The 45,583-nt window shown below is 58.6% G+C and carries 34 protein-coding genes and 2 tRNA genes; 32 read left to right on the top strand and 4 right to left on the bottom strand.

Going from position 1 to position 45,583, the window contains the following annotated elements; genetic code table 11:
• Positions 1-247: 247 nt before the first annotated feature.
• The 3 genes from coaE to uvrB are packed head-to-tail and all read left to right on the top strand — an operon-like array spanning position 248 to position 3,755.
• Positions 248-889 (top strand): dephospho-CoA kinase, encoded by a 642-nt coding sequence (gene coaE / locus FGQ67_RS02735; protein ID WP_138339863.1) that lies wholly within the window; start codon positions 248-250, stop codon positions 887-889.
• Positions 882-1,463, top strand: a complete 582-nt coding sequence (locus FGQ67_RS02730) for a lytic transglycosylase domain-containing protein (RefSeq protein ID WP_138339861.1) — start codon at positions 882-884, stop codon at positions 1,461-1,463. Before coaE ends, FGQ67_RS02730 begins: the two co-directional genes overlap by 8 nt.
• Before the next feature lie 51 nt (positions 1,464-1,514).
• On the top strand, positions 1,515-3,755 hold the full coding sequence (uvrB, locus tag FGQ67_RS02725) for an excinuclease ABC subunit UvrB (protein ID WP_138339859.1): 2,241 nt from the start codon (positions 1,515-1,517) through the stop codon (positions 3,753-3,755).
• 65 nt (positions 3,756-3,820) lie between these two features.
• Here uvrB and FGQ67_RS02720 read toward each other — a convergent pair whose 3' ends face one another.
• From FGQ67_RS02720 to FGQ67_RS02705, 4 genes are all read right to left on the bottom strand, one after another.
• On the bottom strand, positions 3,821-5,461 hold the full coding sequence (locus FGQ67_RS02720) for an NAD(P)/FAD-dependent oxidoreductase (protein WP_138339857.1): 1,641 nt from the start codon (positions 5,459-5,461) through the stop codon (positions 3,821-3,823).
• An 80-nt stretch (positions 5,462-5,541) separates the two neighbouring features.
• Complete coding sequence (locus tag FGQ67_RS02715; protein WP_138339855.1) at positions 5,542-6,813, bottom strand: NAD(P)/FAD-dependent oxidoreductase; 1,272 nt, start codon at positions 6,811-6,813, stop codon at positions 5,542-5,544.
• Entirely contained in the window at positions 6,814-7,644 is an 831-nt protein-coding gene (locus tag FGQ67_RS02710) for an Mrp/NBP35 family ATP-binding protein (protein ID WP_055310500.1), read from the bottom strand. It lies immediately after the preceding gene.
• A gap of 145 nt (positions 7,645-7,789) precedes the next feature.
• A complete protein-coding gene (locus tag FGQ67_RS02705) occupies positions 7,790-9,943 on the bottom strand; it encodes an LTA synthase family protein (protein WP_171025151.1) in 2,154 nt (717 codons plus the stop codon).
• Between the two features lie 193 nt (positions 9,944-10,136).
• Between FGQ67_RS02705 and uvrA the strand changes: the two genes are divergently transcribed.
• The 29 genes from uvrA to FGQ67_RS02560 all read left to right on the top strand — a co-directional run bounded on the left by uvrA (position 10,137) and on the right by FGQ67_RS02560 (position 45,583).
• Positions 10,137-13,016 (top strand): excinuclease ABC subunit UvrA, encoded by a 2,880-nt coding sequence (uvrA, locus tag FGQ67_RS02700; protein ID WP_138339851.1) that lies wholly within the window; start codon positions 10,137-10,139, stop codon positions 13,014-13,016.
• Between the two features lie 132 nt (positions 13,017-13,148).
• Positions 13,149-13,649 (top strand): Cys-tRNA(Pro) deacylase, encoded by a 501-nt coding sequence (gene ybaK / locus FGQ67_RS02695; RefSeq protein WP_006236166.1) that lies wholly within the window; start codon positions 13,149-13,151, stop codon positions 13,647-13,649.
• A gap of 105 nt (positions 13,650-13,754) precedes the next feature.
• Complete coding sequence (gene murJ / locus FGQ67_RS02690) at positions 13,755-15,335, top strand: murein biosynthesis integral membrane protein MurJ (protein WP_138339849.1); 1,581 nt, start codon at positions 13,755-13,757, stop codon at positions 15,333-15,335.
• A gap of 6 nt (positions 15,336-15,341) precedes the next feature.
• A complete protein-coding gene (uvrC, locus tag FGQ67_RS02685; protein ID WP_334202477.1) occupies positions 15,342-17,282 on the top strand; it encodes an excinuclease ABC subunit UvrC in 1,941 nt (646 codons plus the stop codon).
• Between the two features lie 364 nt (positions 17,283-17,646).
• Complete coding sequence (locus FGQ67_RS02680) at positions 17,647-19,260, top strand: ABC transporter substrate-binding protein (protein ID WP_035138897.1); 1,614 nt, start codon at positions 17,647-17,649, stop codon at positions 19,258-19,260.
• 157 nt (positions 19,261-19,417) lie between these two features.
• Positions 19,418-20,374 (top strand): ABC transporter permease, encoded by a 957-nt coding sequence (locus FGQ67_RS02675; protein ID WP_035138896.1) that lies wholly within the window; start codon positions 19,418-19,420, stop codon positions 20,372-20,374.
• A gap of 3 nt (positions 20,375-20,377) precedes the next feature.
• Positions 20,378-22,393: a dipeptide/oligopeptide/nickel ABC transporter permease/ATP-binding protein gene (locus FGQ67_RS02670; RefSeq protein WP_099431432.1), complete on the top strand. Its 2,016-nt coding sequence runs from the start codon at positions 20,378-20,380 to the stop codon at positions 22,391-22,393.
• On the top strand, positions 22,394-23,221 hold the full coding sequence (locus FGQ67_RS02665) for an ABC transporter ATP-binding protein (protein ID WP_117848735.1): 828 nt from the start codon (positions 22,394-22,396) through the stop codon (positions 23,219-23,221).
• 80 nt (positions 23,222-23,301) lie between these two features.
• Positions 23,302-24,279, top strand: coding sequence for an acetylxylan esterase (locus tag FGQ67_RS02660; RefSeq protein ID WP_138339845.1), 978 nt, complete (start codon positions 23,302-23,304; stop codon positions 24,277-24,279).
• Positions 24,272-25,123 carry an acetylxylan esterase gene (locus FGQ67_RS02655; RefSeq protein WP_138339843.1) on the top strand — a complete coding sequence of 284 codons (852 nt, stop codon included), beginning with the start codon at positions 24,272-24,274 and terminating at the stop codon, positions 25,121-25,123. Before FGQ67_RS02660 ends, FGQ67_RS02655 begins: the two co-directional genes overlap by 8 nt.
• Before the next feature lie 68 nt (positions 25,124-25,191).
• Positions 25,192-26,112, top strand: a complete 921-nt coding sequence (locus tag FGQ67_RS02650) for a dihydrodipicolinate synthase family protein (protein WP_035138887.1) — start codon at positions 25,192-25,194, stop codon at positions 26,110-26,112.
• Positions 26,113-26,282: 170 nt separating this feature from the next.
• Positions 26,283-27,248 carry an ROK family protein gene (locus FGQ67_RS02645; protein WP_138339842.1) on the top strand — a complete coding sequence of 322 codons (966 nt, stop codon included), beginning with the start codon at positions 26,283-26,285 and terminating at the stop codon, positions 27,246-27,248.
• Positions 27,249-27,318: 70 nt separating this feature from the next.
• The gene (locus tag FGQ67_RS02640; RefSeq protein ID WP_022094877.1) at positions 27,319-28,005 is read left to right on the top strand and encodes an N-acetylmannosamine-6-phosphate 2-epimerase; all 687 of its coding nucleotides are present in this window, start codon (positions 27,319-27,321) and stop codon (positions 28,003-28,005) included.
• Between the two features lie 101 nt (positions 28,006-28,106).
• The gene (rapZ, locus tag FGQ67_RS02635) at positions 28,107-29,027 is read left to right on the top strand and encodes an RNase adapter RapZ (RefSeq protein ID WP_022094878.1); all 921 of its coding nucleotides are present in this window, start codon (positions 28,107-28,109) and stop codon (positions 29,025-29,027) included.
• A gap of 6 nt (positions 29,028-29,033) precedes the next feature.
• Positions 29,034-29,963 carry a DNA-binding protein WhiA gene (gene whiA / locus FGQ67_RS02630; protein WP_138339841.1) on the top strand — a complete coding sequence of 310 codons (930 nt, stop codon included), beginning with the start codon at positions 29,034-29,036 and terminating at the stop codon, positions 29,961-29,963.
• Positions 29,964-30,156: 193 nt separating this feature from the next.
• Positions 30,157-31,182: a type I glyceraldehyde-3-phosphate dehydrogenase gene (gene gap, locus FGQ67_RS02625; protein WP_022094880.1), complete on the top strand. Its 1,026-nt coding sequence runs from the start codon at positions 30,157-30,159 to the stop codon at positions 31,180-31,182.
• Between the two features lie 140 nt (positions 31,183-31,322).
• On the top strand, positions 31,323-32,513 hold the full coding sequence (locus tag FGQ67_RS02620) for a phosphoglycerate kinase (RefSeq protein ID WP_006236149.1): 1,191 nt from the start codon (positions 31,323-31,325) through the stop codon (positions 32,511-32,513).
• Positions 32,506-33,273, top strand: a complete 768-nt coding sequence (gene tpiA / locus FGQ67_RS02615) for a triose-phosphate isomerase (protein WP_022094882.1) — start codon at positions 32,506-32,508, stop codon at positions 33,271-33,273. Before FGQ67_RS02620 ends, tpiA begins: the two co-directional genes overlap by 8 nt.
• Before the next feature lie 5 nt (positions 33,274-33,278).
• Positions 33,279-34,832, top strand: a complete 1,554-nt coding sequence (gpmI, locus tag FGQ67_RS02610) for a 2,3-bisphosphoglycerate-independent phosphoglycerate mutase (protein WP_117877273.1) — start codon at positions 33,279-33,281, stop codon at positions 34,830-34,832.
• Between the two features lie 164 nt (positions 34,833-34,996).
• A complete protein-coding gene (gene secG, locus FGQ67_RS02605; RefSeq protein ID WP_006236144.1) occupies positions 34,997-35,251 on the top strand; it encodes a preprotein translocase subunit SecG in 255 nt (84 codons plus the stop codon).
• Positions 35,252-35,542: 291 nt separating this feature from the next.
• A complete protein-coding gene (locus FGQ67_RS02600; RefSeq protein WP_138339840.1) occupies positions 35,543-37,219 on the top strand; it encodes a peptide ABC transporter substrate-binding protein in 1,677 nt (558 codons plus the stop codon).
• 156 nt (positions 37,220-37,375) lie between these two features.
• On the top strand, positions 37,376-38,413 hold the full coding sequence (locus FGQ67_RS02595; protein ID WP_138339839.1) for an ABC transporter permease: 1,038 nt from the start codon (positions 37,376-37,378) through the stop codon (positions 38,411-38,413).
• A gap of 14 nt (positions 38,414-38,427) precedes the next feature.
• Positions 38,428-39,363, top strand: coding sequence for an ABC transporter permease (locus FGQ67_RS02590; protein WP_035138881.1), 936 nt, complete (start codon positions 38,428-38,430; stop codon positions 39,361-39,363).
• 2 nt (positions 39,364-39,365) lie between these two features.
• On the top strand, positions 39,366-40,457 hold the full coding sequence (locus tag FGQ67_RS02585; protein ID WP_022094887.1) for an ABC transporter ATP-binding protein: 1,092 nt from the start codon (positions 39,366-39,368) through the stop codon (positions 40,455-40,457).
• Positions 40,457-41,485, top strand: a complete 1,029-nt coding sequence (locus FGQ67_RS02580) for an ABC transporter ATP-binding protein (protein WP_022094888.1) — start codon at positions 40,457-40,459, stop codon at positions 41,483-41,485. Before FGQ67_RS02585 ends, FGQ67_RS02580 begins: the two co-directional genes overlap by 1 nt.
• A gap of 597 nt (positions 41,486-42,082) precedes the next feature.
• Positions 42,083-42,172 (top strand) — tRNA-Leu (locus FGQ67_RS02575).
• A gap of 59 nt (positions 42,173-42,231) precedes the next feature.
• Entirely contained in the window at positions 42,232-44,577 is a 2,346-nt protein-coding gene (locus tag FGQ67_RS02570; RefSeq protein WP_138339838.1) for a GAF domain-containing SpoIIE family protein phosphatase, read from the top strand.
• A gap of 78 nt (positions 44,578-44,655) precedes the next feature.
• Entirely contained in the window at positions 44,656-45,402 is a 747-nt protein-coding gene (locus tag FGQ67_RS02565) for an anti-sigma factor antagonist (protein WP_138339837.1), read from the top strand.
• Between the two features lie 105 nt (positions 45,403-45,507).
• Positions 45,508-45,583: transfer RNA gene (locus FGQ67_RS02560), tRNA-Gly, on the top strand.

Here is a 45,583-nt window from a genome sequence, read left to right as displayed (position 1 = left end):
CCATCGCGCCGAGAGTACTGCGGGGTCAGCCCGTGGGAGGCCAGGGCGCCGCTGACCGGTGGACGGCACCGAGCCGTCATCGAACTGAGAAGGGGGAGGCCTCGCGGCCTCCCCCTTTTTTGCGTTGTATACACGTTGTACTTTGGGACCTATTTCCCCCGTATGCGCTCTTACTGTTTGGCTGTATTTTGAGTCCTTCTAGTGTATTTGAGCGATAATTACTCGCATTGGCGTTAGGGAGGGCTTGATGTTTACCGTATTTGTCTTGGGCAATATTGCTTCGGGTAAGTCGACTGCCTGCCGCTATTTCGAATCTCGTGGCGCTATGCTTATCGATCTGGATGAGCTTGCAAAATCGCTGTATGTGCCGGGCTCTGATATCGTCAATACACTCGCGGATGAATTCGGTTGGGACATTTTGGATGAGGAAGGCGGCATTCGCCGCGGCATCCTCGCTTCTCGAGCTTTTGCTTCTCCTGATTCGGTCGCACGGCTCAATGGCATTGTGCATCCTGTCCTCATTGAACAGCTTTCGCTTAGGATTCTCGATCCGGTTTGTTGTACGGTTTCATCTCCTCGTTATCGCTTTGCGGTGGTCGAGGTTTCTGCTCCGACTGGTTTTGAGGATGCATTTGGCTTGGCTGATGAAATTTTGGTCATCAGCGCCCCTTTGTCAGTTCGTCGCGAGCGCGCTATTCAACGTGGCATGGAGCCATCTGATTTCGATGCCCGTTCTGCTTGTCAGCCCGATGAGTCTGCGCTGTGCAATCTCGCTACAACGGTGATTGATAATGCCTCAGGTGATAATTCGCTCTTTGAGCAGCTTGACTCATGGCTTGCATGCCATGGGTTTATAGACACTGCGGATAAGGAGGATGCCGATGCCTAAGACACGTTTCTTTGCGTGGTATCGCCTTATGCCGCTGGCTGCCGTTTTTGTCTTCGGCCTTATCTCATTCGTTTACTCGTGTGCTCCTGCCGCTTTCTTTAAGCCGTTGTATCCGATTGACTACGAGGCGTATGTAAAGCAATCCAGTATTTCGCATAATCTGGATCCGTATCTGGTGTGCGCTGTCATTAAGTCGGAATCGAATTGGGATCCCGAGGCCGAGTCGAATCAAGGTGCTCAGGGATTGATGCAGCTGATGCCCGAGACTGCCCAGGATATGATCGCCAAGGGCCTTGTCGACGGTGGCGAGTATTCGGCCGACAACCTTAACGATCCGGCTACGAATATCGAGTTTGGCTGTGCGTATCTTTCGTATCTTCTAGCGTATTTTAACGGGTCGACTGACAGTGCCATTGCCGCCTATAACGCCGGCATGGGCAATGTCGACGGATGGGCGCAGCAGGGTACGTCGCTTCATAATGCAATTACCTTTCCCGAGACGCAGGCGTATCTGATTCGTGTCAATAATGCCTGGGCTCGCTACAAGACCATCTATCCCGATCGGTTCGTATAGGACTATGCCTTCCGCCTGCGTATACTGCAGATGTATGAGTTAGGAGTATCCATGGCGGAATTTGAAGTAGAACGCGTTGGTGGTGAACTTAAGCGCTTTGGCGTTGAGGGCGCTGATGTGCCGTTTAAGGTCGTGTCTCCATACGAGCCCGCTGGTTCCCAGCCTAAGGCCATTGAGTCACTTGTGCGGGGCGTGAGGGACGGAGACCGCTATCAGGTTTTGCTGGGTGTGACTGGTTCGGGTAAGACTTTTACGATGGCCAAAACCATTGAGGCCTTGGGTAAGCCGACCCTTGTCATGGCTCCGAATAAAACGCTCGCCGCTCAGCTTGCGAGCGAGCTCAAAGAGTTCTTTCCCAATAACGCTGTGGTCTACTTCGTCTCGTACTACGACTACTATCAGCCCGAGGCGTATGTGCCGCAAAGCGATACATATATCGAGAAAGACTCCTCGGTTAACGAAGAGGTCGAGATGCTGCGCCATCAGGCGACCGCGTCACTGCTCTCTCGACGTGATGTGATCGTTGTCGCATCGGTCTCATGTATCTATGGCATTGGCTCTCCTGAGGACTATGCGGGTCTGGCTCCAAACGTCGACAAGAAGGTGCCGCTCGAGCGCGATGACTTTATCCATGCGCTTATCGACATTCAATATGATCGCAATGACTATGACCTGGCGCGTGGCACGTTCCGCGTGCGCGGCGATGTTGTTGACGTGTATCCGCCTTATGCCGAGCATCCGTTGCGGTTTGAGTTCTTTGGCGACGAGGTCGAGCTGATTGCCGAGATCGATGAGGTCACCGGTGAGATGCTTCGTGAGTACGAGGCCATTCCCGTATGGCCGGCATCGCACTACGTGACCGAGAAGCCGAAGGTCAAGGCGGCTCTGAAATCGATCAGCGAAGAGTGCGAGAAGCGCGTGGCGGAGCTCAAGGCGACCGACAAGTTGCTCGAGGCGCAGCGTCTGCAGCAGCGTACCGATTATGATCTTGAGATGCTCGAGACGATGGGCTTTTGCAACGGCATCGAGAACTACTCGCGTCATCTGGACGGTCGCAAGCCGGGTGAGCCGCCGTTTACCCTAATCGATTACTTTCCCAAGGATATGCTCTGCATCATCGATGAGAGCCATGTGACGGTGCCGCAGATTCGCGGCATGCACGAAGGTGACCGCTCGCGTAAGGTGACGCTGGTGGAACATGGTTTTCGCCTGCCCTCGGCGCTCGATAACCGCCCGCTTCGTTTCGATGAGTTTGAAGCAAGGATACCCCAGTTTATCTATGTTTCGGCCACGCCGGGCGACTACGAGCTGCGGGTGAGCCAAAACGACGTGGAGCAGATTATTCGTCCGACCGGCCTTCTCGACCCCAAGATTGACGTGCGTCCAGTTCGCGGCCAGATTGACGATCTTGAGGACGAGATTCGCGAGCGCGTTGCCCGCAAGGAGCGCGTGCTGGTGACCACGTTGACCAAGCGCATGGCCGAGGACCTGACCGACCATCTGCTCGACGCGGGCATTAAGGTCAATTACATGCACTCTGATACGGCGACAATGGACCGCGTCGAGATCCTGCGAACGCTGCGCGAGGGCAAGATCGATGTTCTCGTTGGCATCAACCTGCTTCGCGAGGGCTTGGATCTTCCCGAGGTCTCACTGGTGGCAATTCTCGATGCCGATAAGGAAGGCTTCTTGCGCAACCGCCGTTCGCTGATTCAGACGATTGGCCGTGCGGCCCGTAACGCCGATGGCGAAGTCATCATGTATGCAGACGTTGTGACCGATTCGATGAAAGAGGCCATCGAGGAGACGCAGCGCCGTCGCGAGATTCAGATGGCATATAACGAAGAACATGGCATTGTGCCCAAGACAGTGCGCAAGGCCATCAACGACATCTCAAGTTTTATTGCCGAGGCCGAAAAAACTGTGGGCTCCAAGGGACGCTCGAAGGGCGACTCTCTTGGCCATGGCGCATTCTATACGCCCGATGAGTCGGGCGAGGGCGGTGTGCCGGAAACGGTGGCGCCCGAGCAGACACTTGCGGAGCAGTTGGAAGAACTGCCGCATGACGAGCTTGTGCGGATCGTCGAAACCATGGAAGAGGATATGCGTAACGCTTCTGCCGCTATGGACTTTGAGGAGGCGGCGCGCCTGCGCGATGCTGTCGTTCAGATTCGGGCGATGCTCGAGGGTGCGTCTGAGGACGAGGCGATCGAGCGCTTACGCTCGCAGGCCCGCAAGGGTTCCACGTTCGCATCGGGCAGAAAACGCCAGGGTGCACGGTTTAAGAAATAACGAACAGGCTCCGAGTTCCCTGTGGAGCTCGGGGCCTATGTCTTTTGCGCGCTGGAATTTGTGCGTTAGAGGTCTGCGATCAGGGCTTCAGCACAACGGATGCCGTCGGTGGCCGCGCTCATGATGCCGCCGGCATATCCAGCTCCCTCACCACAAGGGTAGAGGCCCGGGGTCGACACGGCATGGCACGTTCGGTCTCGGGTGACAGTGACCGGTGAGCTCGAACGAGTCTCCACGCCGGTAAGAACGGCATCGGGACGGTCGTAGCCTCGTAGCTTTTTTCCGAGTAGGGGAAGTCCCAGACGGAGCGACTCGACGATATGCTGCGGTAGGGCTTCGTCAATTGCCGTCCAGGTCACACCGAGCGGATAGGTGGGCTTTATCTTTCCGGGCGCCTTGCTGACGCGTCCTGCGAGGAAATCTCCGACGAGTTGTGCCGGTGCGTTCCAGTTGGAACCGCCTAGGCGATAGGCGGCCGCCTCGCAGGCGCGCTGGAGCTCGATGCCGGCGAGCGGGTCATCGTTGGGAAGGTCCTCAGGCGTGACGTTAACGAGCAGGGCAGCGTTTGCGTTGCGTCCGTCGCGGGCATTGAGGCTGGCGCCGTTGACGCACAGGTGGCCCTGCTCGGAAGAGGCGGCGACAACCTGCCCGCCGGGGCACATGCAAAACGAGAACACGCTGCGGCCGTTGGGAAGATGGGCGACGAGCTTGTAGGGGGCTGCTCCGAGGGCAGGATGTCCCGCCAAGGCTCCATATTGGGCTCGGTCGATGTCGCGCTGCGGATGCTCGATGCGAACGCCCATGGCAAAGGTCTTTTGTGCGAGGGCCACGTTGTGGTCCTTAAGGAGCTCAAAAATATCGCGAGCAGAATGCCCGCAGGCGAGGATGAGGTGCTTTGTCTCGATTGGTTCGTAAGCGGCGTCTTGGGACGATTGGACATCAATACCGGTGATGGCGCCAGACGCGTCGATGCGAATGTCGACGAGCTTCGTTCGATAACGGACGACACCTCCGAGCTGCTCGATGCGCTGGGATATAGCGGTGACAACCTTGGGAAGGATGTCGGAGCCAATGTGCGGCTTGGCATCCCACAGAATATCGCGGGGCGCACCCGCCTCGAAGAAGGTTTCGAGGATAAGGCGATGGGCGGTATTTTTTGTTCCCGTATTGAGCTTGCCGTCCGAGAAGGTCCCCGCGCCGCCCAGACCAAACTGGATATTGCTCTCGGGGTCGAGGATGCGCTCCTTTAGAAAGAGGTCGATCGCCTGCGAGCGGCGAAATGCCGGGTCGCCGCGCTCGATAAGCAAGGGCTTCAGACCCGCTTCGGCAAGGGTGAGTGCAGCGAAAAGGCCGGCGCATCCGGCGCCGACAACGACGGGGCGTTCTTGAGGTGCGTCGGAGACGGGGGAGGGGAATGAAGGCTCATCGTCTTCTATCGCGCGTACGCGCGAGCGGTCACGCTCGGCAACGCTGTCGACCGCTTCTCGCTCGAGGTGGGGACTAGTCAGCTCAACACGAAAGCTCAGGATAAAATGGACGTCTCGTTTTTTGCGAGCGTCAATTGACTTGCGGTGGAGCTCGATGGACTTGATCTCGGAGTCCTTGCAACGTAGGACGCGCTTGGCGACTCGCTTGCCAACAATGAGGCAGGCATTTTCATCGCCGGCTTCATCGAGCGACGCGTTGACTTGGGTGATTTCGATCATCGAGGTCTCCTTAGAGGCAAGAAAGAGGCCGTCCGGTATCCCAGACGGCCCGAATGCGTTTTTGATTATAGACTGAGCGGCTACAGGCTGCTTGCAGCGCGAATGCCCGAGAGCCAGGCCCACGCAAGGTTAAAGCCTCCGCAATCGGCGTCGATGTCGAGCGCTTCGCCGCAGACGTAAAGCGGGGCGTCGACAGCGCTGCGCGCGCGTAGACTGGGTGTTGAGATGCTCTCGACAGATACGCCACCACGCGTGACCTGCGCCGAGCGCTCCTCGGCTGTTCCCTCGACGAGCAACTTAAAGTGCTTGAGGATCGAGACCAGGTGGATGACATCGTTGGAGCCTGGATGGCACTGCTCGAACGCCGTGCAGACGACGCGGGAGAGTCGCGGGGCGAGCATGCCGTCGAGCCAACGGGGATCGCGGGGCGAAAAGCCGCCGAGCAGCTCAACGCGCCGGTTGAGCATATCGAGCAGCTCGTCTTTGGAGAGGTCGGGGAAAACGTCGAGCAGGATCGTATCGCCGCGCTGGATACGACGGGAGAGGTTGAAGACAGCGACGCCCGAGATGCCGAAGGCTCGAAACAGTATTTCACCGTCTTCGTGCCAGAGCTCACTATGGTTATGGGTGAGCGTCAAGCGGGCGCGGACGCGCAGACCATCCAACGTCTTGAGTGCCGCCCGATCGCCAACGACCGTTGCCGATACGGGGCAGAGGATGGGGCGCAGCGAAGTGAGGGGGAGGCTAAACGTATCGGCGATACCGGTGGGGTTGCCACCCGTGGCGATAATTACGGCATGTGCCTGCAGGGCCTCGTTCTTGCGAGGGACATCGGCGAGCGCTTTCCGAAGCGAGCGGAGCTCCGATTTTCGGTCGTCGTTCTTTTTTGCCTTGAGCGCCCGCGCTGGACGGTCTATTTGGAGTGCCCAGCCTTCGGAAGCTTTGTGCGCCGAGGCAACGTTGGCTCCGCAGATTAAGGTGATACCTAGGCGGTCGCAAACGTTGAGAAGCGCGTCGCGCACCGATTCAGCGCGAAGGGAGCGCGGGTACAGCCGGCCTTCCTCGGAGGTTGTCATGATACCCAGCGAGGAGAAGAAACCCATAAGCTCTTGTTCGGGCTGGGGGCCCATGACGGATTCGACGAATGCGGGGTGGTTATACCGCTGAGGATCAATCGATTCGTTGGAGAGGTTGCAGCGGCCGTTACCGGTCGCAAGGAGCTTAAGGCCACAGGCGACATCGCGCTCAACGATGCAGACGCTTTTGCCAGCGCGTGCGGCCGTAATGGCAGCGGCGAGGCCTGAAGCCCCGCCGCCGATTACCAGGACGTCATAGAAGGCGCTCGCGTTCACTTAGGCCTCGTCGGTCTCGTGCGGGGTAATGGCCTCGACGGCAGAGACTGCCTTGGGCAACATGCCATCGGGCAGCGCGGTCTCGACCTCGCCCTTATCGCAAGCCTCAGCGAGTGACGGATTGATGGGAAGCGTGCCCAAGATGTCGAGGTTATAGCGCTCTGCGACCTCGGGGAGCTTGCTCTTGCCAAAGACCTCGATCTTCTTGCCGCAGTCGGGGCACTCAATATAGCTCATGTTCTCGACAATGCCCAGAATGGGGACGTTCATCTTCTCGGCCATGTTGACCGCCTTGGCGACGATCATCGAGACCAGATCCTGCGGGCTCGTGACGATGACGATGCCGTCGACGGGCAGTGACTGGAAGACGGTGAGAGCGACGTCGCCTGTTCCCGGAGGCATGTCGACCAGCAGGTAGTCGATGGGGCCCCACGAGGTCTCGCTCCAGAACTGCCTAATGGCGCCTGCGATGACCGGACCGCGCCAAAGGACGGGGTCGGTCTCGTTTTGGAGCAGCAGGTTGGAGCTCATGACCTTGACGCCGTGCTCGGAGATTTCGGGCAGCATAAGGTTGCCAAGGGCATGGACGTGGCGTCCGCTCATGCCGAACATCTTGGGGATAGAGGGACCGGTGATGTCGGCATCGAGGACGCCGACCTTGTGGCCGTGACGGGCAAGCTCGGTGGCGATGGCACCGGTGACAAACGACTTGCCGACACCGCCCTTGCCGGAAAGCACGGCGATGACGCGCTTGACCTCGGACAGCGTGTTCTCCTCAAATTGCGACGGCGACGTTTGTCCGCCGGCGGCCTGTGCGTGCTCGCAACCCATGTATGACTCCTTTGTATATGTTGGGGCCGGGGCCCCGTGGTGTGACACGAGCGTCATTGTACCCTCGTTTGCGAGCGGGAGTCATTTGCGATGCATTTGGGCCGAGCGTGCTTGCAATACGATGGGTCCAAGCGAATGGGCGGGCTTACTGAACTTTGCTGGCGAACTCGAGGTATTGCATGCGCTGCAGCTTGTCGATCGTCGAGGCGTATGGGCTGTCTTCAGATTCCAAGTCGTAGCGCAGCCCGTCGGCACCAAGGTAGCCGGCGACATTGATGGTGGGCACATCTGACCTTGTTGCAAGCAGGGCTTTTTGATAGTCGGTGAGCGGGGCGCCGATCTTATTAAGGGTAATGGCTGCAATCTCGTTTGCCCCGACGGTGTCGTAGACGTTGAGCTCGGTATTGCCGGCGATTTCATAGTTAGCCCAGACGAAATATGTCGACTGGTAGTTACGGAAAGCGTGGTCTGCCGTATCTTCCTGAGGGTACAGCTCGTCGTTGAGGGTCGTTGCGGCGCTCGGCTGATGGTCGCCAAAAAAGACAAGGACAACCGGTCTGCCGATATTGCGGAGCTCGTTGATAAAGTACTCGAGGTCCCGGTCGGATGCATTGATGCAGGTGAGATAGGTGTTGAGCGCGCTATTGGCGCCCTCGCTGGCTCCCTCGACCCAATAGTTTGTCAGCTCTTCGGCGGGAACGGTGCCATAGTCGTAGCCGCCGTGATTTTGCATCGTGACGTCAAAGATGAACTGCGGTGCTTCGTCGGTTCTAAGCAGGTCGAGTATCTTGTCGTAGGTGGCGTAGTCGCATACGCCGGCATGGTAACAGGGCGCACCTTCGAAATCGCCGATTGAAAGAAAGTCTCCAAAGCCCAGCTGCTGATAGATTTTATCTCGATGGTAGTTGACGGGGTTTTGCGGGTGCATAGCGGTAGCGGTATACCCAAGCTCTTTAAGGTCCTTTGCCAGGCTGTTGACGCCATTCATCTGATACAGCTGATAGGGGATCTTGCCTAATCCGACAAAGGCCGTTGTCGCTCCGGTCAAAAATTCGAATTCGGAGTTTGCCGTTCCGCCACCGGTGACCGAAGCGAGCATGGTGCCGCGAACAAGCGTGTCGGGAAGCGAGTTGTAGAATGCGGGGCCGGTGTACCCGGCCGCCTGGAGCTGCTCAAAGCACGAAAGGTCGCTAAAACTCTCGTTCATGACGGCAACAATCGTCGGCTTGATTTCATTGAACTGGGCAACGGCCGCCGCGCGTTGCTCGCTCGAGCCATACGTGCTGTCGTAGGCGGCGGCGAGCTCCTGCTCGATGCTCTGCGCCTCATCGGGCGTATAGTCTTCGGGCTTCTCAATGGGCAACTCGTTGACCATTTCGGTGAACGAAGTGATAAAACCCTGAGACGCATATGTGGTGATGGGCTGCCAACGGTCAAATCCAAAATTCAGCGCCTGCTCCAAGTCGATGCTGGAAAAGCCCGAGAGCCCCACAACGGTCACTAACAGAAAAGCACAGAGGTTAGCGGCGATTGCGGGGAAGACATGGGTGGGCGTACGGAGCTTTCGCGGACGGATAAGCGAAAGAAGCCCCAGGGAAATCTCCAGCAGGGCGAGAGAGGTTACGATTCCGGCGGTAAAGGTAAACTCGTATCCCTCGCTCACCTCCATTGCGGTGCCAAGGGCCAAGATATCGCTTGGCAGGATGGCTTCGCCTTTAAACGTTATGACGAAGTGCTCGGCAATGCCAAGGATGCAGCAGGCGACGGGCACGAGGGCCATGACGCCTCCATGACGCTGTCCCAGCAAATAAAGGGAGAGCAGAACCGTCGCGAGCAGCCCGACGGAAAACCCGAATGAGTTGGCGGGAATGCGATAGAACGTTTCGTTGCAGGCAATTTCGAGTGAAACGAACGAGAGCGCTGAAACAGCGGCGATGACAAGGATGTCACGGCAAATACAGGCAACCGTTCCCGTCGCAAGATCGGTTTGGTCGATAAGTCCCGAAACCAAGGGCTCGACAAGAAGTATGACGGCGGCAGCACCGAGCGCCGAATAAGAAAGGACCCATAGGGAACTGTCCTCATTTACGAGCAATTGATTCGTAATCCATGCAGCTACCATGCCGAGCGGGATGAGGAGCGTCGCGCACCAAAAGACGCGGGCAATGGGCGGCTTTTCATTGTGTTTGATTGAAAAATACACGCGCACCACGACGATGGCCACGATAAGGATGGCGATGAATATGGGCAGATTGGCCATGTCACTCGAAGTGATTTCAAGGGGGATATCTTCGGTCATGGACGTTCCTCTGTTACGGCAAATTAAGTTCAGTATTAGATTACTGTAACCTTTCCACGGCATTTCGAGAAACAAAGCGCCCGATACGCAAAGCTAAAGGTCTGCGAATCTTGTATTACGAACATCTGTGCGCGTCGAGTGCGCTAAACTCATCGACAGTATGATTCGATGCAATAGGAGGCAAGGAGCTTTCATGTCTGATTCTTCTATCGTTATTCGCGGCGCTCGTGAGCACAACCTCCGTGATATCGATGTTTCCATTCCGCGTGACCAACTCGTGGTCATTACCGGTCTTTCTGGCTCGGGCAAGAGTTCGCTGGCATTTGACACTATCTATGCCGAGGGCCAGCGTCGATACGTCGAGAGCCTTTCGAGCTATGCGCGCCAGTTCTTGGGCCAGATGGACAAACCCGACTTGGATTCAATCGACGGCCTTTCGCCGGCGGTGTCGATTGACCAAAAGACGACGTCTAAAAACCCTCGCTCGACGGTTGGCACCGTAACCGAGATTTATGACTATCTGCGCCTGCTGTTCGCTCGTGTGGGCACCCCGCACTGTCCCGAATGCGGCCGCGTCATTGAGCGTCAGACGACCGACCAGGTTGCCGACAAGGTCTTGGCGGCGGGGGAGGGCCGCCGCGCGTTTGTGCTGGCACCGGTGGTGCGCGGGCGAAAAGGCGAATACACCAAACTGTTTGAGGACCTTCGCGCCGAGGGCTTTAGTCGTGTGCGTGTCGACGGTGAAGTGCGCTCGCTCGACGATCCGATCGATCTGGACAAGAAGTTCAAGCACGATATCGAGGTCGTGGTCGATCGCATCGTGATCCGTGAGAACTCTCTGGGCCGTATCGCCGAGTCTGTTGAGCAGGCGACCGCGCTGGCTCACGGCAATGTAAACGTGTACATGCTGCCCGATCGTGATGCTCCCGAGGGGACCGAGGGCGAGCTGCTGGAGTATTCGTTGGCCTTGGCGTGCCCGGAGCATGGTCACTCCATTGACGATCTTCAGCCGCGTGATTTTTCGTTCAACGCTCCCTATGGCGCATGCCCTGAGTGCGACGGCCTGGGCTTTAAGAAAACCGTTGATGCCGAGGCGCTGATCGAGGACCCCTCGAAGTCCATTGCCGACGGAGTCTTTGGTAGCCTGTTTGGCAATTCGAACTACTATCCGCAGATTTTTGCTGCGGTCTGCAAACACTATAAGGTGAGCACCGATACGCCGTGGAAGGACTTGCCCCCTCGCGTGCGTCGTGCATTCTTGGATGGCCTGGGCGATACGAAGATCTCGGTCGACTACCAAAAGCTCGACGGACGTCGCAGCCAGTGGGATACCAAGTTTTCGGGCGTTCGCAACATCCTGTACGAACGCTATACCGAGACGACGAACGAGAACACCAAGGCGCGCTTGGAGAAGTACATTCGCGAGGAGCCGTGCTCGAGCTGCCATGGCGCTCGCCTGCGCCCCGAGATGCTCGCCGTCACCGTGGGCGGCAAGTCCATTTACGAGGTTTGCTGCCTGTCGTGCCGTGAGTCGCTCGAGTTTTTTGAGGGCCTGGAGCTCACCGAGCGCCAACAGTTTATCGGCGGGCGCATCGTCAAGGAAATCCTGGAGCGCTTGCGTTTTCTGGTCGATGTTGGACTCGACTATCTGACGCTCGATCGTGCCTCGGCGACGCTTTCTGGTGGCGAGGCGCAGCGTATTCGCCTGGCAACGCAGATCGGCGCGGGTCTCATGGGCGTGCTCTATATTCTGGATGAGCCCTCGATCGGTCTTCATCAGCGTGACAACGAGCGCCTGATCAAGACGCTCGAGCGCCTGCGCGATATCGGCAATACCGTTATCGTCGTCGAACACGACGAGGATACAATCCGTGCCGCCGATTACGTGATCGACATGGGTCCCGGCGCCGGCGTCAACGGCGGACACGTAGTCGCGGCGGGAACGCCTGCCGATATCATGGCGTGTCCTGAGTCGATGACGGGCGCTTATCTGACCGGCAAACGAATGATCCGGGTGCCTGATGAACGGCGCAAGCCCGGTCGCGGCTGCCTTAAAATTACGGGCGCTCGAGCCAACAACCTCAAAAACGTTACCGCCAAGATCGAGTTTGGTACGCTTACGGTTGTTACCGGCGTGTCGGGATCGGGCAAGAGCTCCCTGGTTACCGACACCATTGCGCCTGCCCTTACGAATGCCATTCACCGTTCGACGCGCCCTGTGGGTCCGTATAAGAAAATCGAGGGCATCGAGTGTATCGATAAGGTTATCGATATTGACCAGTCGCCGATTGGCCGCACGCCGCGTTCCAACCCTGCTACCTATATCGGCCTGTGGGATGATCTTCGCGCACTGTTTGCGAGTACGCCGGAGTCGAAGGCGCGCGGCTACTCGCCGGGTCGTTTCTCCTTTAATGTGAGTGGCGGGCGCTGTGAGGCGTGCAAGGGCGACGGACAGATCAAGATCGAGATGCACTTCCTTCCCGATATCTACGTTCCTTGCGAAGTTTGCGGCGGTAAACGCTACAACCGCGAGACACTCGAGGTCACCTACCGTGGCAAGACCATCTCGGACGTGCTAGACATGAGCGTCACCGAGGCGCTGGCCTTCTTTGGGAATATCCCGCAGATTAAGCGCAAACTCCAGACGCTGTACGATGTAGGCTTGGGCTACGTGAGCCTAGGCCAGCCCGCCACGACGCTCTCGGGCGGCGAGGCGCAGCGTGTGAAGCTCGCTAAGGAGCTTCATCGACGCCAGACGGGCAAGACGTTCTATATTTTGGACGAGCCGACGACCGGCCTTCATTTTGAGGACGTCCGCCAGCTGCTCGATGTGCTGCAGCGCTTGGTCGATGCGGGCAACACGGTGCTGGTGATTGAACACAACCTTGATGTCATCAAGGTTGCCGACCGCCTGATCGATATGGGTCCCGAGGGCGGTAACGGCGGCGGAACCGTCGTGGTTTCGGGCACACCGGAGCAGGTTGCGGACTGTCCGCAGAGTTATACGGGCAAGTTTTTGGCGCCGTTGCTCAGGCGCGACCGGGAGCGTCAGGCTCAACTTGATGCTCAATAAATAGGCGATTCAGTTTATGGGTGCCATCGACTCCTTGTGATTCGATGGCGCTTGCTGTGCCGAAGTGACGTATGCAGCCGAATTGGACATATACTTAATCCTTGCGTCCGAATGCGAGGGAAAGGATATGTCATGGCAAAGGCTGTAAAGACGCCAAAAACCAATGCGATGCGCGAGCTGGAAAGCGCCGGCATTTCCTATGTTCTACATACGTACGAAGACGATGGTGATGAGTCGGTGGGCCTGGGGGTCGCGATTTCGGAGCAGCTTGGCGAGGAGCCCGGTCAAGGATTTAAGACTTTGGTCTGCGTGACACCGTCCAACGACTATGTCGTGTGCTGCATCCCTGTTGCCGACGAGCTCGATCTAAAGTCCGCCGCGCGTGCCGCGGGGGAGAAGTCCTTGGCCATGATGCATGTGAAGGATTTGCTTGCGGCGACTGGCTACGTTCGCGGCGGCTGCAGCCCGGTCGGTATGAAAAAACGCTACCGGACGCTCATTGATGAGACATGCGTCCTTTGGGATACCATTTTTATTTCGGGAGGCAAGCGTGGTTATCAGCTCGAGCTTGCACCCGATGATTTAATTGCATTTTGCGGGGCGACGGTTGCCGCGATTACGAGAGAGGACTGAGCGATGCCGCAGGAAGAATTGAAGCGCGGAACTCATTTTGCAAAAGAATCTGCGCCTCAGACACCCTCATCCGAAGCTTCTTCGTCGCGAGATGACACTGACGACATGGGCTCGTCGGACTACTCCACGGTTGGTCGTTCCGCCGGGCTTATGACCATCCTGACCATCGTGTCTCGCGTCACCGGTTTTATCCGCACGTGGGCAATGGCGGCCGCTATCGGCATGTCGCTACTCTCGTCCTCCTATCAGGTCGCCAACAACCTGCCCAATATGCTCTACGAACTCGTGATGGGCGGCATGCTCGTGACGGCGTTTTTGCCCGTGTACATGGGCGTGAGGCGTGAGCAGGGTCGCGAGGCCTCGAACGAGTACGTGGGCAACCTGCTCGGCATTCTGCTTTTGGTGCTGGGTGGCATTTCGTTGCTGGGGACCGTGTTCGCCCCGGGCTTTATCTGGACGCAATCGTTCCTTTCGGGTGACGGCGGCAGCATGGATACCGCTGCGTTCATGTTCCGTTTCTTTGCCATCCAGATTCTGTTTTATGGTTTGGGCTCGGTGTTCTCGGGCGTTCTCAACGCACACCGCGACTACTTCTGGTCGACGTTTGCCCCGGTCCTCAACAATGTGATCGTCATTGCGAGCTTTATGGGTTTTGCGCCCGTGTCCGCACAGTTTGGTGAACGTGCCGGCATCATCTTGATTGCGGCCGGTACGACCCTCGGTGTCTTTGTTCAGATGGCATGTCAGATCCCCGCGCTTGGCAAGCACGGCGTGCATCCCCATATCCATATCGACTTTAAGGACCCCGCGCTGCGCCAGACGATTGCGCTCGGTATCCCGACGCTGCTCGCCACGGTGTGCATGTTTGTCTCGACTTCTATCACCAACGCTGCCGCGCTGGTGGTCCAGCCCGAGACTGGTCCTTCCGTCATCGCCTATGCGCGCCTGTGGTACACGCTACCCTACGCGCTGATTGCCGCCTCGCTTTCGACGGCGCTCTATACCGAGCTCTCTCACGACGCACAGGAGAAGGATTACGACAGCGTTCGCACGGGCATTTCGCATGGCGTCGCCCAGATGCTGTTCTTCCTGATTCCGTTCGCGCTGTACCTGATTGTCTTCGCGCGTCCGCTCAACATGATTTACTGTGCCGGCAAGTTTGATGAGTCCGGCGTGGCGCTGGTGTCCGAGTTCCTTGTCTACCTGGCGTTCTCGCTGCCGCTCTACGGCGTGGTCGTGTTGATGCAGAAGAGCTTCTCTGCCTTGCTCGACATGAAGCCCTATAGCCGATATTGCCTGTATTCTGCCATCGGCCAGGCCGGCTCGGTTCTGCTGTTTGGCGTTGTGCTGGGCTTCGGTATGCCGGCAATCGCGCTTTCGTATGTTGTCGACTACGTGATCTTGGTCGGCTGTTCGCTGTGGTGGCTGCGTCGTCGCTTGCGTGGCCTTCAGGTCAAATCTATCCTGCATGGCGGTTTCTTTGGCCTTTTGCTCGGCGGCCTGGGTGCTGCCGCAGGCGCCGGCGTCATGTGGGCGCTTGAACTCTTTGTCGGGGCACTTGGTGGCTCGATTCTGATTACTCTTGGCTACGTTTGCGTTGCGGGTGTCGTCTCGCTTGCTGTTACCTTTGGCCTTGCCGTCGTCCTTAAGATGCCCGAGGTCTCGGCGCTGCTTCGTCGCAAGTAGGTGCGCGTGGCCGGTCACGACAACATTCCAACGCTTGCCGAGCAGGTTTCGCGCGTTCCCACACAACCCGGTTGCTACCTTTGGAAGGATGCCAAGGGCGATGTCATCTACGTGGGCAAGGCGAAAAACCTACGCGCCCGCATGCGTCAATACGTGACACTGCAGGATGAGCGTCAAAAGATCCCGCTGATGATGCAGCTGGTGGCGAGCTTTGACTATATCGTGGTGGAGACCGAGCATGAGGCGTTGGTGCTCGAGCGCAATTTGATTGGTCAGTACCATCCGTACTTTAACGTCGACCTCAAGGATGACAAGAGCTACCCCTTTATCGCCATTACAAAGGGCGACCTGTATCCCGCTATCAAATATACGCGTGAGCGTCATAAGCCGGGAACGCGCTATTTTGGACCCTATACCGATAGCCGTGCGGCACGTGAGACCATTGACACGCTGCGCAAGGTGATCCCGATCTGCTCGGCTTCTTGTGCGGAATGGCGTCGTTGTCGTCGTATCGTCGAGTCCCACAAGGGCGAGGAAGACATCGTCAATATGATTTGCGCGCAAAACGGGCGTCCCTGCTTTGACTACCATGTCGGGCGCGGCCCGGGTGCGTGTGTCGGCGCGATTTCCCCGGCAGACTATGCCAAGAACGTCAAGCGTGTCGAGCGCTTTTTGTCGGGCCATCGCAAGGATGTCGTCGATGAGCTGACCTCCGAGATGACGGATGCCGCCGAGGCGCTCGACTTTGAGCGCGCGGCACGCGTCAAACGTCGTTTGGAGGTCATCAGGGGTCTGGACGATCGTCAACAAGTCGTTTTTCCCTCCAGTGTCGATATCGATGTCATCGGTTTCTATCGCGAGGAGACCATCTCCGCCGCTTGCGTCTTTGTCGTGCGTGAGGGTCGAACGGTTCGAACCTGCGAGTTTATTCTCGATAAGGGTTTGGATGTCGACGAAGAGGAACTTCAATCGGGCTTTCTTAAGCGCTATTACGACGAGACGGCTGATATTCCAGCTGAGGTCAACCTTTCCGTCGAGCTTGAGGATGCGGAGGCGCTGGGGGAGTGGCTTGCGGGCAAGCGTGAGCGTTCCTGCCATCTCCATAGGCCGCAGCGTGGCGAAAAGCACCGTCTGCTCGATATGGCATCCAAAAATGCGCGCCATGCCCTCATGCGCTATATGATGCGAACGGGGTACGCTGACGACCGCACCAATCAAGCGCTCCTGGAGCTCGAAAGCGCGCTGGCGCTGCCATCGCCGCCGTTGCGTATCGAGTGCTTCGATATCTCTACACTGCATGGCACCTTTACGGTCGCCTCGATGGTGGTGTTTACCAACGGGCGCGCCGACAAGAGCCAGTACCGTCGTTTTAAAATTCAGGCCGAATTGGACGAGGCAAACGACTTCGTGTCGATGTCCGAGGTTTTGGGACGACGCTATGCTCCCGAGCGCATGGCCGACGAGCGCTTTGGCTCGCGCCCCGATTTGCTCGTTGTCGATGGCGGTAAGCCGCAATTGACCGCTGCGATCAAGCAACTTGAGGCTCTTGGGCTCGATATACCAGTTTGTGGCTTGGCGAAGGCCGACGAGGAAGTTTTTGTGCCTTGGGACGAGACTCCTGTCGTGCTGCCGACCGGGTCTGCTTCGCTCTATCTAATTAAACAGGTACGCGATGAGTCCCACCGATTTGCCATCACGTTCCACCGCGAGTTGCGCGATAAAGCCATGACGGTTTCGGTACTCGATGACGTTCCAGGCGTGGGACCCACCAGAAAACGTGCCCTTATGCGCCATTTTGGCTCGATGAAGCGTTTGCGCGCGGCGAGCGAGCAAGAGATCGCGGAAGTTCGCGGCATACCTGCCGATGTTGCCAAGGCGGTCCACGAGGCGCTCGTTGCATGGAATGCCGAGCGCGCCGAGGCGGCGGCTGGCCATTCCGGTAGCTAAACACGAGCCTAAACAACTGATATACATGATCGTGCGATTTTCAACCATTTATTTCGCCATGATTGCCTGCTAGTTTCGGGTTTTATTAACGCTAAAACGTTTGACTAACCCAAGCGAAAACCCTGCTATCCTGCGGGTTGACGAAGACTGATATCTCACCTCGCCGATACATACTGTCTGGCGAATCGTTTGTCAACGAATTCGGTGAACGGTAGTAAATACCGTTCAAGCGTATGTATGTATCGGTCGCCGAGCGCGGCACCTCAGTTGGGTACGTCGGTAGGTAAGGTATATATCGTCCGTAAGTTGCGCGGGGGCAAGTCTAGGTGCTCCCGAGTAAGATTCTCTATTGATAGGAGAAGACATGGCCATCATCAACAAGGGTATGTCCAGGCGTTCGTTCCTCGGCCTCACCGGCAGCGTCGCTGCTGTCGCAGGGCTTGGTCTCACCGGCTGCGGTGGCAGCTCTAGCGACGAGGGTTCCGCTTCCGGTTCCACCGATTCCGCCAACCGTGGCGGCGGCGTGATCACCGCTGGTTCCGCTTACGCTCCGTCCAGCTTCGATCCCGCCAGCACCGGCTCCGCTGTGGGCCTGGGTGCTAACTGGCACGTCGTCGAGGGCCTCTACGGCATCGATTACCACGACTACAGCACCTTCAACGAGCTCGCCACCGACGATCCCAAGTCTGTGGACGACACCACTTTCGAGGTCACCATCCGCAAGGGCGCCAAGTTCTCCGATGGCACCGAGGTCACCGCTGACGATGTCGTCGCCTCCTACACCGCTTGCGCCGCTTCCGCTACCTATGCTCCGTTCTTCCAGCCCTTCGAGTCCATCGAGGCCAAGGACGCCAGCACCGTGACGGTCAAGACCAAGGTCCCCAACTTCTCCCTGCTCAAGGATCGTCTGGCCATCGTCCGCGTTACCCCGGCCACCCAGACCGAGGAGGATCGCGCCAAGCAGCCGATCGGCTCCGGCCCCTGGATGTACGACTCTATCTCCGATACCGAGATCACCCTGGTTCCCAACCCCGAGTACAACGGTGAGTACGCTGCCGAGGATAAGAAGATCCAGTACAGCATCCTGACCGACCCCACCGCTCGCGTTACCGCTCAGCAGGAGGGCTCCACGCTCGTTATGGAGCTCGTTACCGCTGACGCCGTCGACCAGCTCGAGAGCGCCGGCTGCAAGATCGATAACGTTCAGGGTTTCGGCACCCGCTTCATCATGTTCAACGTAGCCAAGGAGCCTTGGAACAACGTCAAGGTCCGTCAGGCTGTCATGTATGCGCTCGACACCGAGAAGATGGTCAGCAACACCTTCGCCGGCCTTGCCACCGCTGCCAGCTGCTACCTGCCCAAGAGCTTCACCAACTATCATGAGGCTTCCACGGTGTACAAGACCGACGCCAAGAAGGCTAAGAAGCTCATCGAGGAGTCTGGCATCACCCCGGGTGCCATCACCCTGCGCACCACCGACAACGAGCAGATTAAGGGCATGGCCGCCCAGGTCAAGAACGACCTCGACGCTCTCGGCTTCGATGTGACCATCCAGACCGATACCTCGCCGGCTACCTACGCTGCCATCGACGGCGGCGAGGCCTACGATATCCTCCTTGCCCCTGGCGATCCTTCCTGCTTCGGCGCCGACCCCGACCTGCTGCTCAACTGGTGGTACGGCGACAACGTCTGGATGCAGACCCGTTGCCCGTGGAAGGAGTCCGCTGAGTGGCAGAAGCTCCATGGTCTCATGGACGAGGCTCTTGCCGCCGAGGGCGACGAGCAGCAGAAGAAGTGGAACGAGTGCTTCGACATCATTGCCGACAACGCCGTTCTGTACCCCGTTGTCCACGTCAAGACCGTCTCCGCTTCCTGGGACGATCCGTCCACTGCGCCCAACGGCGAGGCTCTCGATGGCTTCAAGGGCATCGGCACGACGAGCATGTCCTTCAGGGGCGTTGCGACCGTCAAGGCGTAAGACTCGCTTGAGTCTGTATGCAGGATGTCGGTCGTTGGGACCGTATCCTCATAGTTGAAACAAAGACCCGGGCGGCAACGATGTCGCTCGGGTCTTGTAATGAGTATCCGTACTCATATACCAGTTGGTCCTACCGACAAAAGAAAGGGGAGAGAACGTGAACAACTTGCTACGTTTGATTGGAAGGCGTCTTGTGGCGCTGCCGATCATGGCATTGGGCGTCACCGTCCTGGTGTTCTTCCTTATGTCGTTCTCCAAGACCGACCCCGCCTACACGGCGTTGGGTGACGGTGCCTCGCCCGAGGCGGTTGCCGAGTACCATGAGAAGTATGGTCTGGACGACCCCTGGCCCGTGCGCTACGTGCGCTATATGGGCGATCTGATCCATGGCGACATGGGCACCTATGGTGCTGCTCGCAACTCCGTTGCCAAACGCATCTCCACGGCCCTGCCCGTCACGATGCAGCTGACCTTTATCGGTCTTGCCATCGGTGCAGTCGTTTCGTTTTTGCTCGGCGTCATCGCGGCACTGTATCGCGACAAATGGCCGGACCAAGTGATCCGCGTCTTTTCCATCGCCGGCTTGGCAACCCCGTCGTTCTGGCTTGCCGTTCTGTTGATCCTGCTGTTCTCTTCCTACCTTAAGGTGCTCCCGGCATCGGGTGCTCTGCCTCACTTCACCACGAATCCGGTTGGCTATCTGGGACGTATGATCATGCCCGCTATCGCCTTGGCATTTCCGCTGACGGGCCAGATGACTCGTATCGTGCGTACCGCCATGGTCGAGGAGCTCGACAAGGATTATGTCCGTATGGCTCGCGGCGCCGGCGTTCCCGAGAAGGTCGTCGTCGGCATCAACGTTCTTCGCAATGCGCTGATCACCCCGGTCACCACCCTCGGTCTTAAGATTGGTTACCTCATGGGCGGCGCCGTCGTCATCGAGGTTATCTTCAACCTCCCCGGCATGGGCACCGCGATTTTGCAGGGCGTTCAGGGCAACGAGGCGAACCTGGTTCAGGGCGTCGTTATCGTCGTTGCTCTTGCCTTCATCATCATCAACATCGTGGTTGACATGCTCTACCTGCTCATCAACCCGCGCATCAGGACGGTGTAGATTATGGTAAAGATTCGAGAGAAGCAAACCGAGCAGCTCGAGAAGGCTGCCTCCAAGGGGCTCAAGCTCGGTGGCTGGAAGAAGATGACGCTGTCTTCTAAGATTGCAGCCGTCGTGCTGGTGCTGGTCGCCCTGACTGCGATTCTGGCGCCCCTTCTTGCCCCCTATAGCCCGGTCGAGATTTTTACGGCTCGCCAGGCTCCCGGCAACGGATTTATTTTCGGTACCGACGATAAGGGTCGCGACATTCTGTCGCGTATGCTCTACGGTGGTCGTTACTCGCTGATTATCGGCTTTGGCGCCACTGCCATGGCTCTGGTCTGCGGCTCGGTCGTTGGCGCCCTTGCAGCGGTTTCGCGCAAGGCCGTCTCCGAGACGATCATGCGTATCTTGGACATCATCATGTCCATCCCGGGCATCGCCCTCGCGGCCGTCTTCGTCTCCATCCTGGGCAACTCCGTGCCGTCGATCATCTTCGCCATCGGCTTTATGTACACTCCGCAGATTGCCCGTATCGTGCGCGCCAACATCGTGTCCGAGTACGGCGAGGACTATGTCCGCGCGGTCATCGTTTCCGGCGCCAAGGCTCCGTGGATTTTGATCAAGCATGTTCTGCGTAACTGCATCGCCCCGATCATGGTCTTCACCGTTACCCTGGTCGCCGACGCTATCATCTTCGAGGCCTCGCTGACCTTCATCGGCGCTGGTATCCAGGAGCCCACCGCTACCTGGGGCAACATCCTCGCCGACGCCCGCGGCGGCGTGCTCGCCGGCCGTTGGTGGCAGGCGCTGTTCCCGGGCCTGGCCATCATGATCACCTGCCTGGCGCTCAACATCCTCTCCGAGGGCATTACCGACGCCATGGCCGCTGCTCCCTCTGCCGCCCTGGATCCGACCGATTCCTCCAAGCGTCGCGAGGCCGACCTGCTGGTCTCCGACCCCGTTCGCGCCTACAAGGAGCAGGCCCAGTCCCTCTCCGCTCGCCTTGGCGCCCTGCGCGATGTCGAGCTCAAGCGTGACGATCGCCATGTGCCCGACGAGTCTGTCGAACCGATTCTCTCGGTCCGTGACTTCTGCATTCAGTTTGAGCATCACGGTGATATCAACGTCGTCGACCATGTCAACTTTGACGTCCGTCCTGGTCAGACCATGGGCCTGGTGGGCGAGTCCGGTTGCGGTAAGTCCATCACCACGCTGGCCATCATGGGCCTGACCGATGAGGACGAGCATCTTTCCGGCGAGGTCCTCTGGGAGGGCCGTGACCTGCTCAAGATGAGCAAGAAGGAGTGGTTCGGCCTGCGCGGTACCGATATCGCTATGGTCTATCAGGACGCCCTGTCCTCGCTCAACCCCTCCATGCTCATCTCTGCCCAGATGAAGCAGCTCACCAAGCGCGGCGGAACCCGCAGCGCCGAGGAGCTCCTGGAGCTCGTCGGCCTCGATCCCAAGCGCACGCTCGAGAGCTATCCGCACGAGCTTTCCGGCGGCCAGCGTCAGCGTGTCCTGATCGCTATGGCCCTTACCCGCGACCCCAAGCTGGTCATCTGCGACGAGCCCACGACCGCTCTGGACGTTACCGTCCAGAAGCAGGTCATCAAGCTGCTCAACGATCTTCAGGCCAAGCTCGGCTTTGCCATGATCTTCGTTTCGCACGACCTGGCGCTGGTCGCCGAGGTCGCCCATAACATCACGGTTATGTACGCTGGCCAGGTTATCGAGCAGGCGCCCACCAAGGAGCTGCTCACTAACCCGATCCACGAGTACACCCGCGGTCTTCTGGGTTCCGTTCTGTCCATCGAGAGCGGTTCGGGCCGCCTGCACCAGGTGCCCGGCGCCGTTCCGAGCCCGCGCGATTTCCCCAAGGGCGATCGCTTCGCGCCCCGCTCGAGCCACCCGCGTATTGGCCTGGACACCCGTCCGGTCTTCAAGCGCGTGCCCGGCACCGAGCACTTCTATTCCGAGCTCCCCGACGAGGTGCTCAAGGCAAATGGTTTGACCCCTCACGCGGAGGTGATGTAGATGAGCGAGACCGCAGTAAACGGCGTCGAGCCGATCATCTTCCTTGATGACGTCCACGTCACCTTTAGGACCCGTACCGGCTCGATTCTGCACCCCAACCTGGTTCACGCCGTCCAGGGTGTAACGATTAAGCTCATGCCCGGTCAGACGATTGGCATCGTCGGCGAGTCCGGTTGCGGTAAGTCCACCACCGCTAACGTCATGTGCGGCCTGCAGGCCCCCACGAGCGGCAAGGTCTACTTTAAGGGCAAGGACGTTACCAAACGTACCGCCGAGGACCGTCGCCACATGGGTCGCGTCATCTCGGTCGTGTTCCAGAACCCGGCCACGGCGCTCAACCCCCGCATGGTCGTTCGCGAGCAGCTGCTCGACCCCATGCGCGTCCACAACCTGGGTACCGAGGCCGAGCAGGAGAAGCGCGTCAAGGAGCTCCTGGAGCTCACCGGTCTGCCCAGCTCCGCCGCCGAGGTTCTTCCCGGTCAGCTTTCGGGCGGCCAGCGTCAGCGCGTCGCAATTGCCCGTGCCCTGTCGCTGAACCCCGATGCCATCATCGCCGACGAGCCCACCTCGGCTCTGGACGTTTCGGTCCGCGCACAGATTCTGAACCTGTTGACCGACCTTAAGAAGGAGCTCGGCCTGGCCATGGTGTTCATCAGCCATGACATCCAGACGGTCCGCTATATCTCTGACGACATCATCGTTATGAATGGTGGCAGGATCGTCGAGCAGGGCGAGGCCAAGCAGGTCTTCCAGCACCCCCAGGACCCCTACACCAAGATGCTGCTCGGCGCTGCGCCGTCGCTGCTGCATCCCAAGCTCGGCGAGTAGCCTCGCTTTCCCTCCCGTGCGCCCGGTTCCCTTGCCGGGCGCACCTCCGTTGCGATTTCGAAAGGTTGGGTTCACGAGCCATGCCAAGTGCTCAGGAGCTACAACATCAATTTGGTGAATATCGAGGCGCCATGCCCCGTCCATCAGATTTCGATCTCTTTTGGAAGGATCGCATGGCCGAGGCCGACGCCGTCGGGCTTGACTATGCGATCGAGACGGCATCGGTCGCCGATGCCGCGACCTGCCAGCTTTTCGACCTCTGGTATACCGGCATGTGCGGCGCGCGCCTGCATGCCAAGTACCTTAAACCCGTCTCGGACGAGCCCGTGCCATTGGTACTTCAGTTCCATGGGTATCCGGGTGCAAGCCGCAGCTGGTTTGAGCAGGCGTCGTTTGCAGGCATGGGCATGGCACTCATCGCCCTCGACTGCCCCGGCCAAGGAGGTCCCTCCGAGGACATTGGTGGATTTGAGGGCACAACGGTTGCCGGTCATATCGTCGCCGGTATCGACGGCGACCCGGCCAACCTCTACTATGTCCGCTTGCACCAAGATATTCGCATCCTGTGCCGCATCGTTCGCGAGCTCGAGGGCATCGATCTTGCGCGTGTGTTTGTGAACGGCGCGTCGCAGGGCGGCGGTTTGGGCATTGCGACCTGTGCGCTTAACAGCGAGCTTATCAATCGTGCCGCCATCCTCTATCCCTTCCTGTCAGATTTCCGCCTAGTCTGGGATTTGGATGCCGACGACATTGCCTACGAGGGCCTGCGCTATTGGTCTCGCTGGTTTGACGAGGACTCGACTCGTATTGACGAAGCCTATGCCAAGCTGGCGTACTTCGATTCCAAGAACTTTGCCCCTATGGTCAAATGCCCCGTGCTGTTTGGCACCGGCACAGCCGATATCGTCTGTCCGCCAGCGACGCAGTTTGCGGTCTATAACAACCTGACCTGCGAAAAGCGTCATGAGTTCTTTGAAGGCTTTGGCCACGAGGAGATTCAGGATTTTGACGATCTGATCATTCCGTTTTTCTGCAAGGGAGGGGAGGCTCATGTCTAAGTGCGAGAGCAATGTCGACGAGCTGATTGTCCCCGGACTCGTGGGAATTCCTGGAACGGTTTCGTCAAGGCTCGCAGAATATCGGGACTGGCGCGGTGATGTCCAAGCAGATGTTTCTGATTTAGAGACATGCGCTTCGAATCTTGAGATTCAAGGCCTGGCCATTACGGCGATTGACTTTGTTAACCCCTGCGCCCGTTACTCGGAGGTCTCCTTTGAGCTCGGTGACGATGCGATTCACGCTCGTTTGATCGAGCCTGTCGGTCGTGCCCGAGTATCTGAGCGCGTGCCGTTGTGCCTGATGTTCCACGACATCGATCGGCCTGTGCGCGGCTGGCATCACATGACGAGATTTGCCGCCATGGGGTATGCCGTCCTCGCGCTGGATGACGATGTTGCTGGTGCGGACGACCTGCAGCGGGGGATTTCTTCGCCCGCTTTTGTCGAGCGCGTCCGTTGGGGTTGCGCGCTGGCGAAGGTGGCACGCAATCTTGATGGCATGGACCCCGACCGCATCTTTGCATGGGGCGAGGGTCTTGGCGGCGGAGTCGCGCTGGCGGTTTCTGCTCTGGACGAGCGGGGCCTCGCCTGCACGGCGGTTGCCAATCCGCTTCCTGGCGGTCTCGAGGCGCTGTCGTCGAGGGTGCGCGGATCGGTGCTCATGGGTACATCGCTTATGGATACCGTGAGCGACCCCAAGGGCCAGTTTGCCGTATTCAACGGTCTTGAGTGTGACCGAAGGCATATCATCTATGCAAAATACGCTCACGAGCGCATCAATGCGTTCGAAAACGAAGTCATCGACTTCTTTAACCAAACGTTCTACCCGTGTTCTTTGGCCTAGACGGCCTGGACACTGCCAACAAGAGTGGGTGGCATAGGGTCGCCCGCCAGACAACTAAGGAGATTCTTGTGGCAACTCAGAAATTCACCGGCGTTATCCCTCCCGTCGTTGTTCCCGATACCGAAGACCACCAGCTCGACGTTGCCTCCTTTGAGCGCAGCATCAACCGCATGATCGATGCCGGCGTCGATGGCCTGTTCTTCCTGGGCTCCTCGGGCGAGGTCGTCTTCTCCACCGACGAGCGTCGTCGTCAGATCATCGCCGAGGCCGTCCGTATCGTCGATCACCGCGTGCCTGTTCTGGTCGGCATCATCGACACCGAGACCGAGCGCATGATCGAGCACGGCAAGGTCGCTCAGGAGCTGGGCGCCGATGCGCTTGTCGCCACCTGCCCGTTCTATGCCCTGCAGGGCATGACCGAGGTCGAGGAGCACTTCCGCATCCTGCATGAGGAACTGGACCTGCCCATCTTCGCCTACGACATCCCCGTGTGCGTCCACACCAAGCTCCCCTGGAAGCTCCTTGCCAAGCTCGGCGCCGAGGGCGTTCTGGCCGGCGTCAAGGATTCCTCGGGTGATGACATTTCGTTCCGCTACCTCGTCCAGGAGAACGAGAAGAACGGCCATCCGATGAGCATTCTCACCGGTCACGAGGTTGTTGTCGACGGCGCCTACCTCGGTGGCGCCGACGGTTCCGTCCCGGGTCTCGCCAACGTTGAGCCCGAGGGCTACGTGCGTCAGTGGAAGGCCGCTCAGGCTGGTGACTGGGCTACCGTCAAGGCCGAGCAGGATCGCCTCAACGAGATTTCGCACATCTGGGATGTCACCTCGGGCGTCCAGGGCTATGCCGGTGGCGTCGGCGCCTTCAAGACCGCTATGAACCTCATGGGTATCTTCGACAGCCCGACCATGCCGCGCCCGGTGAAGGCCATGACCGGCGAGAACGTCGAGGCGATTAAGAAGGTCCTCCAGGACAACGGTCTCCTGTAAAGCTTCCCCAGGCACCCGATCTTGGGGCTCAAGTGGTCGGGCGTGACCCATTAGGTCAACGCCCGACCACTTTCACCCCAACCTCGGGCACCTGGGAAACCTTTACTGAGTTGCGGCGATAACACCGCCTTCATTTCCTGTAGTTGTTTTTATCTCCTAAGGAGAGCGACATGGAGAACAAGTACGTCTGCTCTGTCGATATCGGCGGAACTAAGATCGCGACTGCCATCATGGAGTACCCGGCTGACGGCAGCGTGCCCCATCCCGTTTTTGAGGCCGAGGTTCCTACCGAGGCCCAGGAGGGCGGCGAGGCCGTCTTCCAGCGTATCGAGGCGTCCATCAAGGCTGCTCTCGAGGCGAATCCCGATGTCGAGGTCCTTGGCGTCGGTATCGGTGCCGCCGGCGTCGTCGATCCCAAGACGGGCGCCATCGCGTATGCCAACGAGATCATGCCCGGCTGGTCCGGCGTTCAGTTGGGGCCGCGTCTGCGCGAGGACCTCGGTCTTCCCGTTGCCGTCGTAGGCGACGTGCAGGCTCATGCTCTGGGCGAGGCCCACTGGGGCGTCGGCAAGGGCAAGTTCTCCGTCTTGTGTCTTGGCATCGGTACGGGCATCGGCGGCGCATATGTCGAGAACGGCCGCGTGATGCAGGGCTTCCATGGTGCTGCTGGCCATATGGGCCACATCGAGTGCTCGGCTGCCGCCGGCATTCCGTGCGCCTGCGGGCGTTCCGGCCATCTGGAGTCGGTTGCTTCGGGCACATCCATTGGTCGAATGTACGATGAGCGTTTTGGCCGCGTCGACCCCAGCCGTCCTTCGGTCGGTCGCGATGTGAACGACCTGTGCCGTGCGGGCGACGCAAAGGCGACCGAGGTCATCCATGACGCCGGCTTTGCGCTGGGCGCCAGCTTGGGCTCGCTCGCTAACATCCTGGACCCTGAGGTCATCGTGCTTTCGGGCGGCGTGATTCACCAAGGTCCCGATTGGCGTTCGCAGACGTGGAAGGATTCGGTGCACGAGGGCTATGCCAGCCAGGCGCTCGATCCGCTTCAGAACACACCGATCCTCATCGGTTCTCTGGAGGGCGATGCTCCGCTCATCGGTGCTGCTGAGCATCTTCTTGCCTCGTTGAAGTAAACGTATCTGCTGTAGGAGCCTCCCGAGACAACACGCCTCGGGAGGCTGTTCTGAGAAAGGTTGCAGCCTTATGACCGTCGATCCTTTGATTCAATCCCTGAAGGGCAAGCTCGTCGTGAGCGTTCAGGCGTATATGGGCGAGCCGCTTCGTACGCCCGAGACCATGGCGCAAATGTCTCGCGCTTGCGAGCTCGGCGGCGCTGCCGCCATTCGCTGCCAGGGCCTTGCCGACATTGCCGCCATTAAGGGTCGCTGTGAGGTTCCCGTCATCGGCCTGTGGAAGGATGGGCACGAGGGCGTTTACATCACGCCGACGCTGCGTCACGCTCGCGCCTGCGTTGCTGCCGGTGCCGATATCGTGGCGATCGACGCCACCGATCGTCCGCGCCCCGATGGCAAGACGGTCGAGGATACCTTCCGCCCGCTGCACGAGGAGGGTGTGCTCCTGATGGCGGATTGTGCCACCATCGAGGATATTCGCCGTGCTGTTGATATGGGCTTTGACCTGGTATCCACCACGCTTTCTCATGGCGTCGCCGCCATCGACTGCACCATGGCCGATGGCCCCGACCTGCCGCTCCTGCGTCAGGCGACTGAGGAATTCCCCGGCCTTCCCATCATTTGCGAGGGTCGCGTGCATACGCCCGAGGAGGCTCGCGCCGCGATCGATGCTGGCGCCTGGGCCGTTGTCGTCGGCACCGCCATCACGCACCCCACGAGTATTACGAGTTGGTTCAAGGCGGCGCTTGAGGCGTAAGACAGGCCTCGTATCCGCTCTGGGCGCTATACTCAATATAGGCAATTGACCGCGCGGGATCCGGGTTGCTGGGTCCCGCGCTTGTTTTCTGGAGGCAGCACATGCAAAAGGGAGATGCCATGGATGCGGCGGAGCGCTCGGAGCGTATCCCCGATATCGTCATCATCACCGGAATGTCTGGATCGGGCCGCACACAGGCCATGCACGTGTTCGAGGACATGGGCTATTTTTGCATTGATAACCTGCCTCCGCGTCTCATCGCCCAGCTTGCCGAGCTCGTCGGCATCAATACGGGCGTGGGCAGGCATCTCGCCGTCACCTGCGATTTGCGTAGCCAGGGACTGTTTGACGAGTTGCTCGATGCGGTCGCCGCGCTCGAAGAGCGCGAGATGAGCTGCGACATCGTGTTCCTGGAGGCTTCTGACGAGGTGCTGATTCGTCGCTACAGCGAAAATCGCCGCCGTCATCCCATTGCCAAGCCGGGGGAGACTACGGCCGATGCCATTCAGCGCGAGCGCCTTCAGCTGCAGGGCGTGCGCGACCGAGCCGATATGATTATCGACACGAGCCGCCTGCGCACCTCTGCGCTGCGCAACAAGCTACGTATGGCATTTTCCGAGCTGTCCGACCAGCAGCTTATGGATGTCCACGTGTTCTCGTTTGGCTTTAAGCACGGCATGCCCGTCGAGGCGGACATTATGATCGATGTCCGCTTCCTGCCCAATCCGTTCTACGATCCCGAGATGCGCACGATGACCGGTCTCGATAAAAAGGTCTCAGATTTTGTTCTGGACCATCCCAAGACGCAGGAGTTTTGGAAGGCTTGGACACAGCTGCTCGATACGGTGATGCCGGGCTATATCGCGGAGGGCAAGCCGCAGCTTTCTATCGCCATCGGCTGTACAGGCGGCCAGCACCGCAGCGTTGCCATTGCCGAAGCCACGGCACGTTATTTGGAAGGTGCCCAATATCACGTGAGCATTTCCCATCGCGACCTGTCGCGCGCCAACACGAAAGCATAGGCCTGCATGTCGTTTACCGCCGAGGTGCGTGACGAGCTCGCGCGCTGCGAACCCGAATGTGAATACTGCGATTTGTCGACGCTTGCCGCCCTGACGCGTGTGAGCGGTACACTTTCGCTGGCCGGCTCCGGGCGGTATCGTTTGACGGTCGCGACCGAGACGGGCGCCGTCGCGCGCACGATGCTCACACTGACGCATCGCATCCTTAAGCTCAAAACGGAATTCACCGTTCGTAAATCGGTCTTGCATAAGGTCCGTAACTATCTCATTACCCTGCCCGATCAACCCGACCTGGACAAGGCTCTTGTGCTGCTGGGCATTCTCGACCGCAGGGGAGGGCTCGTCGCCGGTGTTCCCCGGCACATCGTTGCCCGTCCCTGCTGCAGGCTTGCCTACATCCGCGGCGCGCTCATCGCCGGCGGTTTCGTGGCCGATCCCCGCGGCGATTTTCATTTGGAGATCGCGGTGCAGGGCGAGCAATATGCCAAGGGGCTTTGCGATCTGTTGGAGCAGATTGGGGTCCATGCTCGTGTTAATGCGCGGCGGGGGTCATATGCCGTGTACATTAAGAGCGCCGAGGAAATCGAGCATCTATTAAAGCTGATTGGTGCCAAGCGCAGCGTTGCCGAGATTGAGGAGGCGCGCGCGGTCAAGTTGGTTAAGAACGATGTGAACCGTCGCGTGAACGCCGAGCTCGCCAACCAGACCAGAAGCGCCGGTGCTGCCCAGCATCAGCTTGCGCTTATCGATGAGCTCGAGCAGCGAGGCCTTCGCGATGCGCTTCCGGATGCCTTGGCGGTCTTTTGCGACCTGCGCGAGCGCTATCCCGATCTTTCGCTGCGTGATTTAGGGGAGATGGCTGACCCTCCCTTGTCGAAGTCGGCCCTCTACCATCGTGTTTTACGGCTTGAAAAGCTCATTGAAGCAAACAGGTAGGTTAAAGTATCGACTTATATACGGATTTAGCTGCTATTTTATTCTTTAAAGCGTTTTAACGCAAATTTGATTTTCAATTTCGAGCATTCTCGTGAAATTCAAGTCAAAAAAAAGGTATATTAGGCGAGTGGTTAGTTTGTGGGCCTCAACGGCGGGCGCTGTAGCTCGCGGGGGCCTTACGAAAGGAGACACAATGGCAGTAAAGGTTGCTATTAACGGCTTCGGTCGCATCGGTCGTCTGGCTTTCCGTCAGATGTTCGGTCATGAGGGCTCCGAGATCGTCGCTATCAACGACCTCACCTCTCCCGATATGCTCGCTTACCTGCTGAAGTACGACTCCACGCAGGGCAACTACGCTCGCGATCACGAGGTCGTTGCTGGCGAGGATTCCATCACCGTTGACGGCAAGGAGATCAAGATCTACAAGGAGGCCGACGCCAACAACCTGCCTTGGGGCGACCTCGACGTCGACGTCGTTCTCGAGTGCACCGGCTTCTACACCAGCAAGGCTAAGGCTCAGGCCCACATCAACGCTGGCGCCAAGAAGGTCGTCATCTCCGCTCCGGCCGGCAGCGATCTGCCCACCATCGTGTACAACGTCAACCATGAGACGCTGACCGCTGAGGACAACATCATCTCCGCTGCTTCCTGCACCACCAACTGCCTCGCCCCGATGGCCAAGGGTCTGAACGACTTCGCTCCCATCGTGTCCGGCATCATGACCACCATTCACGCCTGGACTGGCGACCAGATGCCGCTCGACGGCCCGCAGCGCAAGGGCAACAAGCGTCGTAGCCGCGCCTGCGCCGTCAACATCGTCCCCAACACCACCGGTGCTGCCAAGGCTATCGGCCTGGTTCTCCCCGAGCTCAACGGTAAGCTCATCGGTGCCGCCCAGCGCGTCCCGACGCCGACCGGCTCCATCACCAACCTCTACGCTGTCGTTGACAAGAAGGTCACCGTCGACGAGGTCAACGCTGCTATGAAGGCCTACGCTGCCACCATCTCCGAGACCTTCGGTTACAACGAGGACGACATCGTCTCCACCGACATCATCGGCGAGACCCACGGCTCCATCTTCGACGCCACTCAGACCATGTGCTCTGACCTCGGCAACGGCCAGACCCTCGTTCAGGTCACCTCTTGGTACGACAACGAGAACTCCTACACCTCTCAGATGGTCCGCACCATCAAGTACTTCGAGAAGTTCGTTGCTTAATTTAGCTTTTAGCGAATAGCTCGTTGAGCGTCTAAAGAAGGGCGCGGCCTTATAGGGCTTACACCCTAGGGTCGCGCCCTTTTTATAAGAAATCGTCTGCCGTAATGGGAGGCAGACACGTACGAAAGGTAGAAGCAAACATGGCCTTTACCAAGAAGACCGTCCGCGACATCGATGTCGACGGAAAGCGCGTTCTCGTCCGCGTTGACTTTAACGTGCCTATCAAGGATGGCGTCGTTGGCGACACCACCCGTATCAAGGCTGCCCTGCCCACCATCAACTACCTCGTTGAGCACAACGCTCGCGTCATCCTCATGAGCCACCTCGGCCGTCCCGAGGGCACTGGCTTCCAGCCCGAGCTGTCCCTTGAGCCCGTCGCCAAGAAGCTCGCTGAGCTCTCTGGTCTCGACGTTGCCTTTGTCGCCGACACCTACGGCGAGAAGGCTGCTGAGGCTGTCGCCGCCGTCGAGCCGGGCAAGGTCCTCGTTCTCGAGAACGTCCGTTTTGACAAGCGTGAGAAGAAGAACGATCCCGAGATCGCCAAGAAGCTCGCTTCCTATGGTGACGTCTTCGTTCTCGATGCCTTCGGCACCGCTCACCGCGCCCAGGGTTCCGTCGTGGGCCCCGCCGCTTACCTGCCTGCCGTCGCCGGCTTCCTGCTCGAGAAGGAGGTCGACACGCTGACCGGCATCTTCGCCGAGCCCGAGCGCCCCTTCGTCGCCATCGTCGGCGGTTCCAAGGTTTCCTCCAAGATCGGCGTTCTCGATCACCTCATCGACTCTGCTGACACCCTGATTATCGGTGGCGGTATGGCCTACACCTTCTTCCTGGCTCAGGGCCTGTCCGTCGGTCAGTCCCTCAAGGAAGAGGACTGGGTCGAGCGCGCTGGCGAGATGCTCAAGAAGGCCGAGGAGAAGGGCGTCAAGATCCTGCTCCCCATCGACAACCGCGTTGCCGATCACTTTGGCGAGGACGCTGTCCCCGAGGTTGTCGCTTCCGACGCTATCCCCGACGATCGTGAGGGTATGGACATCGGCCCCAAGACCGAGGAACTTTACGCCGAGGCCGTCAAGGGCGCCAAGACCGTGTTCTGGAATGGCCCCATGGGCGTCTTCGAGTTCGATAACTTCGCTCACGGCACCCAGGCTATCGCCGAGGCTGTTGCTGAGGCCGACTGCACCTCGATTATCGGCGGTGGTGACTCCGTCGCAGCTGTCAACAAGTTCAACCTGGCCGACAAGATGAGCTGGATCTCCACCGGTGGTGGCGCTTCCATGGAGCTCGTCGAGGGTAAGGCCCTGCCCGGAGTGGAGGCGCTTCTCGATGCCTAATCGCACCCTTCTTATCGCTGGTAACTGGAAGATGAACAACGACGTCGCCGAGGCCGCCAAGCTCGCCGACGAGCTGGCTCAGGCTCTGCCCGAGGTTCCGGCTGGCGTCGAGGTGCTCGTCTGCCCTCCGACCATCGACATCACCACGGTTCATGACCGCATTCAGGCTGCCCCCATCGCCCTCGGTGCACAGAACGTGTACTGGGAGGCCAAGGGTGCCTTCACCGGTGAGTCCTCTTGCGACATGCTCAAGTCCGCTGGCTGCACCTACTGCATCATCGGCCACTCCGAGCGTCGTGACTACTTCCACGAGACTGACGAGGACCAGAACAAGAAGGCCAAGGCCCTCGTTGCCGCCGGTCTTGTTCCCGTCTTCTGCTGCGGCGAGTCCCTCGAGGTCCGCGAGGCCGGCACCTATGTCGAGCACGTCGTGAACCAGGTCAAGGCTGGCCTTGCTGGTCTTGAGATCACCTGCCCCAAGCAGGTCGTCGTCGCCTACGAGCCCATCTGGGCCATCGGCACCGGCAAGACCGCTACCGCCGAGGACGCTCAGGAGGTCTGCGGCGCTATCCGTGAGACCCTCAAGGAGATGTTCGGCGAGGAGCTCGCTAACGGCATCCGCGTGCTGTATGGCGGTTCCGCCAAGCCCGGCAACATCGCCGAGCTCGTCGCCAAGCCCGACGTTGACGGCGCCCTCGTGGGCGGCGCTTCGCTCAAGGCTGCCGACTTCGCCTCTATGGTCGTCAAGGCAGGCGAGTAGGACATATGGCACAGCGTCATCTTCCTGCACTCCTGATCATCATGGACGGCTGCGGCCTGGCTCCGGCCGATGGCGAGAACGCCGTCGCCGCTGCCAAGACGCCCTTCCTTGATAGCCTGTACGAGAAGTATCCTCACACCACGCTCGGTGCTTCGGGCGAGGACGTGGGCCTTCCCGACGGTCAGATGGGCAACTCCGAGGTGGGTCACCTCAACATCGGTGCCGGCCGCATCGTGTTCCAGGAGCTTTCGCGCATCAACAACGCCATCAAGGATGGCTCCATCGCCAAGAACGAGGTCTTCGTCAAGGCTATGGACGACGTCAAGGCTGACGGCAAGACTCTCCACCTCATGGGTCTTATGAGCCCTGGCGGTGTTCATTCTCACATGAACCACGTCGAGGCTCTGGTCAAGATGGCTGCCGAGCATGGTGTCAAGACCGTTCGCGTCCACGCCTTCATGGATGGCCGTGACGTTGACCCGCAGTCCGGTGCCGGTTACATGAGTGAGTTCTGCGCCTTCCTGGCTAAGATCTCTGAGGAGACCGGTTGCGACGCTCGCGTTGCCACCGTCTCGGGCCGTTATTGGGCCATGGACCGCGATAATCGTTGGGAGCGCATCCAGCGCGCCTACGACGTCATGGTCAACGCGTCCGATGCTGATACCGACCCCGTTGCCGGTATCAAGGCCTACTACGAGAAGGATCCGCGCGGCGACGAGTTCGTCGAGCCCTTCGCTGCCCACAACGAGGGCATCCACGAGGGCGACGCGGCCATCTTCTTCAACTTCCGTCCCGACCGCGCCCGTCAGATGACCCGCGTGTTCACGGACAAGGAGTTCGACGGCTTTGAGCGCGAGCAGATCAAGCTTTCGCACTTTGTGACGATGACTGAGTACGATCCGACGTTTGACGTCGAGGTCGCCTTCCCCAAGACGTTCCCCGAGAACGTCCTGGCCGACGTTATCGCCGCCAATGGCCTGAAGCAGCTGCACACCGCCGAGACCGAGAAGTACGCCCACGTGACGTTCTTCCTCAACGGCGGCATCGAGGAGCCCAAGGAGGGCGAGGAGCGCGTACTCGTCGCTTCCCCCAAGGTCGCTACCTACGATCTGCAGCCCGAGATGAGCGCTCCCGAGGTTACCGAGAAGCTTGTCGCTGCCATCAACGAGGATCGCGCTGATTTCTACATCGTGAACTTCGCGAATTGCGACATGGTTGGTCACACCGGTGTCTTCGACGCCGCCGTTAAGGCCGTCGAGGCTGTTGACGACGCCCTGTCCAAGGTTGTCCCGGCGATTCTCGCCAAGGGCGGCTTTGCGCTGATTACCGCCGACCACGGCAACGCCGATCACATGTTTGACGTTGCTTCCGACGGTTCCAAGCATCCGTTTACGGCTCACACCACCAACCGCGTGCCGTTCATCATCGTTGATGAGAAGGCCAAGCTCACCGGTATCGAGGACGGCCGTCTTTCCGATATCGCTCCGACCATGCTCACCATGGCTGGTATTGAGCCTTCCGCCGAGATGACGGGCCGCGTGCTCGCTACCGAGGCCTAATAGAAAACAAATACCGTTTTCTAGCAAGGGGGTTGTCCACAACCGGACAACCCCCTTTTTGGTATTTCTGCCATTTCCACCCCGTCCTTGAGTGGCAGGTAGGGGAGAGCGGGGGATTGTGGTACAGTACTGGAGTTTGAACTGTTCTATTAAGGAGCTTATCTATGGGTCCGTTCCAGATTCTTCTGTTTGTCGTTTGGGCTGTTTCTGCCGTGGCGCTGACGATTCTCGTCCTGATGCATTCCGGTAAGGGTACCGGCGTTTCGGATATGATTGCCAGCTCGCTGTATAACTCCAGCTCTGCCACGGGCGTTATGGAGCAGAACCTTGACCGCCTGACCGTCATCATGGCTGTCGTGTTTGCCGTGTGCGTCGTGCTGTGCATGTTCTTCTTCCCGCAGGGCATCGTGGGCTACTAATCACGAGCCGCATAAATACTTGAAAAGGGTCCCGCAAGTGCGGGACCCTTTTTGTTTACATATTTGTAACAGAGTCAAAATATCCTCATATACTTCGCCCAACTAAAGAAAATCTCGACCGTTAACCGGAATTAGCCCCAAATCGTGCATAAAATGCGCTACTATATTGCAATACGTTGGTCCGCTTTGTATAACCAGCCAAAACGGCGGACCGCGTTTGAATGGTTCGATTGGGCTGTCTTGACGTTGCCCGACCGAACTTACTTTGTCCTATCTCATAAGGAGGATGGCATGGCTGATTCTATGTTCCACCAGCCCGTTATGGGTCGTCGCGCCTTTGTCGGCGGTACCCTTGCTGCGAGCTCCATGGCTTTTCTTGCCGCATGCGGCAAGAAGGGCGGCGACGCTTCCGGTTCTGAGTCCGGTTCGACGCTGAACTTCTACATCAACAACCCGGTCTGCATCGACCCCTATAACGTCCAGGAGGACCAGGGCACTCAGGTCGAGTACCAGCTCTTTGATGCTCTGACCTCTTATGACGCCGAGAAGGGCGAGATCGTTCCGCTGGCTTGCGAGTCCTTTGAGGCCAACGAGGACGCCACCGAGTTCACCTTCAAGATCAAGAAGGCCAAGTTCCACAACGGTGACGACGTTACCTCCAAGTCCTTCAAGCTCGGTTGGGAGCGTCTGGTCAACACCAAGTCGGCCATCGCTACCGAGTACGGCCCTTCCGAGGTCTCCTATCACCTTTCTATGGTCGAGGGCTATGACGACCTGCTTGCCGGTAACGCTACCGAGCTCAGCGGTGTTACTTGCCCCGACGATGAGACCCTCGTCGTCAAGCTGTCTTCCGCTTACGCCGACTTCCCCTTCGTCGCCTCTCACCCGGCTCTGGCCCCGGTTCCCGAGTGCGCCGAGTCCGATGTCAAGAGCTTCTATCTTGCACCGGTCGGTAACGGCCCGTTCATGATGGACGGCAAGTGGGAGGATGGTCAGGAGATCAACCTCAAGAAGTTCGACGATTACTATGGCGACAAGGCCAAGATCGATGGCATCCACTTCCAGGTCATCAAGGACATGGAGACTGCTTACAAGGAGTTCCAGGCCGGTAACCTCGATGTCTGCGACGTTCCCGTTGCTCAGATCGATGCCGCCAAGAAGGATCGCGGCGTGTCCAAGGACGGCTACACCATGGGTGACGGCGAGCGCATGCTGCTCGGCGCCGAGCCTTCCACGTACTATCTGACCTGCAATACCACGGCCGAGCCGTTCAACAACGCCGACCTGCGTAGGGGCATCTCCCTGGCCATCAACCGTGAGGCCATCTGCAAGACCATCTTCAAGGGTACCCGTACCCCTGCCGACGGCATTGTTCCTCCGGGCATCGATGGCTACAAGGAGGGCGCATGGGAGTTCTGCGCCTACGATGTCGACAAGGCTAACGAGTACCTCGACAAGGTTGCTCCCGCTGGCGCTAACGGGGATCGTGGCATTAGCGTGACCCTTTCCTACAACCAGGACGGCGGTCACAAGGAGATCATGGAGTCCATCATCGGCGACCTCGCCAAGGTTGGCGTTACCGCTGTCTCCGATACCCCCGAGTGGTCTGCCCTGCTCGAGCAGTATCAGAACTTTAACTATCAGTTCGGTCGTCTGGGTTGGATTGCCGACTACCCGATCATGGACAACTTCCTGTATCCGCTGTTCCACTCCGACTCCCTCGGTGGCGACAACCGCTCTGGTTACAGCAACCCCGAGTTCGACGCCAAGGTCGACGAGGCTCGTACTATTGTTGACGACGAGGAGCGCGTCGCTAAGATGCAGGAGGCCGATGCAATGGTCGCTGCCGACTGCCCGGTCATCCCGGTGATGTTCTACACGCACACCATCGTCGGCTCCGATCGCATCAAGCACCTCTATGTCGATCCGCAGAAGCATGCCGAGCTGGGTACCGCTGAGCTCGCCTAAGAGTTTGCAGCTTCCGTGAGGGTCAAGTATTTACGTAGACCTCATGGGAAACATACAGTTCTCCCTAACCTGGGGTAAACTGGCTGATGGTAATTTTGGGATGCCGGTCTGGCGATCGGCATCCCATTTAGGTTAATCCCTAGATAGGGGAGTGGTATGGGTAAGTACATCGTTAAACGTGTGCTTCAGTTCATCCCGGTGTTTTTGGGCGTTACGCTGATTCTGTTCGCCCTCCAGAATATCGTGCCGGGAGATCCGATCAAGCTGATCGGTGGAGACAAGGCTCTGTCCCCCGAGGTGGAGCTTCAGCTTCGCGTCCGCTATCACCTAGTCCAGTCGGACGAGGACGGCAACGCGATCCTTGACGAGAACGGCGATCCCGTTCAAACGTCGCTCGTGGACCGTTACTTGTATTACATGAACGGCCTGCTTCATGGCGATCTGGGCAATTCGTATCAGCGCAAGCTGCCGGTTACGGATATCTTTGCCCAGAAGTATCCGTATACGATCAAACTTGCCGCGTGCGCCATCGTGCTCGAGGCAATCATGGGTATCGGTGCGGGTATCATTTCGGCGGTAAAGCGTTATTCCTTCTGGGATATTTTGGTAACGCTCACCACGTCGATCCTCGTTGCGGTCCCGGCCTTCTGGCTCGGTATGTTGCTGCAGCTGTTCTTTGGCGTCATCCTCAAGGATGCCACGGGCGGTGCAATCTCCATGCCGATCTCGGGTGCCGGCGGTTCCAGCTCTCAGTATCAGGATTGGATGCACTATGTGCTTCCGACCATTACGCTGGCTTCGGTTTCGACCGCTTACGCCGCCCGCATTATGCGCTCGCAGCTGCTTGACGTCATGAACCAGGATTACATCCGTACGGCAAAGGCCAAGGGTCTCTCCAATCGCGCGATCATCGTCAAGCATGCGCTTAAGAATGCACTCATCCCCGTCGTTACCTATATTGGTGTCGACTTTGGCGGCATGCTTTCGGGCGCCATCCTGACCGAGACGGTCTTTAACTGGCCCGGTATCGGCTATGAGGTCTATCGCGCCATTAGCATGCGTGACTGGCCCATCGTTATGGGCGGCGTTACGCTCATCGTTGTCGTCGTCATGGTGATCAACCTGCTCGTCGACATTAGCTATGCATTCCTCGACCCGCGCATCCGCCTTGGCGGTCCGTCGGATAAGGCCTAAGGGAGGTACGTCTCATGCAGGAAACTGATTCTCAGTCTCAGGAGCAGGCTACCGCCACCAAGGCCGCATCTGCTCCCGCGAAGTCCCGCACGCTGTGGGGCGACGCTTTTAAGCGTCTTCGTAAGAACAAACTCGCCGTTATCGGTGTCTGTTGGATCATCATCGTCGTTGTGGTTGCCCTGACCGCAGATCTGTGGGCTAAGCCCTGGCTCGGTTCTCCGACGGCTTCCGACTCGACCACCATGGCCGAGACGTCGCTGCTGGCTCCGTGTGCAGAGCACCCGTTTGGCACCGACGCCCTTGGTCGTGACATTCTCGTCCGCGTTATCTACGGTGCGCGCGTTTCGCTGTCTGTCGGAATTATGGCCACCGCGATTTCCACGCTGATCGGTCTGGTCATGGGTGCTCTGGCCGGTTTCTACGGCGGCATCTGGGATACGATCATCATGCGCTGTGCGGACATCTTCCTGGCGTTCCCGTACGTGCTGTTCGTTGTCGCCATGATCGCCGTTATCGGCCGCGGTCTTCAGAACGTCTTTATCGCCATTGGTATTCTCGGCTGGCCTTCGATTGCGCGCGTCTTCCGCTCTGCGATCTTGACCGTCAAGGAAAACGACTATGTTGATGCTGCGCGCGCGATGGGTGCATCTGATGCTCGTATCGTCGTGCGTCACATCTTCCCGAACTCCGTCGCCTCCATCGTGGTCTACGCGACCATGAACATCGGTGGCGCCATTCTGACCGAGTCCGCTCTGTCCTTCCTCGGCATGGGCGTTATCCCGCCTACGCCTTCGTGGGGCTCCATGATTCAGGACGGTCAGCAGTATCTTCTGACTGCTCCCTGGATGATGATCATGCCCGGTCTGGCAATTCTCTCGACGGTGCTCGCCTTCACCCTGCTGGGTGACGGTCTGCGCGACGCCCTCGACGTCAAGATGAAGGACGCATAAGGATGAAGAAGAACAAGAACTATGTGGACCTGAAGGACCAGCCGGTTCCCGAGGGCCAGCATCTGCTCGAGGTCGATGACCTAAAGATGTATTTCCACACCGAGGATGGCGTCGTTCGCGCTGTCGACGGTGTCTCCTACACGCTCGATCGCGGCGAGACCCTGGGCGTCGTCGGTGAGTCCGGCTCCGGTAAGTCCGTGACCGCCATGACCATCATGGGCCTTATCTCGATGCCTCCGGGAAAGATCGAGGGCGGCGACGTTCGCTATCGCGGTCGTTCTATTCTCGAGATGACCGAGGAAGAGATGCAGCACATTCGCGGTAACGATATCGCGATGATCTTCCAGGATCCTATGACCTCCTTGAACCCGGTCTATAAGATCGGCAAGCAGGTGGGCGAGGGTCTTCGTCTGCACCGTGGCTACTCCAAGCAGGAGGCGCTCAAGCGCGCTACCGAGCTTTTGGACCTTGTGGGTATCCCCGAGCCCGAGAAGCGCGTCAATGAGTATCCGCACCAGTTCTCTGGCGGTATGCGTCAGCGCGTCATGATTGCTATGGCTCTTGCCTGTGATCCCGATATTCTGATTGCTGACGAACCCACGACTGCCCTGGACGTTACCATTCAGGCTCAGATTATTGAGCTTATGCAGGAAATGCAGGAGAAGAACGGCAACGCCATCATCATGATTACCCATGACCTGGGCGTTGTCGCCGATATGGCTGACAAGATTATGGTTATGTACGCCGGCCGTCCCGTCGAGTTCGGTACTGCTGAGGAAATCTTCTACGAGAGCCGCCACCCCTACACCTGGGGCCTTATCCGCTCCATCCCGGAGCAGGCCATCGAAGAGAAGAAGCCTCTTACGCCGATTCACGGCAACCCGCCTTCGCTCATGAACCTGCCTGAGGGCTGCGTCTTCTCTCCTCGCTGCCCCTATGCGACGGACAAGTGCCGCAAGCAGCGCCCCGAGCGCGTTGTCACCGAGTCTGGTCATTACTCTGCGTGCCACTACTCCGGTGACCCCGAGTTCCTCAAGAACGCTCCTGAGACGTCCCGTACGCGCAAGGATTCCAAGAAGGGAGGCGAGGCGTAATGGCAGATACCAACGAGCGCACTCCGCTGCTGAAGGTCGAGCACCTCTCTAAGGAGTTTCCCGCTGAGTCCGGCATGTTCGCCAAGCGCTTCTCCAAGCGTGTCGTCTCTGCTGTAAATGACATCTCTTTTGAGATTTATCCTGGCGAGACCTTTGGTCTGGTTGGCGAGTCTGGTTGCGGCAAGTCCACGACGGGCCGCACCATCATGCGTCTGACCAAGCCGACCGCCGGTAAGGTGTTCTTCCAGGGCAAAGATGTTGCAGAGATGAGCAAGCATGAGATTAAGGACATGCGTCGCGAGATGCAGTTCATCTTCCAGGATCCCTATGCTTCGCTGAACCCTCGTATGACCATCGGCGAGATCGTCTCCGAGCCCATGACCATTCACGGCGTGGGCACCAAGGAGGAGCGTATCGAGCGTGTCCGTGAGCTGCTTGACGTTGTCGGTTTGAACCCCGAGCACATCAACCGCTATCCGCATGAGTTCTCCGGCGGTCAGCGTCAGCGTGTCGGCATTGCCCGCGCTTTTGCGCTGAAGCCCAAGCTGATTATCTGCGACGAGCCGGTTTCCGCTCTGGATGTTTCCATTCAGGCCCAGGTTCTGAACCTGCTCAAGGAACTGCAGGACAAGTTCGGTACCGCGTATCTGTTTATCGCCCACGACCTGTCTGTCGTGCAGCACATTTCCGATCGCGTTGCCGTTATGTATCTGGGCAAGATGGTTGAGGTTTCGGACTGGAAGACGCTCTATAGTGAGCCTCACCATCCGTACACGCAGTCGCTGCTGTCTGCCGTGCCGGTGCCCGATCCTGATATACAGAAGACCCGCAAGCGCATCATCCTCGCTGGCGACCCGCCGTCGCCGCTGGATCCGCCGACCGGCTGCCGTTTCCACACGCGCTGCCCGATCGCGCAGGGTATCTGCTCCGAGAAGCTTCCTGAGTTTAAGGAAGTTGCCCCGGGCCACTGCTGCGCCTGCCACTTCGCGGAGCCGTTCCCGATCAAGGAATCGCACATCGACCTGTAGTCGGTTGTTCTCGTCCGGGCCCGTGCTGGACTTAGTTTTCAGAACGTCCTCGACCATGGAAACCCCCTTATCCTGCTCCTTCGGAGCTGCGGATAAGGGGGTTTCCTGGTCTGCGGAATGTTCTGAAAACTAAGTCCAGCACGGGCCCTGTGTTACCACTGCAGAGGGGTGCGATTCCTTGATCGCTCACTTTATCTAATAAGAAATTGAGTGAGGCCGGAGCTTTGGCTCCGGCCTCCCCATATAAGGGCTCGGCTTTGCCGAGCCACCAAATTTGCATCAGCCCCCAGAACATGTTTGAGAACTGTGTCCGGAGTACATACTCCTAGGGCCGGAATGAGGTCGCTTTCCAACGCATTCCGCAGGGGGCGGCATTATTTTGTAGCGCGAAGCGCGGAGCAAAATAATGCCGCATGCCCGAGGACGCGTTGGAAAGCGACCTCATTCCGGCCCGAACAGGTCCGTCTACCTGCACATTTACAAATTCGTAAACTTTTTTGAAAAAAGTGCTTGCACAGTTCTCGAATCATAGGTTATTATCTTCCTCGTTGAACGCGCGGGTCCAACAAAACGAACCGTGAATCAACAACATAGCATGTCGGAGTGGCGGAATTGGCAGACGCGCTAGCTTGAGGTGCTAGTGACCGCTTTTTGGTCATGCGGGTTCAAGTCCCGCCTCCGACACCATCGCATTTGAGAAGCCTCTTCGGAGGCTTTTTTGTTACCGATAGACGGTGGGGTCCACGATGGAAACGCTTGAACGCAACGAGTGGGCAGACGTTGCCCAACTAGTCGAGATCACGAGCGATGCTGTCATCATCTGCGAGCTCGACGGAACCATTCTGCATGTGAATAATCGCTTACTTGGTTTGATGTGCGAGGAACGCGCCGACGTCATCGGTGGAGATGTTAAAGACGTCCTGTACTCGTCCGCTTTTGAACGTGCGACGGAACATCGTCTGCCATTTGAAACTGATGGCTCCGAGAACGAACTGATGCTCAAGCTGAGTGACGGCTCCTTTTTCCCCGTCTTGGTTCGTGCAGGCTCCGTAACGCCTCCACGCATCTTTGGGCGCCGCGCGCCACGTGTTCTGGTGGCGCTCCATAGCATCGAAGAACAGTATTCGCACGACCGTCAGCTCAAGCGTGCGCTTTCGGAGCTTAGAGTGGCGAACAAGCGCCTCTCTGGCACGCTCTCGGTCATTATGAGCACTGTGGGCTCCGATGAGTTACCCAGCCTGCTTGATACCGTTTTGAACCAGCTTGTAGGAACACTCGATGCTTCGGGTGCCGCTATCTATTTTTCTGAGAGCGGCGGTTTTAAGCTACGCGGTGTTTCCAAGGAGCTGTACGATAGCTACCTGCCCGAGTTTTTGCCGTATGGCGCTGGCATTCCGACGTATGTTCTTCGCGAGTCGCGTGCCTGTCGCTTGTCGATTCAACAGGACCTTGAGGGCGATAGGGCCGCCTCCGGTATGTTCATGGACTTGGACAATCGTTCTAAGCACCTGTTGCGCGTGCAGGATATGCCTCCGTACCGCAGCGAGATCTGTCTTCCCGTTTTTTACGGTACGCAGATCCTTGGCGTGCTGGAAGTTGGTTGGAAACGCCCCCAGGCACCGCTCGCCTATGACGTTAATGTACTCGAGGTCATTTGCGATTACCTGTCTATCCAGCTGGTCGGCATGGCATCGAGCCTTCGCTCTCGTCGTACGGCCGAGCTTGGCCGCTCGCTCAATGTCTTACGTGATGAGTTGTTTACCTTTCTAGACGATTCCGCCGCGGCTACCCAGGCGGTATCGTCCGAGATCTGCAATATGCTCAACTGCCATTTTTGCCCTGTTGAGTATGACGCCAGTCTGGACTCCTACGTCATAGATTTTGAAGGCGGCAGTCGCGTTGCTTTGCCGGACGATCCCGAGAAGCTTTTCTTTTCCACGACGGCGCCGGCGGCACGTCTGGGGGCTGGCCCTGATGGCTTTGAGGCATCTGTTTTGGGCGGCACGAGTGCCGAGGACCTTAAACACGTCCGTATAACTCGCGTTGACGAATCGATGCCTATGGGAGGCTGGCTTAGGGCGCATGGTCTGCCTTGTCAAGGTCTCTACGTCGACTCCGGCATCGAGGCGGGGCGCCCGCGCTCTGAGGGTGATGGCAAACACAGTAACGACGCGATTGTTCCTGCTTCTGTTGCGAAGAGCCCGACTACGCGCGCGCTGCTGCTTCGTGATGGTAGCCAAGAGCCGATTGATGACCTTGAATATGACTACTTGGTGCACTTGGCGCATGACTTTGAACTGATCTATGAAGGCGAATCTCAAAAGCGCGAGGAGCGCCATATCGCTCAGACCCTCCAGATCGGCATGAGAAATTCCCTGGGGGATGTTCCGGGTATCGCAACCGATTCGGTGTACCTGTCGGCCACGAACTCGGCGTTGGTCGGCGGCGATTTCTATACGCTCATCCGTCTTCCCGACGACTGCGCCGTCATGATTCTGGGTGATGTGTCTGGCAAAGGCATTGAGGCCGCATCGATGTCCGCGCTCGTCAAGACGGCCCTGACGGCATATGCCTGGGAGGGCGCTGGACCGGCCCGCATGGCACGCTCCCTTAACAGCATGCTCATGGGCTTTTCGAGGGTCGAGACGTTCGTGACAGCCTTTATCGCCAAGATTGACCTTAAAGCCGGACGCGCAACGTATTGTTCGGCGGGCCATCCTCCGACCATGGTCATCAGGCCAGAGTCGATGCCGCTGGGTGGCGGCGAGTCCCGTGGGGGAGAGGTCGAGCTGCTTGGATGCCAATCGGGCGTAATCGGTGCCTTTGAGAGCATGGTGTACGAGACAGGCGTGTTTACGTTCGCCCCCGGCGACATGCTCTTCATGTATACGGATGGAACGATTGAGGCCCGCGACCGCACCGGAGCGTTCTTTGGCGAGCAGCGCTTGCGCGACCTTCTGCTTTCTGTTTCGGGGGAGGGCGTGTCGGGCATTTGCGGCAAGGTCTTGGGCGAGCTTGACCGATTTACCGAATCGGCGCTGGACGATGACATTGCATTGGTGTCCCTTGAGTTTTTACGGGGTCGTTCATAGACGACGCTGGGCGGGCTGAATCCGTACGGTTGGGGAAACGAATGCATCGAGTGGGCTTTTTTGGGGAACCATGGTCGTATGAATGAGTGGAATGACATAGCGGTTTTGACGCCACCAGGCGATATCGACATCGCCACGGTGCCTGCGTTGCGTCGGCGGTTGGATGCTTTGATTGGCCGCGGCGTGCGTCGTGTCGTCATCAACTGTCAGACTGTTAGCTTTATCGATTCGACGGGCTTGGCATTCCTGCTTGCGCGCGCTCGTGAGCTCATGAGGCGAGAAGGCCTGCTTTCGCTCGTCAATGCATCAGGTGAAGTTGTTCGCTTTTTGGAGATTGCTCGTCTTGTCGATATCCTTCATGTCGCGGGGCCGGCACGGGAGTCTATTCCCGCCATTCCGGTGGGGGAGCTGCCTCGCTGGAGTAAGAGCGTCGAGGTCCGTCAGGGTATCGAGAATCTTCCATACTACCGACATCGCATCGCCGAACTCCTTGAATCGCTTCCGTTGCGCCGCGACGAGCGCTACGATGTCGCATTGGCGTCGGGGGAGGCGCTGGGTAATGCCTATGACCATGCGGGCGGTATCGGGTGCGTCCTGACGGTTCAGGCCTATGGCGATCGCGTCGTGGTTGAGGTGCTTGATCGAGGTGCTGGCTATTCTATCGATGAAACGAGCGAACCGGTCGCATCTGAGGAGCGCGGCCGTGGTATCAAGCTTATGCGTTTGCTCGTCGATAACGTGGATGTTGCTCGTCGTACAGACGGCGCTGGCACGCGCGTGCAGATGGTGAAGCTGTTTAGCGGAGCGCTGGAATCGTGTGCCTAGCCAATCGCTTTGGCGCGTTTAGCTACCAAGAACATGCGGCAGGCAACTTTTTTGAAAAAAGTACTTGCGTCTTTTGGACAACTCGCGTAAATTAATAACCCGCAAGCGGACATGGCTCAGTTGGTAGAGCACAACCTTGCCAAGGTTGGGGTCGCGGGTTCGAGCCCCGTTGTCCGCTCCA

It is taken from the genome of Collinsella aerofaciens (assembly GCF_005845035.1).
GTDB lineage: Bacteria > Actinomycetota > Coriobacteriia > Coriobacteriales > Coriobacteriaceae > Collinsella > Collinsella aerofaciens_I.
Note: the sequence above shows the minus strand (reverse complement) of the source record. Positions and strands in the feature narration are given on the sequence as shown.

Bases quoted from the DNA above. Each gene is read 5' to 3' on its own strand.
- tpiA (WP_022094882.1), top strand. From the start codon at position 32,506: ATGCCTAATCGCACCCTTCTTATCGCTGGTAACTGGAAGATGAACAAC.
- FGQ67_RS02595 (WP_138339839.1), top strand. From the start codon at position 37,376: ATGGGTAAGTACATCGTTAAACGTGTGCTTCAGTTCATCCCGGTGTTT.
- whiA (WP_138339841.1), top strand. From the start codon at position 29,034: ATGTCGTTTACCGCCGAGGTGCGTGACGAGCTCGCGCGCTGCGAACCC.
- FGQ67_RS02670 (WP_099431432.1), top strand. From the start codon at position 20,378: ATGGTAAAGATTCGAGAGAAGCAAACCGAGCAGCTCGAGAAGGCTGCC.
- FGQ67_RS02580 (WP_022094888.1), top strand. From the start codon at position 40,457: ATGGCAGATACCAACGAGCGCACTCCGCTGCTGAAGGTCGAGCACCTC.
- uvrB (WP_138339859.1), top strand. From the start codon at position 1,515: ATGGCGGAATTTGAAGTAGAACGCGTTGGTGGTGAACTTAAGCGCTTT.
- uvrA (WP_138339851.1), top strand. From the start codon at position 10,137: ATGTCTGATTCTTCTATCGTTATTCGCGGCGCTCGTGAGCACAACCTC.
- FGQ67_RS02680 (WP_035138897.1), top strand. From the start codon at position 17,647: ATGGCCATCATCAACAAGGGTATGTCCAGGCGTTCGTTCCTCGGCCTC.
- FGQ67_RS02565 (WP_138339837.1), top strand. From the start codon at position 44,656: ATGAATGAGTGGAATGACATAGCGGTTTTGACGCCACCAGGCGATATC.
- ybaK (WP_006236166.1), top strand. From the start codon at position 13,149: ATGGCAAAGGCTGTAAAGACGCCAAAAACCAATGCGATGCGCGAGCTG.
- coaE (WP_138339863.1), top strand. From the start codon at position 248: ATGTTTACCGTATTTGTCTTGGGCAATATTGCTTCGGGTAAGTCGACT.
- FGQ67_RS02660 (WP_138339845.1), top strand. From the start codon at position 23,302: ATGCCAAGTGCTCAGGAGCTACAACATCAATTTGGTGAATATCGAGGC.
- FGQ67_RS02620 (WP_006236149.1), top strand. From the start codon at position 31,323: ATGGCCTTTACCAAGAAGACCGTCCGCGACATCGATGTCGACGGAAAG.
- FGQ67_RS02710 (WP_055310500.1), bottom strand. From the start codon at position 7,644: ATGGGTTGCGAGCACGCACAGGCCGCCGGCGGACAAACGTCGCCGTCG.
- FGQ67_RS02570 (WP_138339838.1), top strand. From the start codon at position 42,232: ATGGAAACGCTTGAACGCAACGAGTGGGCAGACGTTGCCCAACTAGTC.
- FGQ67_RS02655 (WP_138339843.1), top strand. From the start codon at position 24,272: ATGTCTAAGTGCGAGAGCAATGTCGACGAGCTGATTGTCCCCGGACTC.
- FGQ67_RS02585 (WP_022094887.1), top strand. From the start codon at position 39,366: ATGAAGAAGAACAAGAACTATGTGGACCTGAAGGACCAGCCGGTTCCC.
- FGQ67_RS02665 (WP_117848735.1), top strand. From the start codon at position 22,394: ATGAGCGAGACCGCAGTAAACGGCGTCGAGCCGATCATCTTCCTTGAT.
- FGQ67_RS02645 (WP_138339842.1), top strand. From the start codon at position 26,283: ATGGAGAACAAGTACGTCTGCTCTGTCGATATCGGCGGAACTAAGATC.
- secG (WP_006236144.1), top strand. From the start codon at position 34,997: ATGGGTCCGTTCCAGATTCTTCTGTTTGTCGTTTGGGCTGTTTCTGCC.
- FGQ67_RS02720 (WP_138339857.1), bottom strand. From the start codon at position 5,461: ATGATCGAAATCACCCAAGTCAACGCGTCGCTCGATGAAGCCGGCGAT.
- rapZ (WP_022094878.1), top strand. From the start codon at position 28,107: ATGCAAAAGGGAGATGCCATGGATGCGGCGGAGCGCTCGGAGCGTATC.
- gap (WP_022094880.1), top strand. From the start codon at position 30,157: ATGGCAGTAAAGGTTGCTATTAACGGCTTCGGTCGCATCGGTCGTCTG.
- FGQ67_RS02590 (WP_035138881.1), top strand. From the start codon at position 38,428: ATGCAGGAAACTGATTCTCAGTCTCAGGAGCAGGCTACCGCCACCAAG.
- FGQ67_RS02600 (WP_138339840.1), top strand. From the start codon at position 35,543: ATGGCTGATTCTATGTTCCACCAGCCCGTTATGGGTCGTCGCGCCTTT.
- murJ (WP_138339849.1), top strand. From the start codon at position 13,755: ATGGGCTCGTCGGACTACTCCACGGTTGGTCGTTCCGCCGGGCTTATG.
- FGQ67_RS02640 (WP_022094877.1), top strand. From the start codon at position 27,319: ATGACCGTCGATCCTTTGATTCAATCCCTGAAGGGCAAGCTCGTCGTG.
- FGQ67_RS02730 (WP_138339861.1), top strand. From the start codon at position 882: ATGCCTAAGACACGTTTCTTTGCGTGGTATCGCCTTATGCCGCTGGCT.
- gpmI (WP_117877273.1), top strand. From the start codon at position 33,279: ATGGCACAGCGTCATCTTCCTGCACTCCTGATCATCATGGACGGCTGC.
- FGQ67_RS02705 (WP_171025151.1), bottom strand. From the start codon at position 9,943: ATGACCGAAGATATCCCCCTTGAAATCACTTCGAGTGACATGGCCAAT.